General features: G+C 62.7%; 54 protein-coding genes (1 of these 54 running past the window's edge). 29 read left to right on the top strand and 25 right to left on the bottom strand.

What is annotated here, in order from left to right:
- On the top strand, positions 1-676 hold the 3' portion of the coding sequence (locus NKI99_RS01915) for a cobalamin B12-binding domain-containing protein (RefSeq protein ID WP_023812311.1). Its footprint begins 23 nt before the window's first position; 676 of the gene's 699 nt are visible here — the last part of the coding sequence; its start codon lies off the left edge, out of view; the stop codon is at positions 674-676.
- An 86-nt stretch (positions 677-762) separates the two neighbouring features.
- Here NKI99_RS01915 and NKI99_RS33820 read toward each other — a convergent pair whose 3' ends face one another.
- A complete protein-coding gene (locus NKI99_RS33820) occupies positions 763-903 on the bottom strand; it encodes an entericidin A/B family lipoprotein (RefSeq protein ID WP_013531174.1) in 141 nt (46 codons plus the stop codon).
- Between the two features lie 63 nt (positions 904-966).
- On the opposite strand from NKI99_RS33820, the gene NKI99_RS01905 reads away from it, so the two are divergent.
- From NKI99_RS01905 to NKI99_RS01860, 10 genes are all read left to right on the top strand, one after another.
- Entirely contained in the window at positions 967-1,596 is a 630-nt protein-coding gene (locus NKI99_RS01905; RefSeq protein ID WP_352609526.1) for a DUF1638 domain-containing protein, read from the top strand.
- Between the two features lie 113 nt (positions 1,597-1,709).
- Positions 1,710-2,285: a DUF4893 domain-containing protein gene (locus NKI99_RS01900; protein ID WP_352609524.1), complete on the top strand. Its 576-nt coding sequence runs from the start codon at positions 1,710-1,712 to the stop codon at positions 2,283-2,285.
- Between the two features lie 93 nt (positions 2,286-2,378).
- Entirely contained in the window at positions 2,379-3,161 is a 783-nt protein-coding gene (locus tag NKI99_RS01895) for a formyl transferase (protein ID WP_352609522.1), read from the top strand.
- Positions 3,162-3,364: 203 nt separating this feature from the next.
- Complete coding sequence (locus tag NKI99_RS01890; protein ID WP_023812316.1) at positions 3,365-3,667, top strand: virulence factor; 303 nt, start codon at positions 3,365-3,367, stop codon at positions 3,665-3,667.
- On the top strand, positions 3,660-4,298 hold the full coding sequence (locus tag NKI99_RS01885) for a methylenetetrahydrofolate reductase C-terminal domain-containing protein (protein ID WP_128304382.1): 639 nt from the start codon (positions 3,660-3,662) through the stop codon (positions 4,296-4,298). Before NKI99_RS01890 ends, NKI99_RS01885 begins: the two co-directional genes overlap by 8 nt.
- Positions 4,295-5,386 (top strand): methylenetetrahydrofolate reductase, encoded by a 1,092-nt coding sequence (locus tag NKI99_RS01880; RefSeq protein ID WP_128304383.1) that lies wholly within the window; start codon positions 4,295-4,297, stop codon positions 5,384-5,386. Before NKI99_RS01885 ends, NKI99_RS01880 begins: the two co-directional genes overlap by 4 nt.
- 141 nt (positions 5,387-5,527) lie before the next feature.
- Positions 5,528-6,502, top strand: a complete 975-nt coding sequence (locus NKI99_RS01875) for a methyltetrahydrofolate cobalamin methyltransferase (RefSeq protein ID WP_023812319.1) — start codon at positions 5,528-5,530, stop codon at positions 6,500-6,502.
- Positions 6,453-8,603, top strand: coding sequence for an ASKHA domain-containing protein (locus NKI99_RS01870; RefSeq protein WP_352609520.1), 2,151 nt, complete (start codon positions 6,453-6,455; stop codon positions 8,601-8,603). Before NKI99_RS01875 ends, NKI99_RS01870 begins: the two co-directional genes overlap by 50 nt.
- Positions 8,604-8,796: 193 nt before the next feature.
- Complete coding sequence (locus tag NKI99_RS01865; RefSeq protein WP_348629751.1) at positions 8,797-8,976, top strand: hypothetical protein; 180 nt, start codon at positions 8,797-8,799, stop codon at positions 8,974-8,976.
- A 233-nt stretch (positions 8,977-9,209) separates the two neighbouring features.
- The gene (locus tag NKI99_RS01860; protein WP_128304386.1) at positions 9,210-10,157 is read left to right on the top strand and encodes an alpha/beta hydrolase; all 948 of its coding nucleotides are present in this window, start codon (positions 9,210-9,212) and stop codon (positions 10,155-10,157) included.
- A gap of 27 nt (positions 10,158-10,184) precedes the next feature.
- Here NKI99_RS01860 and NKI99_RS01855 read toward each other — a convergent pair whose 3' ends face one another.
- Entirely contained in the window at positions 10,185-11,084 is a 900-nt protein-coding gene (locus tag NKI99_RS01855) for a LysR substrate-binding domain-containing protein (protein WP_127291815.1), read from the bottom strand.
- Between the two features lie 218 nt (positions 11,085-11,302).
- Here NKI99_RS01855 and NKI99_RS01850 point away from each other — a divergent pair, with 218 nt between their 5' ends.
- From NKI99_RS01850 to NKI99_RS01840, 3 genes are all read left to right on the top strand, one after another.
- A complete protein-coding gene (locus NKI99_RS01850; RefSeq protein ID WP_013531162.1) occupies positions 11,303-11,488 on the top strand; it encodes a hypothetical protein in 186 nt (61 codons plus the stop codon).
- Positions 11,489-11,826: 338 nt separating this feature from the next.
- Positions 11,827-11,961: a hypothetical protein gene (locus tag NKI99_RS01845; RefSeq protein WP_023812324.1), complete on the top strand. Its 135-nt coding sequence runs from the start codon at positions 11,827-11,829 to the stop codon at positions 11,959-11,961.
- A gap of 345 nt (positions 11,962-12,306) precedes the next feature.
- On the top strand, positions 12,307-13,245 hold the full coding sequence (locus tag NKI99_RS01840) for a GlxA family transcriptional regulator (protein ID WP_348625597.1): 939 nt from the start codon (positions 12,307-12,309) through the stop codon (positions 13,243-13,245).
- Between the two features lie 76 nt (positions 13,246-13,321).
- Here the strand turns inward: NKI99_RS01840 and NKI99_RS01835 are convergent, their stop codons facing one another.
- The 12 genes from NKI99_RS01835 to NKI99_RS01780 all read right to left on the bottom strand — a co-directional run bounded on the left by NKI99_RS01835 (position 13,322) and on the right by NKI99_RS01780 (position 28,493).
- Positions 13,322-13,663 carry a peptidase inhibitor family I36 protein gene (locus tag NKI99_RS01835; RefSeq protein ID WP_023812325.1) on the bottom strand — a complete coding sequence of 114 codons (342 nt, stop codon included), beginning with the start codon at positions 13,661-13,663 and terminating at the stop codon, positions 13,322-13,324.
- A gap of 166 nt (positions 13,664-13,829) precedes the next feature.
- A complete protein-coding gene (locus NKI99_RS01830; protein WP_352609518.1) occupies positions 13,830-14,678 on the bottom strand; it encodes a DUF1194 domain-containing protein in 849 nt (282 codons plus the stop codon).
- A gap of 84 nt (positions 14,679-14,762) precedes the next feature.
- On the bottom strand, positions 14,763-17,324 hold the full coding sequence (locus NKI99_RS01825; RefSeq protein ID WP_352439860.1) for a GcvT family protein: 2,562 nt from the start codon (positions 17,322-17,324) through the stop codon (positions 14,763-14,765).
- Positions 17,325-17,478: 154 nt separating this feature from the next.
- Complete coding sequence (locus tag NKI99_RS01820) at positions 17,479-18,237, bottom strand: FkbM family methyltransferase (protein ID WP_023812328.1); 759 nt, start codon at positions 18,235-18,237, stop codon at positions 17,479-17,481.
- Positions 18,234-19,466, bottom strand: coding sequence for a glycosyltransferase 87 family protein (locus tag NKI99_RS01815; RefSeq protein ID WP_023812329.1), 1,233 nt, complete (start codon positions 19,464-19,466; stop codon positions 18,234-18,236). The genes NKI99_RS01820 and NKI99_RS01815 overlap by 4 nt, the downstream gene beginning before the upstream one ends.
- 21 nt (positions 19,467-19,487) lie before the next feature.
- Positions 19,488-20,918, bottom strand: coding sequence for an aspartate aminotransferase family protein (locus tag NKI99_RS01810; protein WP_245273256.1), 1,431 nt, complete (start codon positions 20,916-20,918; stop codon positions 19,488-19,490).
- A 104-nt stretch (positions 20,919-21,022) separates the two neighbouring features.
- The gene (locus NKI99_RS01805) at positions 21,023-22,030 is read right to left on the bottom strand and encodes an NAD-dependent epimerase/dehydratase family protein (protein WP_352609514.1); all 1,008 of its coding nucleotides are present in this window, start codon (positions 22,028-22,030) and stop codon (positions 21,023-21,025) included.
- Positions 22,027-22,476 (bottom strand): EamA family transporter, encoded by a 450-nt coding sequence (locus tag NKI99_RS01800; RefSeq protein ID WP_352609512.1) that lies wholly within the window; start codon positions 22,474-22,476, stop codon positions 22,027-22,029. Before NKI99_RS01800 ends, NKI99_RS01805 begins: the two co-directional genes overlap by 4 nt.
- Before the next feature lie 121 nt (positions 22,477-22,597).
- Positions 22,598-23,950, bottom strand: coding sequence for an FAD-binding oxidoreductase (locus NKI99_RS01795; RefSeq protein ID WP_352609510.1), 1,353 nt, complete (start codon positions 23,948-23,950; stop codon positions 22,598-22,600).
- A gap of 2 nt (positions 23,951-23,952) precedes the next feature.
- Complete coding sequence (locus tag NKI99_RS01790; protein WP_023812334.1) at positions 23,953-25,386, bottom strand: UbiA family prenyltransferase; 1,434 nt, start codon at positions 25,384-25,386, stop codon at positions 23,953-23,955.
- A gap of 202 nt (positions 25,387-25,588) precedes the next feature.
- Positions 25,589-25,852, bottom strand: coding sequence for a hypothetical protein (locus NKI99_RS01785; protein WP_023812335.1), 264 nt, complete (start codon positions 25,850-25,852; stop codon positions 25,589-25,591).
- 154 nt (positions 25,853-26,006) lie between these two features.
- Positions 26,007-28,493 (bottom strand): mechanosensitive ion channel family protein, encoded by a 2,487-nt coding sequence (locus tag NKI99_RS01780; protein WP_023812336.1) that lies wholly within the window; start codon positions 28,491-28,493, stop codon positions 26,007-26,009.
- A 256-nt stretch (positions 28,494-28,749) separates the two neighbouring features.
- Here NKI99_RS01780 and NKI99_RS01775 point away from each other — a divergent pair, with 256 nt between their 5' ends.
- The 5 genes from NKI99_RS01775 to NKI99_RS01755 all read left to right on the top strand — a co-directional run bounded on the left by NKI99_RS01775 (position 28,750) and on the right by NKI99_RS01755 (position 35,545).
- Entirely contained in the window at positions 28,750-30,009 is a 1,260-nt protein-coding gene (locus tag NKI99_RS01775) for a sarcosine oxidase subunit beta (protein WP_023812337.1), read from the top strand.
- A 17-nt stretch (positions 30,010-30,026) separates the two neighbouring features.
- Positions 30,027-30,341: a sarcosine oxidase subunit delta gene (locus NKI99_RS01770; protein ID WP_023812338.1), complete on the top strand. Its 315-nt coding sequence runs from the start codon at positions 30,027-30,029 to the stop codon at positions 30,339-30,341.
- The gene (locus NKI99_RS01765) at positions 30,338-33,331 is read left to right on the top strand and encodes a sarcosine oxidase subunit alpha (protein WP_352609508.1); all 2,994 of its coding nucleotides are present in this window, start codon (positions 30,338-30,340) and stop codon (positions 33,329-33,331) included. Before NKI99_RS01770 ends, NKI99_RS01765 begins: the two co-directional genes overlap by 4 nt.
- Entirely contained in the window at positions 33,324-33,926 is a 603-nt protein-coding gene (locus NKI99_RS01760) for a sarcosine oxidase subunit gamma (protein ID WP_352609505.1), read from the top strand. Before NKI99_RS01765 ends, NKI99_RS01760 begins: the two co-directional genes overlap by 8 nt.
- 176 nt (positions 33,927-34,102) lie before the next feature.
- On the top strand, positions 34,103-35,545 hold the full coding sequence (locus tag NKI99_RS01755; protein WP_352439855.1) for an MFS transporter: 1,443 nt from the start codon (positions 34,103-34,105) through the stop codon (positions 35,543-35,545).
- A gap of 11 nt (positions 35,546-35,556) precedes the next feature.
- On the opposite strand, the gene NKI99_RS01750 is transcribed toward NKI99_RS01755, so the two are convergent.
- Positions 35,557-36,261, bottom strand: a complete 705-nt coding sequence (locus NKI99_RS01750; RefSeq protein WP_352609502.1) for a nitroreductase — start codon at positions 36,259-36,261, stop codon at positions 35,557-35,559.
- A 180-nt stretch (positions 36,262-36,441) separates the two neighbouring features.
- Between NKI99_RS01750 and NKI99_RS01745 the strand changes: the two genes are divergently transcribed.
- Genes NKI99_RS01745 through NKI99_RS01725 form a run of 5 tightly spaced genes read left to right on the top strand, consistent with a single transcriptional unit; the run spans position 36,442 to position 44,026 of the window.
- Positions 36,442-37,029, top strand: a complete 588-nt coding sequence (locus NKI99_RS01745) for a helix-turn-helix domain-containing protein (protein WP_502895795.1) — start codon at positions 36,442-36,444, stop codon at positions 37,027-37,029.
- A 20-nt stretch (positions 37,030-37,049) separates the two neighbouring features.
- Positions 37,050-39,503, top strand: coding sequence for a GcvT family protein (locus tag NKI99_RS01740; RefSeq protein ID WP_352609500.1), 2,454 nt, complete (start codon positions 37,050-37,052; stop codon positions 39,501-39,503).
- Positions 39,500-40,405 (top strand): homocysteine S-methyltransferase family protein, encoded by a 906-nt coding sequence (locus NKI99_RS01735; RefSeq protein ID WP_352609498.1) that lies wholly within the window; start codon positions 39,500-39,502, stop codon positions 40,403-40,405. Before NKI99_RS01740 ends, NKI99_RS01735 begins: the two co-directional genes overlap by 4 nt.
- Positions 40,398-41,579 carry a pyridoxal phosphate-dependent aminotransferase gene (locus NKI99_RS01730; RefSeq protein ID WP_352609496.1) on the top strand — a complete coding sequence of 394 codons (1,182 nt, stop codon included), beginning with the start codon at positions 40,398-40,400 and terminating at the stop codon, positions 41,577-41,579. The genes NKI99_RS01735 and NKI99_RS01730 overlap by 8 nt, the downstream gene beginning before the upstream one ends.
- Positions 41,576-44,026 carry a GcvT family protein gene (locus tag NKI99_RS01725; protein WP_352609494.1) on the top strand — a complete coding sequence of 817 codons (2,451 nt, stop codon included), beginning with the start codon at positions 41,576-41,578 and terminating at the stop codon, positions 44,024-44,026. Before NKI99_RS01730 ends, NKI99_RS01725 begins: the two co-directional genes overlap by 4 nt.
- Positions 44,027-44,127: 101 nt before the next feature.
- On the opposite strand, the gene NKI99_RS01720 is transcribed toward NKI99_RS01725, so the two are convergent.
- From NKI99_RS01720 to NKI99_RS01690, 7 genes are all read right to left on the bottom strand, one after another.
- On the bottom strand, positions 44,128-44,715 hold the full coding sequence (locus NKI99_RS01720; RefSeq protein WP_023812349.1) for an NAD(P)H-dependent oxidoreductase: 588 nt from the start codon (positions 44,713-44,715) through the stop codon (positions 44,128-44,130).
- Positions 44,715-45,296 (bottom strand): NAD(P)H-dependent oxidoreductase, encoded by a 582-nt coding sequence (locus tag NKI99_RS01715; RefSeq protein ID WP_352609492.1) that lies wholly within the window; start codon positions 45,294-45,296, stop codon positions 44,715-44,717. Before NKI99_RS01715 ends, NKI99_RS01720 begins: the two co-directional genes overlap by 1 nt.
- Before the next feature lie 205 nt (positions 45,297-45,501).
- Entirely contained in the window at positions 45,502-46,905 is a 1,404-nt protein-coding gene (locus NKI99_RS01710; protein ID WP_031213523.1) for an FAD-binding oxidoreductase, read from the bottom strand.
- Positions 46,905-48,203: a cytosine deaminase gene (locus tag NKI99_RS01705; protein ID WP_352609490.1), complete on the bottom strand. Its 1,299-nt coding sequence runs from the start codon at positions 48,201-48,203 to the stop codon at positions 46,905-46,907. The genes NKI99_RS01710 and NKI99_RS01705 overlap by 1 nt, the downstream gene beginning before the upstream one ends.
- 4 nt (positions 48,204-48,207) lie before the next feature.
- Positions 48,208-49,059 carry an ABC transporter permease gene (locus tag NKI99_RS01700; protein WP_128304401.1) on the bottom strand — a complete coding sequence of 284 codons (852 nt, stop codon included), beginning with the start codon at positions 49,057-49,059 and terminating at the stop codon, positions 48,208-48,210.
- Complete coding sequence (locus NKI99_RS01695; protein ID WP_352609488.1) at positions 49,046-49,873, bottom strand: ABC transporter ATP-binding protein; 828 nt, start codon at positions 49,871-49,873, stop codon at positions 49,046-49,048. Before NKI99_RS01695 ends, NKI99_RS01700 begins: the two co-directional genes overlap by 14 nt.
- A gap of 12 nt (positions 49,874-49,885) precedes the next feature.
- The gene (locus tag NKI99_RS01690) at positions 49,886-50,890 is read right to left on the bottom strand and encodes an ABC transporter substrate-binding protein (protein ID WP_352609486.1); all 1,005 of its coding nucleotides are present in this window, start codon (positions 50,888-50,890) and stop codon (positions 49,886-49,888) included.
- Between the two features lie 265 nt (positions 50,891-51,155).
- On the opposite strand from NKI99_RS01690, the gene NKI99_RS01685 reads away from it, so the two are divergent.
- From NKI99_RS01685 to NKI99_RS01670, 4 genes are all read left to right on the top strand, one after another.
- Positions 51,156-51,539 carry a RidA family protein gene (locus NKI99_RS01685; protein WP_352609483.1) on the top strand — a complete coding sequence of 128 codons (384 nt, stop codon included), beginning with the start codon at positions 51,156-51,158 and terminating at the stop codon, positions 51,537-51,539.
- 54 nt (positions 51,540-51,593) lie between these two features.
- Positions 51,594-52,397: a creatininase family protein gene (locus tag NKI99_RS01680; RefSeq protein WP_352609481.1), complete on the top strand. Its 804-nt coding sequence runs from the start codon at positions 51,594-51,596 to the stop codon at positions 52,395-52,397.
- A gap of 169 nt (positions 52,398-52,566) precedes the next feature.
- Entirely contained in the window at positions 52,567-52,821 is a 255-nt protein-coding gene (locus NKI99_RS01675; protein WP_023812358.1) for a type II toxin-antitoxin system ParD family antitoxin, read from the top strand.
- Positions 52,821-53,117: a type II toxin-antitoxin system RelE/ParE family toxin gene (locus tag NKI99_RS01670; protein WP_127291894.1), complete on the top strand. Its 297-nt coding sequence runs from the start codon at positions 52,821-52,823 to the stop codon at positions 53,115-53,117. The genes NKI99_RS01675 and NKI99_RS01670 overlap by 1 nt, the downstream gene beginning before the upstream one ends.
- A 21-nt stretch (positions 53,118-53,138) precedes the next feature.
- On the opposite strand, the gene NKI99_RS01665 is transcribed toward NKI99_RS01670, so the two are convergent.
- Both NKI99_RS01665 and cobD read right to left on the bottom strand, forming a co-directional pair.
- On the bottom strand, positions 53,139-53,648 hold the full coding sequence (locus tag NKI99_RS01665; protein WP_023812360.1) for a tyrosine phosphatase family protein: 510 nt from the start codon (positions 53,646-53,648) through the stop codon (positions 53,139-53,141).
- Complete coding sequence (gene cobD, locus NKI99_RS01660) at positions 53,645-54,694, bottom strand: threonine-phosphate decarboxylase CobD (RefSeq protein ID WP_352609479.1); 1,050 nt, start codon at positions 54,692-54,694, stop codon at positions 53,645-53,647. Before cobD ends, NKI99_RS01665 begins: the two co-directional genes overlap by 4 nt.
- On the opposite strand from cobD, the gene cbiB reads away from it, so the two are divergent.
- On the top strand, positions 54,693-55,661 hold the full coding sequence (cbiB, locus tag NKI99_RS01655; protein ID WP_352609477.1) for an adenosylcobinamide-phosphate synthase CbiB: 969 nt from the start codon (positions 54,693-54,695) through the stop codon (positions 55,659-55,661). The two genes, cobD and cbiB, sit on opposite strands and share 2 nt — an antisense overlap.
- Before the next feature lie 108 nt (positions 55,662-55,769).
- Here cbiB and NKI99_RS01650 read toward each other — a convergent pair.
- The coding region (locus tag NKI99_RS01650; protein WP_352609475.1) for a transposase at positions 55,770-56,108 on the bottom strand (339 nt) is incomplete at its 5' end.

The following is a 56,108-nucleotide window of genomic DNA, read 5'->3' as shown; positions in this document are numbered from 1 at the left end:
TTCCGAACTTTCCGACGACGAGTTGGTGCAGCAGATGCACGACGATCTCTATGACGGGCTGAAGGAAGAGATCGAGGAAGGCACCAACATCCTGCTCGAGCGCGGCTGGGTGCCCTACAAGGTGCTGACCGAGGCGCTGGTCGAAGGCATGCGCATCGTCGGCGAGGATTTTCGCGACGGCATCCTGTTCGTGCCCGAAGTGCTGTTGTCGGCCAATGCGATGAAGGCCGGCATGTTCATCCTGCGTCCGCTGCTCGCCGCCACCGGCGCGCCGAAGCAGGGCAAGATGGTCATCGGCACCGTCAAGGGCGACATCCACGACATCGGCAAGAATCTCGTCGGCATGATGATGGAAGGTGCTGGCTTCGACGTCATCGATCTCGGCATCAACAATGCGGTCGAGAAATATCTCGATGCGATCGAACAGCACCAGCCGGACATCATCGGCATGTCGGCACTTTTGACCACGACCATGCCCTACATGAAGGTCGTCATCGACACGATGAAGGAAAAGGGCATCCGCGACGACTATGTCGTGCTGGTCGGCGGTGCGCCGCTGAACGAGGAATTCGGCAAGGCCGTCGGCGCCGATGCCTATTGCCGCGATGCGGCGGTGGCGGTCGAGACCGCCAAGGACTACATGAAGCGCAAGCACAATGTGCGCGCTTCGGCCTGATTGGCCAATTCGGCATGGACAATAGGAAGCCGCGCCTTGCAGCGCGGCTTTTTTGTTCCCAGATGGTGAAGAAGGCCGCGCGCGGATCAGGGCTTGGTGACGGTGTCCTCGACCGCCTTGGCAGTCGATTTGACATCCCTGCCGACGCCGCGAACGGTGTTCGCGCAAGCCGCAAGGGCCAAGGCGCAGGCCAGGATGGCAATCGGCGTGATGCGTAGCAGTTTCATGGACGGTGTCTCCCTCAATAGATAAATTAGCGCCACAACAACGAAGGCCGCTCGACTGGTTCCATGGCCAAGACGCAAAAAACGAAACCGAATCAAGACGACAGGCTGCTCGTCATCGCCTGCGGGATGATTGCGCGTGAAGTTCTGGCCGTCAAGGAACAGCTCGGACTGGATCACCTCGACCTGACCTGCCTGCCGGCGGAATTCCATTTCTACCCGGACCGCATCGCTCCGGCCATGGACAAGGCAATCGAAAAGGCCAAGGCCGAAGGCTACAGCAACATCTTCGTCGGCTATGCCGATTGCGGCACCGGCGGCCTGCTCGACAGGGTCTGCGAGAAGCATGGCGTCGAGCGCATGGCCGGCCCGCACTGCTTCGCCTTCTATCAAGGCATGGAAGCCTACGCGAAAATCGCCGACGACGACATGATGTCGTTCTACATGACCGACTTCCTGTGCCGCCAGTTCGACGCCTTCTTCATGAAACCGCTCGGCCTCGACAAGCACCCGGAACTGATCAAGGACTATTTCGGCAACTACGAAAAGCTGATCTACCTTGCCCAGACCAACGATCCGGAGCTCGACAAGGTCGCCGAAAAGGCCGCCAAAATGCTCGGTCTCGTCTATGAGCGCCGCGCCACTGGCTATGGCGACCTGACGGCCGGAATGGCGCAGGCGGCTGCACACGCCTGAAGCAATTCTTGACCCGCTATGCTCCAACCCTGGATGACAGGCCATCGAGAACGGGTAAGTTGTGCGCCACAAGGCAACAGGCCCTCCAGCCATTCGAACGTGGAAACGCACCGATGACACCTCGCCTCTTGATAGCCGCACTCGGTCTCCTCTGTTTCGCCCTGCCCGCTCATGCCGATGGCGAGATACAGAAACTCATCACCCCAGCCGACAAGGCACGGCTCGACAAATATGGCGAGACCCGCAAGGCAGCCCTTGCCGAGGCGAAGGCAGGCAACCCGGCCGAGGTCAAGCAACTCGATGCCCTGCTGGCAAAGCCGCTGGTGGCCTTTTCCGACAAGGACCTGACCGGCAGTTGGCGGTGCCGCACCATCAAGGCCGGCGGGCCTTTGCCGCTCGTCATCTATGGCTGGTTCAAGTGCAAGGTGACCGACGACGGTTCCGGCTGGCGGCTGGAAAAGATCAGCGGTTCGCAGCGCACCAAGGGCCGCTTCTTCGACGATGGCGAGAAACGCGCGATCTATCTCGGCTCCTTCTATGTCAACGATGATCCGGCAAAGCCCTATGGAAGCGGCCCGCAAACCGACCAGGTCGGCTACGCCTTCCGCAACAGCGCCAAGGAATGGCGCATCGAATTTCCGGCGCCCTACTACGAATCGAAGCTCGATATCATCGAATTCAAGCGCTGACTGTGTATCGAAGGCTGATCACCAAGGATTAACCCGGACACCCTAGCATCCCGTCCATTGTCGAGAACGGGTTGCTTGGAGGGGGCAGTATCCATGGCAGCATTAGAATCCAGTACGCGTCCGATCGTGGTCGTCACCGGGGGCGGCCAGCATGTCTGGGCTATGATCAATGCAATCGCCGATCGCGTTGGTCCTGTCAGCGTCGTCCTCGAAACCCCTGAATCCAAAAAGCAATTGCTGCGTGGCCGGGCTCGCCGCCAAGGCTGGATCTCCGCCATGGGCCAGCTTGGCACGATGGTGCTGAGCAGGTTGGGCAAGCGATTCCTGGCCGGCCATAGCGCGCGATTGATTGCCGAGGAGAAGCTGGAGGTTGAGCCGCGACCAGGCCAGGAGATCATCCAAGTATCCTCGGCCAATGGGCTTGAGTGCCTGCAGGTAATCCAGAAGATCCGGCCAGGCGTTGTGCTGCTCAACGGTTGCCGACTAATCTCGGCGGAGATGCTGAGCAAAATGCCCTGCCCGGTGCTCAATTACCATGCGGGCATCACGCCGAAATATCGCGGCATGAATGGCGGCTATTGGGCTCTGGTATCAGGCGATGCGCAGAATTTCGGCACGACTGTCCACCTCGTCGACGCTGGCGTCGACACCGGTGGCGTGCTGAAGCAGGCGCGCGGACGATCGAAAAAGGGCGACACCATCTCAAGTCACGCGCTACGCCAGACGGCGTTCTCGCGCGACATCTGCGTCGAGGCCGTCAGCGATGCACTGGCTGGAAAACTCACGACGATCGATCCCGGCCTGCCTTCGAAGCTGTGGTATCATCCGACGATCTGGTTCTACGTCTGGACGGGCCTCAGAACCGGCATCTGGTAGCGAGTTCCTCGCCCGTATCCGCATGCCGCACGCTGGCTCTTCCGGCGCGTCGAACCTGCCGCCAGCACACGCCGCAAACGAATAAACCCACCTTTCATTTTACGACATCCAAATGCGTCGCTTTTGAATGCGCGCGCGTCGTCCCATAACAAGCGGCCCCACTGCGCTTCCGGCAATGCTCGCAGATCGAGGAGTGAGAATTCATGGCCGATCTGATCGTCGTCTACTGGCGCGACATCCCAGCCCAAATCATCGTCAAGAAGGGCCGGCAGAACGCCAAGCGCGAACTGCCGCTGCGCTTCACCGAGGCGATCGACATGTGCGCGATGCGCACTGGCGCCGGCGGCACCGACGATTATCTGGCCGAATGGCGCAAGGCCGATCCCGTCCCGGTCGGCGATGACCTCGAAGCCGAGGTCGAGAAGGCATTCAACGATATCGACACGAAATACGACCGCGAGCGGCTGGTCGCCCTGGTCAAGGCAGGCGGCAAAGAAAATGTCTGAAACCATTCCTGCCAAGGATGGCCAAAGGGTTGTCCAGCCGGTTACCCAAGCCACTCTGGTCAAGAAGGCAGCGCCGAAATCCGACTACAAGCCGGCCGACGTGTCGCCGCAGCGGCGCGTGCAGCGTTCCTTTGCGGTTCGGCTGTGGTCGATCAGGCATTCGCGTCTGCTCGAATGGTTCTACGCCAAATTCGCCGACATGTTTCTGCTCCTCCATCCCCTCTGGAAGGGCATAGGCTACGGCCGCGTCGAAGGGCCGATCAAATTCGTCGAGAAGCGCGTCAAGGGCTTCATGTTCGACTGCCGCATGTGCGGCCAGTGCATCTTGTCCTCGACCGGCATGTCGTGCCCGATGAACTGCCCCAAGCAATTGCGCAACGGCCCTTGCGGCGGCGTCCGCGCCAACGGCAATTGCGAGGTCGAGCCCGATATGCCCTGCGTCTGGGTCAAGGCCTGGGAAGGCTCGCAAAACATGGTGCACGGCGACAGGATCCTGACCGTGCAGAAGCCGGTCGACCAGTCGCTGCGCGAAACCTCGGCCTGGCTGCGGGTGACCGCGCAGGCGGCCACCGCGCGCGAAGCGGCCGCTGCCGCCAAGAATGAGACGGCCAACACCGGGGCGTCGGCATGATCGGCCGCCAGCGCGACGAGAACCCGGCTGGCATCCACCTGCCGCTTGAGCCCTTGCCCGGCCACACCTCGCGCGGCCGGCTGGAGCGCGTGCTTAGGCGCGGCGAATTCGCGGTGACGACCGAACTCAACCCACCCGACAGCGCCGATCCCGAAGACGTCTATAACAGGGCGAAGATTTTCGATGGCTGGGTCGACGCCATCAACGCCGTCGACGCATCGGGCGCCAATTGCCACATGTCGTCGGTCGGTATCTGTGCGCTTTTGACCCGCATGGGCTATGCGCCGATCATGCAGATCGCCTGCCGCGACAAGAATCGGATCGCCATCCAGGGCGACGTGCTGGGTGGTGCCGCCATGGGCGTGGCCAACATGCTGTGCCTGACCGGCGACGGCGTGCAGGCCGGCGACCAGCCCGGCGCCAAGCCGGTGTTCGACCTCGACTGCATGTCGCTGTTGGAAACCTGCCGTATCATGCGCGACAATGGCAAGTTCCTGTCCGGCCGCAAGCTGACGACGCCGCCGCAGCTTTTCCTGGGTGCTGCGATCAACCCGTTCGCGCCGCCGATCGATTTCCGGCCGCATCGCCTGGGCAAGAAGATCGCCGCCGGCGCGCAATTCGTACAGAGCCAATATTGCTTCGACGTGCCGATGTTCCGCACCTACATGCAAAAGGTGCGCGACCTCGGCTACACCGAAAAATGCTTCATCCTGGTTGGCGTCGGCCCGCTCGCCTCGGCCAAGACGGCCAAATGGATCCGCTCGAACGTGCCGGGCATCCATATTCCCGATTCAGTCATCAAGCGGCTGGAAGGCGCCCAGGACCAGAAGAAGGAAGGCAAGCAGCTCTGCATCGACATCATCAATGAGGTGAAGGAAATATCAGGCGTTTCCGGCGTTCACGTAATGGCCTACCGGCAGGAGGAATATGTCGCCGAGATCGTCGATGAATCGGGCGTTCTGAGGGGCCGCCAGCCGTGGAAACGTGAGATCCGTCGCGACGACCAGATGGTCGCCGACCGGCTCGACAGCATCTTGCACGACGACATTACCGAAACGCAGGTGGACATGGTGAAGACCGCGCACTGATGTATGTCGCCCAAAAGTGGGAACCGGTTTTGGGACAACGACATACTTTAACTCGAGGCGAAGCGCGGACGGCCACCCATTCGCTTGAACGAAAACAGACAACGATATAAAGAAATCTTTATATCACGGCGGAGAGAATTCATGACCCGTACCATCGTCGCTTCGGCGACACGAGAAATCATCATCGGCTTCGACCAGCCGTTCTGCGTGATCGGTGAACGCATCAACCCGACCGGCCGCAAGAAGCTGGCCGCCGAGATGATCGCGGGCAATTTCGAGACCGTCATCAGGGACGCATTGGAGCAGGCAGCGTGCGGCGCCACCATGCTCGACGTCAACGCCGGTGTCACCTCGGTTAACCCGAACGAGACCGAACCCGGCCTCTTGGTGCAGACGCTGGAGATCGTGCAAGGACTGGTCGACCTGCCGCTGTCGATCGACAGTTCCGTCACCGCAGCGATCGAAGCCGCACTCAAAGTTGCCAAGGGCCGTCCGCTGGTCAACTCCGTCACCGGCGAGGAAGAAAAGCTCGAAGCCATCCTGCCGCTGGTGAAGAAGTACAATGTGCCTGTCGTCGCCATCTCCAACGACGAGACCGGCATTTCGATGGACCCGGATGTCCGTTTCGCCGTCGCCAAGAAGATCGTGCAGCGTTGCGCCGATTTCGGCATTCCGGCGCATGACGTCGTCGTCGACCCGCTGGTCATGCCGATCGGCGCGCTCGGCGACGCCGGCCGCCAGGTGTTCGCGCTGCTGCGTCGCCTGCGCGAGGAGCTCAAGGTCAACACCACCTGCGGCCTGTCCAACATCTCCTTCGGCCTGCCGCATCGCCACGGCATCAACGCCGCTTTCATCCCGATGGTGATCGGCGCCGGCATGACATCAGCCATCATGAACCCGGTACGCCCGCAGGAAATGGAAGCCGTGCGCGGCGCCAATGTGCTGAACGGCACCGACGAGAACTGCACCAACTGGATCAGAACCTACAAGGATTACAAGCCGGCCGAAGGCGGCCAGGCGGTCGCCGCCCCGACGCAGGTCAATGCGCCGGGCGACGGCGCCGGCAATGGCGGCCGCCGCCGTGGCGGCCGTGAAGCCCGGATGGGCCGAGGATAAGCGCGCAATCGTGAACTCACCTGCAAACATCACCGATCCGCTCGTGCTTTTCATGCCGTCCGGCAAGCGCGGGCGGTTTCCTGTCGGCACACCGGTGCTTGATGCCGCGCGCCAGCTTGGTGTCTATGTCGAAAGTGTGTGCGGCGGACGCGCCACCTGCGGGCGCTGCCAGATCGAAGTGCAGGAAGGCAATTTCGCCAAGCACAAGATCACCTCTTCCAACGACCACATCACGCCCAAGGGCGCCAAGGAAGAGCGCTATGAGCGCGTCCGCGGCCTGCCCGAACGGCGCCGCCTCTCCTGCTCGGCGCAAATCCTCGGCGACCTCGTCATCGACGTGCCGCAGGACACCGTGATCAACGCGCAGACCATCCGCAAGGATGCCGACACCAAGGTCATCGCCCGCGATTCGGCGATCCGCATGTGCTATGTCGAGATCGAAGAGCCCGACATGCACAAGCCGCTTGGCGACCTCGACCGCCTGAAGATCGCGCTGATGCACGACTGGGGCCTGAAAAGCCTCGATTTCGATTTTCATCTGCTGCCGCAGGTGCAAGGCATCCTGCGCAAGGGCAACTGGACGGCGACCGCCGCCATCTACAAGGATGCCGACTCAGAGACAGCGCGCGTCGTGGCGCTGTGGCCCGGCCTCAAGAACGAAGCCTATGGGCTGGCTTGCGACATCGGCTCGACCACCATCGCCATGCATCTGGTATCGCTGCTGTCGGGCCGCGTCGCCGCCTCGTCCGGCACGTCGAACCCGCAGATCCGCTTCGGCGAGGATCTGATGAGCCGCGTCTCCTATGTGATGATGAACCCGGATGGTCGCGAAGGCATGACGGTTGCCGTGCGTGAGGCGATCTCGGGCCTGGTCGACAAGGTCTGCGCCGAAGGCAATGTCCAGCGCAACGACATCCTGGACAGCGTCTTCGTCGGCAATCCGATCATGCACCATCTGTTCCTCGGCATCGATCCGACCGAGCTTGGCGGCGCGCCCTTTGCGCTGGCCGTTTCGGGCGCCGTGCATATCAAGGCATCCGACATCGGCTTGAAGCTCAACCAGGGCGCCAGGCTCTACATGCTGCCTTGCATCGCCGGCCATGTCGGAGCGGACGCGGCGGCGGTGACGCTGTCGGAAGGCCCGCATCGCCAGGACGAGATGATGCTGATCGTCGATGTCGGCACCAATGCCGAGATCGTACTCGGCAATCGCCAGCGGGTGGTTGCGGCTTCCTCGCCCACCGGCCCTGCCTTCGAGGGTGCCGAAATCTCCGGCGGCCAGCGGGCAGCACCCGGCGCCATCGAGCGCGTGCGCATCGACCCAGACACGCTGGAGCCGAAATACCGCGTCATCGGCTCGGAACTGTGGTCCGACGAACCGGGCTTCCTGGAGAGCGTCCAGGCAACCGGCGTCACCGGCATCTGCGGTTCCGGCATCATCGAGGTGGTGGCCGAGATGTATCTCGCCGGCATCATTTCCGAGGACGGCGTCATCGACGGCGGGCTTTCGGCCCGTTCGCCGCGCGTCACCGCCAACGGCCGCACCTTCTCCTATGTGCTGAAGGAAGGCTCCGCCGCATTGACGGAAGATGGGCCGAAGATCACCATCACCCAGACCGATGTGCGCGCCATTCAGCTTGCCAAGGCAGCGCTTTATGCCGGGACCAAGCTGTTGATGGAAAAGCAGAACACCGAGCATGTCGACCGCATCCATTTCGCCGGCGCCTTCGGCTCCTTCATCGATCCGAAATACGCCATGGTGCTCGGGCTGATCCCGGATTGCGACCTCGACAAGGTCTCGGCCGTCGGCAACGCCGCAGGTGCCGGCGCCCGCATGGCGCTGCTCAATCGCGGCTACCGCCGCGAGATCGAGGACACGGTCAGCAAGATCGAGAAGATCGAGACGGCGCTGGAACCGAAATTCCAGGAGCATTTCGTCTACGCCATGGCGCTGCCCAACAAGGTCGATCCGTTCCCAAAACTGTCGGCAGCGGTGAAACTGCCGCCGCGCAAGACGGTCAGCGAGGACGGCGTTGCCGGCGACGCCGCTCCCCGACGGCGTTCGCGCGAAGGCCACGCCGCCAGGCGTGGACGGGAATAAGCGGCCGCGCCCAGGCCACCGCCTTTCCAAACTCATTTGCATGCAAATGTTTCCGGATCGCTTGATCCGGAAACCAAAACGCTGTTTTCGTGAAATTCGCCAGATACATGGCAGGCGCATTCAACCGGCATCGAATGGCAGGCTGGAGATATCTTTCAGCCGTCGCAACGCTCCAGAGGAGACAACGATGTCAATGCTCGAAAGCCTCGGCCGCTATGGCACGGCCATCAAGAATGCTCACGACCGCAGCAAGGCGCGGCGCTTGTTGAACAGCCTGCCGCCTGAGATTCAGAAGGACATCGGCTGGCCGGTGTCGCCGCGATCCAGCGAAAAGGCAGCACTCATCAACACCATCTGGAGCGCCGCGCGCTGATGACCTTCGCCGACAAATGCAAATTGCTCGGCATGCGCCGGGGATCACGCATGTCCCCGGCGACCACCAGCAACCGGCTGCGTGCCGCACTTTTGCCGCGCCGCTGAGCATCGCGGCGCGGATCACACCAGCGTGTAGATACGGCGCGAATCTTGACATTTTCGGCCACGGCACGATCTTCGAAGATAGTGGGGGTTCTCTTAGTCGGCTTTGGCCGAAGTTCGCGTATCCGCATGCCAAGTTTGAAAAGCCATGTCGTGTCTTTTGTCCTGCGGCACAGCCGCAAGCAGGCATTTGCCAGTCCGGAAAATCTGCAGCGCTGGATCGCGGCCGCGCGCAAGACCGAGAACCACCGGCCGCCCGCCTCGCTGCACCAGCGTCTCGACATCGAGATGCATACGGTCGATGGCTTCCCCGTCTACGAAATCGCACCCAGGACCGGCGAGCAGAAGCGGATTCTCTACTTGCACGGTGGTGCATATGTCTTTGAAATCACACCCTATCATTGGCACCTAATCGCCGAGATGGCGGATCGGCTGGGCTACGGGATCACGGTGCCGATCTATCCAATCGCTCCCGAACACGATTTCCATGCCATGTTCGGAATGGTTGGCGATGTCTACCGGCAGATGCTCGCCGAGACGGAAGCCGAAGACATCGTCTTCATGGGCGATTCCGCCGGCGGCAATATGGCTGTGGTGCTGACCATGATGGCCGCCGAAGAAGGACTGCCCCTGCCGTCGCGGCATGTGCTCATTTCGCCGGGTCTCGACGTGTCGCTCACCAATCCCGCAGTGTTCGAGGCGGAACGCAACGACCCTTGGCTGGGCATAGCTGGCGGACGAGAGGCAATTCGCCTGTACAGTGCCGGCATCGATCCCAGCGATTGGCACATCAGCCCGGTCTATGGAGATTTGTCCGTGCTGCCAAGAACGCTGCTTTTGACCGGCTCGCGCGATCTTTTGACTCCCGACAATCTGATCTTCGCCGAAAAAGCCCGCGCAGCCGGCGTTGAAATCGATCTTGTCTATGAGGAAGGCATGTTCCACGTCTGGCCGCTGATCGACATGCCGGAAGCCCGGCGCGCCCGCGAGCGCATCGTCGCCTTTCTCGGGGAGAGCCGGATCGTGCACGATACGAGAGTAAGGCATGAACAGCGCCCCGCCGAAGCGGCGGAGTAGCTCTATACTATCGTCCTTGCCAGCCGGTCAGAACTTGCCGGTTTCCCGGAAGACTTCGAAAGTCGCGCGGATGTGGTCGGCAACGGCCTTGACCGGGGCACTGGCATCCGGCGCCACCACCATTGCCAGATTGTAGGTCCCGATGTCGGGCATGCCGTCCTTCGGGCAGAGTTCGACCATGTCGTTGCCGAGGAACGACTTCGGCAATGGCGCCACGGCGAGATCGGACATGATCGCGGCGCGCTGGCCGGCCGTGTGCGCGCTCATATAGGCGATGCGGTAGTTGCGGCCCTCGCGGCCAAGCGCGTCGAGCGCCCCGGCACGCCAGGCGCAGCCCTCTTCCCACAGCGATACCGGCAAGGGCTCGCGCAGATGCGCACAGCCGCCCTTGGCGCCGGCCCAGACGATCGGCTCGGTCAGCAGCACCTCGGCGCCGAGCGCGCTGGTCTTGTAGGAATTGGTCAACAGCGTGATGTCGAGCGCCCGGTCGTCCATGCGCCGGCGCAGATTGCTGCTCTGGTCTATGGTGACGTCGACGGCGATCGACGGATGCGACTGCGCGAAACGCTTCAGCACATGCGGCAGCACGCGCTCACCGTAATCGTCCGGCGAGCCAAGCCGCACCACACCGACAATGTCGGGAATGATGAACTTCGACACCACCTCGCGATTAATGGACAGCAGCCGGCGGGCATAGCCGAGCAGCATCTCGCCGTCCGTGGTCAGCGACACCGAGCGAGCGTCGCGCGCGAACACGGAGCGGCCGAGAATGTCCTCGAGCTTCTTGATCTGCATGGAAACGGCCGACGGCGTGCGGAACACGGCATTGGCGGCGGTGGTGAAGCTGCCGGTCTCGGCAATCGCCACGAACGTGCGCAAAACATCGAGATCGAGCAGTGGCAGCGGATGATTGAGCGGGGCGTTCATGGCAACCGACCTTCAATTTTTCTGATACAAAACATCATTCCATTTCGTTTGATTGAACATCAGATTGGGAGGATAGTCAACTCCATCGAAGCAGTAGCTGCCACGAGCAGCCATGAAACGACCTCGACACAGACCTGCATTCGACACGAAATGAAGTTGAAAAAAACCCGCAGTAGCCAACTCGCTGTCTGGCACTAGCCAACCCAAAGGAGAAAGAGATGTCTATCCTGTCGTCCCTTGGTCGCATCGCGACCGAATTCAGCGCGGCACGCGCCCGCTACCAGACCGAGCGCGCTATCCGCTCCCTGCCGATCGAACTGCAGAAGGATATCGGCTGGCCTGAAGCTTCCGACACCAAGACCGGTACTCGCAATGGCATCGGATCCTGGGCTGGAGCAAAGTAGATCGTGTGTACCATGTGCTGAAGGCCTGCCGCGCAGCCCGCCCGGCAGGCCTTCTCTGTTTTATTTGTATTCAACAGAGCTTTGGAGCCATGTCGCCGGCGCATGACGCATATGAGAAAGCCGCATAGCAGCTCCTGTTTCCAATTAATGCCTTGTAAATAATCGTAAATTTTGGGCACCTTGCTCAAATCTGTCGCAATCGATGTCGCATTTCATATCAAGCGCTTCGCTTTTGCGATTTAGTTTCTGCTTACACAAGCCTATATCAGCGCCAGCAAACGAGCTGCCCCACTCCATCAAGCGAAGGCGACCCGTCTAAGCAACAAATGGAGATGATTATGAAGCTTTTTGCACGCCTCTTTGCCCGCCGCGAAATGAACCTGACCACCGCTCTCGAGCGTCAGCGTCTTGCCAACACCATGCCCGGCCAGACCGGCGCCATGAATGCGGCGCGCCTCGGCTTCATCGCCTGAAGATTTCTAGAGGCAGCGCATCCCTGCCGCTGCTTTAAAATTGCAACACCGCCTGGCTCCAGCCAGAGCGGCGTTTTGTTCTGTGCGCAGGCCGTACGTTGCCCGTCCCTTGAACAGTTCGTGCCACTTCCAGGGCTCGCTGCACGCCGATTGCCCATTTGCGACCCATGTCGCAAATTTAATCTTGTCGTAGCGGCGTAGCCGATTGACAGACATGGTTTTTCCTGATGTCGCTATGCTATTCGCGACATCCTGTTCGCGCCATGGCTGTGTGAGGTTCCCTTGAACGCGGTAAAGCATCCGATCAAGCGATCGTTTGTATTCTTCCTTATTCCCGATTTCACCATGATCGCTTTTGCGACCGCGCTCGACCCGCTGCGCTCGGCCAATCGCATGCTCGGCTACGAGGCCTATCGCTGGCGCCTCGCCAGCATCGACGGCAAGCCGGTGCGCGCCTCGAACGGGGTCGAATGCGCGGTCAACACCTCGCTCGAGGATGAGCGCAAGAAGATGGCCGGCCCCGACCGGCCGAACATGGCCATCGTCTGCAGCGGCATCAATGTCGAGCGTTATCAGAACAAGTCCGCCTTCGCCTGGCTGCGCGAGGAATACAATCGCGGCGTCGCCGTCGGCGGCCTGTGCACCGGCGCGCATATCCTCGCCGCCGCCGGCCTGTTGTCCAACAAGCGCTGCGCCATCCACTGGGAGAACCTGCCGGGCTTTTCCGAGGCGTTTCCGAAGGCCAATGTCTTTGCCGACCTCTTCGAGATCGACCAGAATATCTACACCTGCGCCGGCGGCACTGCCGCGCTCGACATGATGCTGAAGCTGATCGGCGACGACTTTGACGAGAACCTCGTCAACCGCGTCTGCGAGCAAGTGCTGACCGACCGCGTACGCAGCCCCACCGACCGCCAGCGCCTGCCACTACGCGCCCGCCTCGGCGTCCAGAACTCGAAGGTGCTGACCATCATCGAACTGATGGAGGGCAATCTGTCGGAGCCGCTGTCACTGATCGAGATCGCCGACCATGTCGATCTGTCGCGCCGCCAGATCGAGCGGCTGTTCCGCACCGAGATGGGCCGCTCCCCTGCCCGCTACTATCTGGAAATCCGGCTCGACCGCGCCAGGCATCTCTTGATCCAGTCGTCGATGCCGGTAGTCGAGGTGGCGGTCGCCTGCGGCTTCGTCTCGGCATCGCATTTCTCCAAATGCTACCGAGAACTCTACGCCCGCTCGCCGCAGCAGGAGCGCGTAGACCGCAAGCAGCTGCTGGCGGCCTGATCCGATACGCCCACGGACAAACAGGCTAGTGTCATGATATCGTCAGGCAGCGGCGCCCCGCTGCCTGGAACCAACCTCAGTAATCGTCGCAGGTGCATTCCGCCGAGGAGATACGGTCGTTCCAGTCACTGCCGCCCAAATTGCGGATCCTGCGCGTGATCTCGATCGAGCGGCCGCCCATCCTAGAATCCTCATAGGCCACGAGCGTGCAGCCGCGGCGAACGATCACCGACGACACACGGTCATTCCAGAACTGGCCGCCACGAAAATTTACGGAATCCTCGGCACCCATGCCGATGGACCGCCCGCGAAAATTCCCGTTCTCGAACATGATACAGGCAGCCTGGTTGTATTGGGCGCTGGCGACGTCGGCATACAGCACGGACGCGACTGCGGTCAGGATGGCAAGACGTCTCATCGGTTTTTCCTCGGTTCGGCAGCGCTCCTGGCTGGGTCACGCGGCCTGCCCAGTTTGCCACTGCTTCGGTCGCGGAGGCAAGCCTGGAGCGTAAGCCCGAACAGGTAGGCAGCGGGGCAAGAGCGGGAGCCGGTTCGGCAAAGATCACGCTCAATGGGGAAGAGCTTTAGCGGCTGTCGAACATCCAGCTGCGGTTTCGCCACATTTTCTCGCCGACCAGACAGTCGGTGGTGGATCTCTCCTGTGCCAATATCACCCGCGGATGCGCGGCTTCTTCCGCCGCCCATTGCGGCGAGGCCGGGCCGGCGAGTTCCAACACCAGCTTGCGGCGAATGGCTTCGGGAAACTGCGTCCAGTCATTGACCGGGATCATGAAGGCTCCGGGACCACCAATGACGCAGTCGCTGTAGTAGCGATCGAGATTGCTGACGTCGTAGGCGCCGGTGAAGCCGCCTCGCGTCATCAGCGGCAGGCCGTTGATGACGATGCCTTGCTTGATCAGCTCGTCGCGGGTCAGGTTGACCGGCGCGCCCTGATTGTTGGGGCCGTCGCCCGAAATGTCGATGACCCGCTTCGTGCCTCGGTAGCCGCTTTCGGCGAACAGGTCGTTGCCGAACTCCAGCGCTCCGGAGATCGAGGTGCGCCGCGCGCTGTTGGGCGGCTGCGCCGACAACTGCGCAACCACGCGCTCGGCGTCGGTGCGGCTGGCGATCACCGTCCACGGCACGATGACGCGCTGCCAGGTGGTACCGGCCCATTCGACATAGGTGACGGCGATCTTGCCATGGGCGCCGTCGGCAATGGCCTGCAGCACATTGTCGTGCGTCAGCGCGGCTGCGTAGCCATGACGCTGGATCTCGAGCTCGTCCGGTGACATCGACAGCGAGACATCGACGGCCAGCACCAGCTCGACATCGACGGGCTCGTCAGCAAGGGACGCCGGCGCCAACCAAAACGTCAGCGCGAACGCGGCACAGCCCGAAAGCAAATGTCTAGCACAGGCAAAAGCAGACATTCCGCAAGGGTAAGCGAAAGCAGCCCGTTTAAAAAGGGAAAAGCCCGACCAAGGCCGGGCTTTGCGTTCTCAAATTCTGCTGCTTCAACTGCGCGGCTTCAAATTCTCCGGATCATAAAGCGGCTTGTAGCCGACAGCGGCGACTTCGACCGGATATGTCTCGCCGAAATACTCGATGGTGAGCTTGCGGCCTTCCTGGGCGTAGGCCCATGGCAGATAGGCGAGGCCGATGTTCTTGCCGATGGTCGGGCCATAGGCCATCGACGTGGTGAACGACCGGCGGCCGAGTTCGTCGACCAGCGTCTCGCCGGTCTTCGGGTCCATCACCGGCATCGTGCCGACAGGATAGCGGGCAACGCCTTTGGAATCGACATTACTGGTCATCACCAGCGTGCACAGCATGGCCGGTTGGTGCTCGCGGGCGCGGTATTCGACATGTTTGGCCTTGCCGCAAAAGTCGTTCTCCTTGACCTTCGGACGCGCAAGATCGGCTTCGAGCAGGTTGTACTCGGTCAAAAGGTCGGCGTTCTGCAGGCGCAGGCTCTTTTCCATACGGCGGGTGTTGGCATAGGTCTCAACGCCGAAGGGCATCACGCCGGTCGAGCGCAGCGCGTTCCAGACAGCGAGACCGTCCTCGTAGCGCATATGCAGTTCCCAGCCCTGCTCGCCGACATAGGAGATGCGGAAAGCGCTGACATCCTTGCCGCCGATCCGGACCGGCTTGATCGCCGCGAATGGGAAGTTCTCAACAGAGAGCCCGTCCGGATTCTCGACCACCTTCTGCAACGTCGCCCGGGCGTTCGGCCCCCAGATGCCGATGGTGACATATTTCTCGGTCACGTCGGTGATGGTGACGTCGAAACCTTTGTCCTGTGCCGTGCGGCGCATGTACTGGAAGTCGCGCGGACCGGCGTCGGCGCCATCGATCAAACGACAGCGGTCGGCCATGCGGATGACGGTGAAGTCGGCGCGCACCATGCCTTCCTCGTCGAGGAAGTGAGTGTAGATGCCCTTACCGATGTTGTTGTCGCCGCCGATCTTGGCCGCGCACAGCCATTCCAGCAGCGCGACATGGTCGGGACCCTCGATGTCGTACATAGCGAAATGCGACAGGTTGACGATGCCGCAATCCTCGCTCATGGCGAGATGTTCGGCATTGGAGACGCGCCAGAAATGGCGGTTGTCCCATTCGTTCTCACGCACCGGCACCCGGTTGCCGTATTTTTCCAAGAGATGCTCGTTGGCGGCGTAGCCGTGGGCGCGCTCCCAGCCGCCAAGCTCCATGAAATAGCCGCCGAGTTCCTTCTCGCGTTCCCAGAACGGCGAGCGCCTGATGTTGCGGGCTTTCGAGAACGGCTCGCGCGGATGCACCGCCGGATTGTAGACCTTCATCGCCGTCTCGGTGCAGCGATCCCAGATGAATTGCTCCTTGGTCTGGTGCGGATAGAACCGTGCATAGTCGATGGCATGGTGATCGATCGCGGTGCGGCCGTCGGTCATCCAGTCGGCGATCAGCTTGCCCATGCCGGGACCATCCTTGACCCAGATGGCGACGGCATACCAAAGGCCCCGCACCTTCTGGCTTTCGCCCATGGACGGGCCGCCATCCGCGGTCACCTGCAAGAGACCGTTGAAGGAATGGCTCTCATTGTAGCCGAGTTCGCCGAGGATCGGCGTCAGTTCCATGGCGCGTTCGAGCGGTGCCAGGATCTGCTCCATGTCGAGGTCGCGCTGTGAGGGCGAAAGCCGCGCCTGGTCCTTCTCCAGCAGGTCGCGCGGATGGCAAAGGCGCGGATTGGTCTCTTCGTAGTAACCCCACTCGATCTGCCCGCCCTCGGCGGTCTTTGGATCGCCGGTGTCACGCATATAGGCCGAGTTGCCCTGGTCGCGCAGCAGCGGCCAGCCGATCTCCTTGCCGGTGCCGGCAAACTCGTTGTAGGGGCCGAAAAAGGTCAGCGGATGGTCGATCGGCATGACAGGCAGATCCTCGCCGACCATTTCCGCGATCAGCCGGCCCCATATGCCGGCGCAGACGATGACATAGTCGGCCTCGATGGTGCCGCGATCGGTCACCACGCCTGAAATGCGGCCGTCCTTGACGACAAGCGACCGAGCCGGCGTGTTGGCGAAGGATTTGAGCTTGCCCGAGGCTTCCGCCTGGTCGACCAGCTTGCCGGCGACCGTCTGCGAGCGCGGGATGACCAGACCGGCATCGGGATCCCACAGGCCGCCCTGCACCATCGCTTCTTCGATCAGCGGAAATTTTTCCTTGATCTCGGCCGGTTCGATCAGACGGGCGCGCGTGCCAAACGCCTTGGCGGAGGCGATCTTGCGCTTGATCTCTTCCATGCGGCTGTCGTCGCCGACACGCGCAACCTCAAGGCCGCCGATACGCGCGTAATGACCCATCTTCTCGTAGAAATCGATGGAGTAGAGCGTCGTCCAGCACGACAGGAAATCGTGGCTGGTGGTGTAGCAGAAGTCGGAGGCGTGCGCGGTCGAGCCGATATCGGTCGGGATGCCTGATTTGTCGATGCCGACAATATCGTCCCAGCCGCGTTCGATCAGATGATGGGCGATCGATGCGCCGACAATACCGCCCAGGCCGACGATGACGACCTTCGCCTTTTTCGGAAACTCTGCCATTGCCCGCGACTCCAAAGTGATAAAGCGGGCGGACTATAGGGCGGAGCGGCAGGCCGATTGAAGCCTGTTTGCGACATTGGCAAAAAGCCGAGCGACCAGACGGCAGAATGCTTCACACCGGCGCCTGGGGCGGTTCGCTTTTCGGTGGGCTAACTCAGGCGAAGGCCCAGATGTCCTCGGCCTGAAAGCCGACCTGATAACCTGATGTCTTCAGCTTGACCACGACCTGGCCGATCTCCGGGGCGGGCAGCGCGCCGACCTCGACCTTGATCATGCCGGGGCGGTAGCGCTTGAGGTCCAGCTGTTCGAAGACGATCCAGTCGGCGCCCTCGCAATCGACGAGGAAAGCGTCGATATGGCTGATGCCGTTGCGATCGAGCAGCGTCTGCAAGGTCTCGGATGGCACCTCGATGTCCCTGAGATGCGGCGCGAACTTGTTGAAATTGGCGTCGGCCTCGCCCCAGGCATTCTTGCCCGACATCAGATTGGTGTCGGTGACCGACGAGCAGCCGATAAATTCGATGGGCAACGTGCCGGCCTCGAGGGCGGCGGCATCGAAGGTGTGGACGGTTATCGTGCCCTTTGTCTTCGTCACCGCCACCGGCTCGATGATGAAGCGGTCCGTGTCTGGATAATTGGCGCGCAGTCTCTTCTGGTTGTACGGGATCGGCTCGACCAGCATGGCCCGTGCACCGGGAATCCTGTGCAGCCAAGGCGTCACATCGTCGAACAGTGCGCCGTCGCAGGCGCCGACATTGACCATCTGGAACGGTCGCCCTGCACCACCAAAACGCGCCTTCAGCGCCGCCCTGGCCAGGAACTTGGTGCCGCGCAGCGACGGGCCGCGATCGAGAACGCCCTTGGGAAGAGCAAGCGACAGGGCAACGCGCGCCAGGCTGGATAGCGAACTCATGACTTGTCTCCGGGAATGATTTGCATGGCAGCGCGATTCTGGCCGCGAGCCACGGCTGCCCACAGCGCCATGAACGGCGTCGCCAGCAGCAGGAATGGCGGAATCAGATGGGGGAAATAGATGCGCGTGTCGTGGATCGGGAAGACGGTGAACTTCGCCAGCGCACCGAGCACCAGCGCCGCAAACAGGATGCCGGCGCGGCGATCGAGGCGGAAGCCGGCGCGGGCGGCAGCAAACCAGCCGGCCAGTGCCAGCACCGACACGCCGACCCAACTGTTCAGGCTGACGGCGCGCAGCAGCGAGGTGGCAAACGCCCTGAGATAGGTGGTGACCGAGAATGGCGGCTCGAATCCGTCCATATTGAAGTGCTGCTCGATGCTGGAGAACCACAGATGCGGCGCCCAGCCGGGATGATGCGCCCAGTGAGAGATGGCGAAGTAGGCCACGAAGGAAGCGGCAAAACCGGCCAGCGCACCCCATGCCCTCTGCCGGTACGCGACCAGCAGCACAGCGAAAATCGCCAGGAAAACAATGTTGTCCGGCCGTACCATGAAGGCGAGGAAGAGCAGGATCGCCGTTGCCACCTCGAGGCCGCGGACATAGGCATAGAGCCCGCCGAGCAGCAGCGCTGAAGTGAGCAGATCCGGTGTCGAAGCGCGTGCCGCATCGCCGAAATCGGCCATGATCAGCACCGCGCCGACGATAGGCGCCAACGCCAATGCCCCTGTGGAGCGTAGCCACATCAACGCGATCGCGCCAAACAGCAGCACGGAGAACACTGAGACCAGTCGCATTGCCTCGACCGGCGACATCACCGCGCTCAGTGTCGACAGGATCTCGGCATAGAGGAACTTGATCCGGTACATGCCGAGCAGTGAATGGAAGTCGGCGGCATTCTCCGTCATGTGACTGCGGAAGCCGCCTCCATCGTCGGTCAGCGCCTTATAGTCGCCTGCGGACACGCCCGATTTGACAGTGTTGTAGGCATAGTCATGCAGCGCCTGCGCATCGGGATAGGTGCCTTCCTCCGATATAGCGAGATAGGGCAGCATGTCCCAGTTGGCGTCGGGCATCACCCAGGCGGTGAACGCTGTAAAAAGAATGTAGAGCGCGAAGGCCGCCGCGCCGATCGGTGCTGCCAGCCGCGCATAAGTCCCCTCGCCCCACGCCAGACCGGCTCCGATGAGGCGGTCGAGCGGGTTTTGTGGATCGGGCGACTTGGTCAGCATCGTTGTACCCAGCGAACTCGCTTAACGAACCTGGCTTTTGACGAAATCCTTGACGATCGACACGATGCCGCGCGACAGCAGGCTGTCGAAGGCGTCGACGAAGCGGTCGACATGCTCGCGCTGGCAGATCAGCGGCGGCTCGAGCCGGATGACGTTGCGGTTGTATTCGGTGAAGGCGACCAGCACATCGTAGTCGCGCAACAGCAGCGCCCCGATGAAGCCCGACAGCGAACCCTTCAGCTTGTCGTCGAGCACGCTGACGATCGGCCGCAACACCATCGGCAAGGTCTGCGAGAAGTCGTGGAACTCCAGGCCGATCATAAAACCCCTGCCGCGCACCTCCTTGATGATCTTCGGGTACTTTTCCCTGAGCGTCTGCAGGCGCTGCAGCAAATAGTCGCCGGTGATGGCGGCATTGTCGATCAGCCCTTCATCATAGAGTACATTGAGCCCCTCGATCGAGGTGACGCAGGCCTCGCCCATGCCGCCGAAGGTCGCCATGGCATGGATCATCGCCGTTTTCGGCGTGCCATAGGCCTTCATGTAGACCTCGCGCCGCGCGATCATCGCGCCGACCGCCGCCTTGCCGGCGCCAAGCGATTTGGCCAGCGCCGTCACATCGGGAATGACGCCGTAATGCTCGAAGGCATAGAAGCGGCCTGACCGGCCATAGCCGCACTGCACTTCGTCGGCGACCCACAACACGCCATACTGGTCGCACAGCGCCCTTAGCTTCTGCCAATATTCAGCAGGCGCCTGGATGATGCCGCCGCCGCCCTGGATGGTTTCCAGCACGATGACGCCGACCTCCGGGTCGGAACGGAACAGGCGCTCGACCGCCTCGATGTCGGCAAACGGGATGCGAACCGTGTTTTCGGCCACCTTGAAGTCGGCGCGGTAGAGCTGGCCGTCGGTGATGCCCAGCACGCCCTTGGTCTTGCCGTGGAAGGAATTCTCGGCATAGACGATCTTCGGTCGCTTCGGACCGGCGGCGCGCTCGGCGAGCTTAACCGCCGCTTCCATCGCCTCCGAGCCGGACGAACCCAGAAACACCATGTCGAGATCGCCGGGCGAGCATTTGGCGATGTTGTGCGCAAGTGCCGCCGCATATTGCGACATGAAGGCGATGGCGATTTCCTGGCGCTTCTCCTCCTGGAATTTCTTGCGTGCTTCCAGGATGCGCGGATGATTGTGGCCGAAGGCCAGCGATCCGAAACCACCGAAGAAGTCGAGGATCTTGCGGCCGTTCTGGTCGATGTAGAACATGCCTTCGGCACGCTCGATCTTGATCTTGTGGAAGCCGAGCAGCTTCATGAAGTGCAGCTGGCCGGGGTTGAGATGCGCCTTGAACAGGTCGGTCATGCGGGCGACGTCCATCGCCTTGGCCTGCTCGACGCTGATCAAATCGGGCTTGGCGATGGTCGCTGGCGACAGCGACGGCGCGCTGACCATGGTGCGCAAATTGGTCTGTTCGGGCTTGGCCATGACGGTCATTTCAATCTCCTGTCTGCACGCACGACCAGGATCGGGCGCAACGAAAGCTGTTTTGCGAGCCGCTATTCGGCGGGCACATGTTTGGTGGCGACTGCGTGGCCGGCTTTCTTTGCGCGGTACTCGCTATAGGCGGCGATCAGCATGTCCTCGTCGCGATATTGCGGCACCCAGCCGAGCTGGCGCCCGGCCTTGGACACGTCGAGCACGCAGTCCTCGTCGGCGATCAGATACTGTTCCGGGTCCATGATCGGCATGTTCAAGAGGTCGAGCAGGTCGAGCGTGCGCTTGACCGCCCAGCCCGGTGTCGGGATCAGGATCGATTTCGAGCCGGCATGCCGGATCAAATCGCCGAGCAATTTCTTGACCGGCGGCGGGTTGAGCGAACCCAGATTATAGGCCTCATCAGGCACACCGGCCTTCCAGGCCGCGCGCGCGGCCTCGGCGCAGTCGAACACCGAGATGAACTGATAGGGGTTCCTGCCCGAACCGATCATCGGCACCGGAAAGTTCCAGTCGATCAGCTTGAACAGCTTTTCCAGGATGCCGAGCCGGCCTGGGCCGATGATCAGGCGCGGGCGAAACAGCGAGATCGACATGCCTCGCTTGCGCCATTCGGCCGCCAACTCCTCTGTCTTCTGCTTCGACCAGCCATATTCGCCCAGCGGCGCCACCGGGTGCTCCTCGGTCATCGGCTGCGTGACCGTGTGGCCGTAGATCATGTCGGTCGTGTAGTGGACGAGTTTTGACGCACCGGCTCTGTCCATGGCCTGCATGATGTGCTCGGTGCCATGAAAATTCACCGGGAAAAAGAAATCGTGCCGCTTGGCGCGCACCTGGATCGGCGACAGCATCTTTGCCGACAGATTGTAGACCATGTCGTCGGCCGTGAGCCCGACCGCAGCGACCGACGCCGGATCGGTGACGTCGCATTGGACAAAGCGGACGGTGCGGTAATGCGACAGGTCGCTCTTGACGATGTCGGCGACGACAACCTCTTCACCATCGGCCATAAGCTTCGGGGCAAGATGGCGGCCGACGAAACCGTCACCGCCGAAAATCACATGTCTCATCGAATGATCTCGTTTGCTTGGATCTTGTCGGGCGTGATGGAAGCGGTCTGGTCCTCATGCTCTCGACCACCCAAATCTCGGCCACTTTGCGCGATCAGCACCGTGCCGACGCAGATGAAGGCGATACCGGCGATGCGCCAGCCATTGAGGTCCTCGCGGAAGACGAAATAAGCAAAGATGGCGACGGCAACGTATGCGAGGCTGAGGAACGGATAAGCAAAGGAGAGCTCGACCTTCGACAGCACATAGAGATGCGAGGCCATCGAGATGACGAAGGTGCAGAGGCCCAGGAACACCCACGGGCTGAAGACGATCTGCAGCAGCTTGACGAGCGGATTGACGCCCTCGAACGAGATCGGCCCGAGCGACATCATGCCTTGCTTCAGCATCAGCTGCGCGGCGGCATTGGTCATGACCGTAAAGAGAATGAAGACGATGTATTTCATGTGTTCCAAGCCACCCCTTCACGCTTCCTATTACAAACCCGCAAACATTTCGTGAAGCCACAAGAATGTTTTGAGTGAATCGTGGATTTAACGATTCGGTAACCAAGAATTACTCGATTTTCTATTCCGCCGCCTCGGCCGCACCTCGCCGCGTGTCCAGCTTCCTTGCCGTCCGCGCCCAGAAATCAGACATGAAGGCGGGGTCGCGGAGCGCTTCCAGCCGCTGCCATTCGGGAAAGGACGAAGCGAAGATTTCGGCCCCCATGCGGGCGTCCTTGTACGGATTGACTGCGCCGCCGGCCTCGACCGTGATGCGGTCGAACTCCCGCAGCAGCGCCAGCGTCGCAGCCCCCCTGTTGGGGAAATCCAGCGTCAGCGTGTAGCCGGGACGCGGGAACGACAGCAGCGCCGGCGAGCGGATGGAGCCGAAGCGTTTCAATACGGTGAGGAACGAGCCCTGCCCGGCTTGCCTTGCAGCCGCAAGCAATGCCGGCACGGCCTCGCGCGCCGCCGCTTCCGGCACCACGCTCTGGTGTTGGAAAAGCCCTTTCGGCCCATAAAGCCGGTTCCAGTCGCGCACGCCGTCGAGCGGGAAGAAGAAGCCCTGGTAGCCAACCTGGCGCGGCGCCGTCGACCGCCCCTTCTTCCACCTGTAGGCGGCGTTGAAGGCGGTCAGGAACGGCCGGTTGAGCACATTGAACGGCGGCTGGACCGGCACCGAGAGATTGCCACCGGCGCGCGAGGCGGCATGCGAGCCGTGCTCGGCATGATTGCCTGTAAACAGCAACCCGCGACCGCTATTGCGGCCGCCGGCAAGTTGGTCGATCCAGGCGACCGCATATTCATTGGCCTGATCGGCCGCCTCGGCCAAACCGAAGAACTCGTCGAGATCGCGAAACGGCGTCGCCTTTTCGACGATGTCGAGCGAATGAACCCGCATCAACCGGATCGAGGCAGACAGGATGAGACCGGTCAGCCCCATGCCGCCGATCGTCGCCGCAAACAGGCGCGCATTGTCTGCTGCCGAGCAGCGATAGGTCCTTCCGTCGGACCTGAGCAGCGTGAAGCTCTCGACATGGCAGCCGAAGGTGCCGCGCCGGTGATGGTTCTTGCCATGCACGTCATTGGCGATGGCGCCGCCGAGCGTGACGAATTGCGTGCCTGGCACAACCGCCGGAAAGAAGCCGTAAGGGGCGGCGTGGGCGATGATGTCGGACAACAGCACGCCGGCATCCGCCTCGAGAACACCGGTTTCGGCGTTGAAGGCGTGGATGCGGTTCAGCGATCGCATATCGACGACCGCTCCGGCCTCGTTCTGGCAGGAATCGCCGTAGGAGCGGCCATTGCCATAGGCAAGCAGCGACGCCGGCTTGGCCCGACCGCCCTTCAGCAGCGCGATCGCCTCATCGGCCCCGATGGCGCGCGGCGCCGGCGGTGTGGCAAGGCCAAAGCTTGGGAAACGTCCGGCGGCCATGCCTACCAGCCCCCGATGACCAGCATCACCGCACCGATCAGCACCACGATCTGGCTGCGCCAGTCGCGGATGATGAACACGACCGGATCGTCATGCATCTCGTTGCGGCGCGCCAGGATCCAGACGCGCATGGTGAGATAAAGCACGATCGGCGCCAGCGGCCAGATCAGCCATGGATGCGGATAGAGCTCCCGCACCGCGACACTGTCCATGTAGAGCGCCAGCACCAGCGCCGAGGAGAAGGCCGAGGCCATGCCGGCCTGGGCGACGATCTCCTGGTCTTCGGTGCGATAGCCGCGGCCGGCAATGCGCTCGCCAGGCGGAATGGCGGTGGTGCGCAATTCGACGAAGCGCTTCACCAGCGCCAGCGACAGGAAGAAGAAGATAGAGAAGGCCAGCAGCCAGAACGAGACGTCGACGCCGGTCGCCGCCGCACCGGCCAGGACGCGGATCGTGTAGAGGCCGGCGAGCGTCAGCACATCGACCAGCAGCATGCGCTTGAACGACAGCGAATAGGCCGTGGTGACGACCATGTAGCCGCCAAGCACAGCCAGAAATTCGTGCGACAAGAACAGCCCGGTGCCGAAGCCGATCGCCAAAAGCATCGCAATCGCGCCAAGTCCGAACGGGATCGACAGCGCACCGCTGGCGAACGGCCTGTTGCGCTTGGTGAGGTGTTTGCGGTCGAGCGCGAGGTCAAAGAAATCGTTGAGGATGTAGATGGCCGATGCCACCGCACTGAACGAGACGAATGCCAGCAGGCATTGCCAGATCATGTCGGTGTTGAAATATTCGTGCGAGAGCACCATCGGCACTGCGATCAGCGAATTCTTCAGCCACTGATGGACACGCAGCATCTTGACGATGGTCCGCAAAGTCGGCTTCGGCGCCGGCATCGTCTCGGCGCCATGTGCCGCCTGCCAGCGCGCGGCATGGCGGTCGGGCGCGACGACGATCGCGTTGCGCGCTGCATCAAAGACTTGGAGATCGTGACGGCTGTTGCCGGCATAGTCGAAACCGCCATCACCATAGGCTGCGATCAGCGAAGCGCGCTTCCTGCCCGAGGTGAGATTGGCGAGACCATCGGTGGCCAGCACCTGGTCGAAAATGCCGAGATGGACCGCGATGGCATCGGCGAACTTGCGCGGCGTGCCGGTCGCCAGCACGATCTTGCGGCCTTCGGCATGCTCGGTCCGGAGGCGGCAAAGCAGCACCTCGCGATAGGGCAGCGATGCCGGATCGATGTCGATGCGCTGCGCGATTGCCTGCTTCAGCCGCGCCGGTCCGCCGGCGGCCCAGAAAGGCACGAGGAAGATATAGAGCGGGTTCTTCTTGAGAAGGATGAACAGCCCTTCCCACAACAGGTCGGTCGCGATCAGCGTGCCGTCGAGATCGACCGCAAGCGGTATTGCGTTCCTGTCCGACCGCGCATCCATGTCCTACCCTGCCCGCGTAGAGTTGCGCGCCGCTTTTCGGCGTCTTGAGGCTGGTATAGCGGGCGATGACGTAGCGAACGTTAAAACGCACGGTTGCAGACGGCTGCCATGGGGGTATTTCCGGCGTCATTGTTAAACAACCGCTACCGGAAACGATAAAAGGCCGGGCAAATTCCGGGCCTCCGCAATCGTGACGCCAGGATTACTTGATGCGGGCGACACCGCCCGAAATCTCGACGGTTTCCGAACCGGTCAGGGCTTCGAGGTCGCCATTGGGCAAGGTGACGAAGCAGCCATTCGGGCAGAACTCAACCGTTTCGCCACCGGCCAACGCAAGGTCGGTCTTGCTGCCGCCCTCGGTGACGACCAGCGTTCGGGTCTCGGCGTCCTTGTTGACCGCGCTCGCGGCATGGACCGAGCCGATAGCGGCGACCAGGGCGACGGCAGCGACGAGAGACTTCCACATGGTGCAATATCGGTGTTCCCACCGCCTCTGTTGCATTTCGCAAGGCATTTTCGCCTTTGCATGGAGCTTATATGAGATGGAAGCTGAACCGCAACTGAATGCCCCATTCATGCCGCAATCGGCTTTCGATGGTTGAGACCCACCGATTCCCAGCCTAGTCCGGATCTGGCTTCCTGGTTTTGCGGGACTTGACCAGTCGCTTCTTCTCCGCCTCGGCTTCGGCCTTCACCTGCTCCTGTTCGGCGAAGTCGGCCTCGATCTTGTCGTCGTCTGTCGGCCAGGCCTTGGGCTTGTGGGCCTCGACCACGGCGCGTGGCGTCGAGGGCATCTCGATGTGTTCGCTGCTGAATTTTTCAAGCACGGCAAAACGGATGTCGTTCTGCGCGATGTTGCCGTTCATCACATCGGCCAGGAACACGCGGATCTCGAATTCCAGGGCGGCAGGGCCGAAATTGGAAAACAGCACGAAGGGTTCGGGGTTCTTCAGCACCATCGGGTGGCTGCGGGCGATCTCCAGCAGGACGGCATGAACCTGCTTGACGTCGCTGCCATAGGCGACGCCGACCTTGATGTCGATGCGGCCGAGCTTGTTGCGGTGCGTCCAGTTGCCGACGGCATTGTTGATCAGGTTCGAGTTGGGCAGGATCACCGATTGCCGCTGGAAGGTTTCGATCTCGGTGGCGCGCACGCTGATCTTCTTGACTGTGCCGCTGACATCGCCGGCAACGATCCAGTCGCCCACCTTGAACGGCCGTTCGGCCAACAGGATCAGGCCGGAAACGAAATTAGACACCACGTTCTGCAGGCCAAAGCCGATACCGAGGGAAAGAGCGCCGGCGACCAGCGCCAGGCTGGACAGGTCGATGCCCGCCGCCGAGATGCCGACCAGTGCCGCGAGCGCGACGCCGGCATAGCCGACCGCCAGCCGGATCGAGTTGCGCACGCCGGTATCGACCTTGCCACGCGCCATCACGGAACCGTCGAGCCAGCCCTGGAACCAGCGTGTCAGGAAATAGCCTATGACGAAGACGACGATGCCGGAGAGGATGCCGGTGACCGAGATCGTCACCGAGCCGATGTTGATCCCGGTTGCGAGCTTGTAGGCCCAGGCCTGGATATCGCCGGGCTGGAAACCCCACATCAGCAGGATCAACGGCAGGAACACCAGCACGATCATCACATTGATGGCAACGCTGACGACAAGGCCGAGCTGGTCGAGGGCTGTATCCTCGTAGCTGGATTTGGCCGACAGCCAGCGCCCGACGGTCGTGTTGGCGAAAGCACCCTCCTCGCCGATCGCCTGCGCCGACAGGAAGCCGATATAGGCGGTGATCAGCACGGTGCCGGTAACGACGACCTGCAACGAAACGAACAGAGCAAGGCCGATGTAACCGAGCAGCGCCGCGACGATGGTGAAAAGACCGAGCGCAAGCGCCGTATAGCGCAGCCATGCCGGCCAAGGCCGCCAGCTTCCGTCACGCGCCTTGAACGGCCTCAGCATCGCCATCAGGATCAGGATGACGCCGACGATGATGGTGGCGCCGAAACTGCGGGCGATGGTCAGCGACAGCGGCGAGCCCATTTTGTCGTTGATGACCGACAGGAAATAATTGACGCCGATGACCACGGCCATGGCGGTCGTCAGCCGCACCAGCCAGCGCGCCGGACCTGTCTCGACGGGGATAAGGCGCCAATTCGGCAGCCGCGGCTCGAGCGCCGCATTGGTCAATCGGTTGACGCAGAACACCACCCCGATGACGGCCGCGAGCGCATTCAGGAAGAGGCCGATGTCGCCACGCAACACATTGTAATAGTTGAAAAAGAACACCGTGGAGGCCAAGAACACGCCAACCGCCAGCGTCGGCAGCAAGGTCGACCAGAAGGCCACCGACAAGCGGCTGAGATAGGATGGATCCTCATTGGCAGGGTCGGCTTCGAACACGCGCCCGAACAGGCGCCGGCCACCGACCAGCAGCACCAGCGCCAGCCCGAGCGCCACGAAGGTTGCCGCCAGAATGGCCTGGAACTTGAACTTGAAAGCGAAGCTTAGCCATGACGACACCGCTTTGTAGAAATTGCCGAATTCGTCCCTGGCGTCCGAAAAGACCTGCGGGCTGAGCGCGTCGGACAGCACATAGCGCTTGGTGAGCACATTGCGGAACAGCTCGCTGCGCATGTTGCCGATCTTGTCGATCAGCCCGCTGATGCGGATCGAAAGCGATTGGGCTTGCGCAATGACGGCATTGATCTCCGCCTTTTCCGACACCAGCGCCTCGCGTTCGCCGCTGACGATGTCGGGCTCCGGCGGCTGACCCGCGGCAGGTGCCGCGCCAAGCTGCTCAAGACGGCTGTTGATCTCGCCAAGACGCGTACGGAAGGCCAGTGCGCTGTTCAGCGATTGCCGCGACAGCTCCTCGAGTTGCAAGCGGATATCGACAAGGCTGCTATCCTCCTCGCCGTCCTGCTGTATCTGCTTCTCGAAATTGTCGGTCTTGGTCGTCAGCGCCTGGATGATCTTCTGCTGGTCGGCGACCAGTCCGGCAGGCGCCTGGCCAAGCCCCTGTGCCACCGCATCGAACGACAGCGGCGCCGAGACGACAAGCGTGAGGATCAAAATGAGACGAAGCAATCGGAAAAGCATGATTTGTTGGCGACTCATCGGCGGCGAAGGCAATTTGAAAGCCTGTCCTTGATAAAGACGGCCCTATCATGGGGCAAGCCGTCGCATCGCGGACTCATCCGATCATTGACCTCACTGATCCTGACTCTCATTGAGCCCAGACCCCATTGATCCCCTGACCGATGCGTCGGCCAGTCGAAAGGCGATGGCGCAATATTGGCTTTGCCGGTGCGGCCTGCTCTATAGTCTGCCGCATCGCCCGAACCGGATGACATCAATGGCAGAGTACTCGGCCTTTTCGCTGCTCGCGAACGCGCTCAAGGGAAACAAGGATTGGAAGCCGGCATGGCGCAAGCCGGACCCGAAGGCGTCCTATGACGTCATCATCATCGGCGGCGGCGGTCATGGGCTGGCGACCGCCTATTATCTTGCCAAGGAACACGGCATCACCAATGTCGCCGTTGTGGAAAAGGGCTGGCTCGGCTCCGGCAATGTCGGCCGCAACACAACGGCGGTGCGCTCGAACTATCTGCTGCCGGCCAACACCCGCTTCTACGAACACTCGATGAAGCTGTGGGAAAACCTTTCGCACGAGCTCAACTACAATGTCATGTTCTCGCAGCGCGGCTGCCTGAACCTGGCGCACACGCCGGCCCAGTTCGACGACTATGCAAGACGCGGCAATGCCATGCGCCATCTCGGCGTCGATGCCGAACTGATGACGAAGGCTGAGATCAAACGTCTGATTCCGGCGCTCGACATCTCCGACAGCGCGCGCTTTCCGGTGGTTGGCGGCCTGATGCAGCGACGCGCCGGCACCGCCCGCCATGATGCGGTGGCCTGGGGCTATGCGCGCGGCGCCGACCGTCGCGGCGTCGACATCATCGAAAACTGCGAGGTCACCGGCTTCCTGCGCGACGGCGACCGCATTTCAGGCGTGACGACGTCCCGTGGCGACATCCGCGCCAGGAAGGTGGCCGTTGCGGTCGCCGGCAGCACCGGGCGTGTCATGCAGCTTGCCGGTATCGAGACAATGCCGATCGAGAGCCATGTGCTGCAGGCCTTCGTCACCGAATCGCTGAAACCCTTCATCGACACGGTCGTCACCTTCGGCATGGGCCATTTCTACATGTCGCAGTCGGACAAGGGCGGCCTCATCTATGGCGGCGACATCGACGGCTACAACAGCTACGCCCAGCGCGGCAATTTGCCCGTCGTCGACGAGGTGATGAGCGAAATGCTGGCGCTGTTTCCGGGCCTTGCGCGCGTGCGCATGCTGCGCTCCTGGGGCGGTGTTTGCGACATGTCGATGGACGGCTCGCCGATCATCACCACCGGCCCCCTGCCCGGCATGTATCTCAACTGCGGCTGGTGCTATGGCGGCTTCAAGGCGACGCCGGCTTCCGGCTGGTGCTTCGCCTGGACCATCGCCAAGGACCAGCCGCACGATCTCAACGCCCCCTTCACCCTCGACCGCTTCCACCGCGGCCTGGTGATCGACGACAAGGGCCAGGGTGCAAACCCGCGGCTGCATTAGGCATTAGGTAGAGTTCAATGTTGATCACTTGCCCCTATTGCGGCCCGCGCGACGTCATCGAGTTCACCTATCAGGGTGACGGCAACCGTGAGCGCCCCGACCCCGCCTCGCAGAATTTCGAGGCGTGGAACGCCTATGTCTATGACAGGCTGAACCCGGCCGGGGATCACAACGAGATCTGGCAGCATTCCGGCGGTTGCCGCACGCATCTGCGCGTCGTGCGCAACACGCTGACGCATGAGATTTCCAGCGTTGCTTTTGTGCGCGGTGATCATCAAGGGCGCGGCGATCATGGCTCCGCCGCGCGCCGCAAGGCGGAGGACAAGTCATGAGCCCGCGCCGCACCGACACCGGCGGCCGCATCGACCGGCTGAAAACCATCCGCTTCACCTTCGATGGCGCGGCCTACACCGGCCATGCCGGCGACACGCTGGCGTCAGCCCTGCTGGCCAAGGGCGTCACGCTTTACGGACGTTCGTTCAAATACCACCGCCCGCGCGGCCTGCTCACAGCCGGCGTCGAGGAACCCAACGCGCTGGTGACGGTGCTGAAGGGCGAGGTTCGTGAACCCAACATCCCAGCGACCATGGTCGAGATCCATGACGGCCTGGTTGCCATCAGCCAGAACCGCTTTCCCTCGCTTGCCTGGGACATCAACGCCGTCAACCAGCTCGGCGGCAAGATCCTGTCGGCCGGGTTCTACTACAAGACCTTCATGGGACCGGTGTTCGGTCCGCTCAAAGGCACGCGCTTCTGGATGTTCTGCGAACACTTCATCCGTCGCGCCGCCGGCCTCGGCAGCGCCGGATCGGCAAAGGACCCGGCCCGCTACGAACGCATGAACGCCTTTTGCGACGTGCTGGTGGTCGGCTCCGGCCCCGCCGGCCTGATGGCCGCCAAGGCTGCCGCCGATCAGGGCGCCCGCGTCATGCTGGCCGATCTCGAGCCGCGTTTCGGCGGCTCGGCCAACTGGTCCGATGAGACGATCGACGGCGCGCCGGCCGCAGACTGGGCCCGTCGCACCGTCGCCCAGCTCGAAGGCCGCGACAATGTCCGGCTTTTGCCGCGCACCACGGTGTGGGGTTATTACGACAACAACACGCTTGCCGCGCTCGAACGGGTCAGCGACCACAAGGATCAGCCAGGCAAGGGCGAGCCGCGCCATCGCTATTGGGCGATCCGCGCCAAATCCGTCGTCCTGGCCACTGGTGCGTTCGAGCGGCCGCTGGTCTTCCCCGGCAATGACCGGCCAGGCGTGATGCTGGCGCATGCAGCCGAGCGCTATGTCAACGAATTCGGCGTGCTGCCGGGCGAGCGGATCGCACTGTTCACCAACAATGACAGTGCCTATCGGGCGGCCGTCGCCTTGAAGAAGGCCGGTGCCGCGGTCGTCGCCATCGCCGATGTCAGGCCGGAACTTTCGCCGGAGACGCGCAAGCTGGCCGCGGAAGCGGAGGCCGAGATCTTCGCCGGCCATGCCGTCGTCGCCACCGAAGGCGGCAAGGCGCTGTCCGGCCTCAAACTGCAGCGCTTCGACATGATCAATGGCACGCTCATCGGTGATGCCCGCAGCATCCACGCCGATTGCCTGCTGATGTCGGGCGGCTGGTCGCCGACCATCCATCTGGCCAGCCAGGCCGGTGCCAAGGCGGAATGGAACGCCGCGCGGCAAGCTTTCCTGCCGCCAAAGCCGACACAGAGCTGGATTGGCGCCGGCGCTTTCACTGGCAGTTTTTCCACCGCCGAGGCCATCGCCGAAGGCCGCGCCGCCGGCCTCGCCGCCGCCGGTGGAACGAGCACGCCGGCCGTGCTGCCGACGGTCGAAGCAGCACCTGGCGATCCCGATCCGGCACCGGTGTTCGAGATCAGGGCCAAGGGCAAGAGCTTTGTCGATTTCCAGCACGACGTCACGGCAGAAGACGTGCGACTTGCACACCGCGAAGGCTTCGTCTCGGTCGAGCATCTCAAGCGCTACACCACGCTCGGCATGGCGACCGACCAGGGCAAGAGCTCCAACGTGCCTGGCTTGGCCATCATCGCCGAAGCGCTGGGCAAGCCGATCCCCGAGGTTGGCACGACACGCTTCCGGCCGCCTTTTGCGCCGGTGTCGATCGGCTCGCTGGCGGCGGAACGCTTCGGCGACCTGAAGCCCGAGCGACTGACGCCGATGCATGACTGGCATCTGGCCAATGGCGCGACGATGTATTCCGCCGGCCTCTGGTATCGCCCTATGATCTACGGGCTTTCAGGCGAAACGGTCGAGCAGGCCTATGTGCGCGAAGCCAAGGCGACACGCGAAAGCGCCGGCATCGTCGATGTCTCGACATTGGGCAAGATCGCCGTGCAAGGCCCTGACGCCGCCGCATTCCTCGACCGTGTCTACACCAACATGTTTTCGACGCTGGCCGTCGGCAAGGCACGTTACGGCCTGATGCTGCGCGAGGACGGCCTTGCCTTCGACGACGGCACCACATGGCGGCTCGGCGAGCAGGATTTTCTGATGACCACCACCACGGCCAATGCTGGCAAGGTGATGCAGCATTTGGAATATTTCCTCGACGTGATCTGGCCGGAGCTGAAAGTCCACGTCACCTCGGTGACCGACGAATGGGCAGGTGCCGCGATCGGCGGGCCGAGGGCCAGGCAGATCCTTGCCGCTTGCGTCACCGGCACCGGGGTCGACAATGCCACCTTGCCCTTCATGGGCATCGTGCGTGGCGATATAGCAGGCGTGCCGGTGATGATATGCCGGCTGTCCTTCTCCGGTGAAATGGCCTTCGAGGTCTATTCCGGCGCCGGCTTCGGCACCCATGTCTGGGAAGCGCTTGTTGAAGCCGGCAAGCCGTTCGGGCTGGTCACCTACGGGCTCGAGGCACTGGGCACCATGCGCATCGAAAAGGGCCATGTCACCGGCGCCGAGATCGATGGCCGCACCACGGCACGCGACCTGCATCTCGACTGGATGCTGTCGAAGAAGAAGCCTTTCATCGGCTCGGCGATGATGGACCGCGAAGGCTTGATCGCATCGGACCGCCTAGAACTGGTCGGCCTGATCGCCCTCGATAACCGGCCGCTCAACGGTGGCGCCCACATCGTCGAGGAGGTTGACGAAGCCAATCCGCACGACTCCATCGGCCATATTACCGCCTGCTGCTATTCGCCGGCGCTCGGCAAGCATATCGCGCTGGCGCTGGTCAAGGGCGGCAAGGCACGGCAGGGCACGCGCGCCCATGTCTCCGACCCCTTGCGCAACCGCTTCGGACCGGTCGAGATCGTCTCCAATCACTTCTTCGATCCGGACGGGAGCCGCATGCATGGTTGAGCGCCAATCACCCGAGCCCTTGTCGCCGCTTGAGCCCGAATTCCACGTCGGCTCGCACGGCAATTTCGAGCATGGCGTCGAGATCATCCTGACCGAGACGAGGCCGGGGTCGATCGTGCAGCTCGCCGCCTGGCCCGGCGAGGAGAAGAAGCTGATCGCGGCCATCCGCACCGTCACCGGGCTTGCCCTGCCCGATGGCGCCGGCGGCGGCCTGAGCGACGGCGTGAAGTCGGTTTTCGGCTTCGCGCCGGGAAAGTTCACGGTCGCCGACGAGGCCGAAGGGCTGGCAGCAGCCTTTGCCAAGGCGGTGCCCCCGGCCATCGGCACGGTGACCGACCTCTCGCACGGCCGCACCGCCATCCGCATTGCCGGGCCGAAGGCCGAATGGGTACTGGCGAAATTCTTCGCCATCGACTTTTCGCTGCCGGCCTTTCCCATCGGCGCCGGCCGTTCGACCACCCATCACGATGTCTTCGCCCAGATCCAACGCACCGGCGCCGACCAGTTCGACACCTATGTCTTCCGCTCGTTTGCACGCTCGTTCTGGAAGGCGCTCTGCCACGCCAGCGAGGAAGTCGGCTACGAGGTGCAGTAGGCGGCGGCGCCGAACGGTCGCATCGCTCCTGCTTCTGGCATCAAGGCCAGCCGGTTCTGCCGCTAGAGAATCTGGCCGCAGGCGCCCATGGTGCGAAAACGTGGCCGCCCAACCGGCCCAGGGATATGAAATCCCTTCTTCAAGAGTCGGCACATTCGTTTGGTTCGAACATCTCCATGACCGCAGAACTATCCGCCGGCGCCACGGATCGCGCCGATGTGCCGGCCAGAGCCTTGCTCCTGCTGCCGCTAACGGTCGCCTGCGGCGTGTTCATGACCAGCCTCGACCAGAATGTCGTGGTGACCGCGCTGCCGGGCATCAGCGAAAGCCTCGGGCGTCCGCCCAGCCAGCTCGGCCTCTTGATTACCGTCTATGTCGCCAGCCTGATCATCTCGATGCCGCTTGGCGGCTGGGCCGCCGACCGCTTCGGACTGCGCAACGTCTACTGCTTTGCCTTGCTGGTGTTCGCCGCCTCGTCGGCGCTCTGCGGGCTGTCCGACAACATCTGGACGCTGGTCGGCGCCCGCGCGCTGCAAGGCTTTGGCGGCGCCTTGATGGGCACGCTCGGCCAGGTCGTCATCCTGTCGACCTTTCCGCGCAGCCGAACGCTGAAGATCAACATGTACATCTCGCTGGCCGGCCAGTCCGGACCGTTGGTCGGTCCGCTCGTCGGCGGCGCGCTGACCACCTACATTTCCTGGCGCTGGATCTTCTTCATCAACGTGCCGTTCGCGCTGGCTGCGGCAATTCTTGCCGCCTCGCTGTTTCCGACGATGACCAAGCCGGTGCGCACGCCGTTCGATTTTCCGGGCTTCCTGCTGGTCGGCAGCGGCATGGTCCTGCTGGTCTTCGGCATGGATTCGCTTGCCGCCAAGGATGCCGCGGGCGGCATCATCGCCGCCGAACTGGCGCTGGCGCTCGTTATCCTGACCATCGCCTCGTTCTACTGCCTGCGCGTGCGCAATCCGCTGCTCGATCTCAAGCTGTTGCGCATCCGTACCTTCCGCATTTCGTTCCTCACCGGTGGCGGGCTGGACACGATCGGCCTCAGCTCCGTCGTCTTCCTGCTGCCGCTGATGTTCCAGCTCGGCTTCGGCATGAGCGCGGTTCAGGCGGGATCGCTGACCTTCGTCGCCGCGGTCGGCTCCGTGGCCATGCGGTTCTTCATGCCGCGTGTCCTCAACCGTTTCGGCTTTCGCCGCGTGCTGGTCTACAACACGCCCATCGTCGCCGCCCTGGTTGCCGGCTTCGCGCTGATGCAGGCGACGACGCCGGTATGGATCGTGCTCACCTACATCTTCGTCTTCGGCGTCTTCCGCTCCGCGCAATGGGCCTCGACCGGCAACCTCGCCTATTCCGACATCGCGCCCGAGCAGCTCGCCCGTTTCAGCGCGCTCTATTACATATTATGGCAGCTGGCAGTGGCGATCAGCGTTGGCCTGGCCGCCGCGGCACTGTCGTTTCTGGCGGGCGGCGGCCCTGCCGTCGCCGACGACTTTCGCATCCTGTTCGTGATCGAGGGCGTCATCACGCTCTGCGCGCTGCTTGCCTACCTCAAGCTGACGCCGCAAGACGGCGTCCATGTCAGCGGCCACGGCGCACAGATGAACACGGAATGAAGCTGGCTGGCTTACTCGCTGAACGTCACCCACTCTTCCAGCGGCACGCGGTCGGTGCGGAAGGCGTTTTCAGGTTTTGACGTATCTTCGTAACCAACCGCCATGCCGCAGACGACGATCTCTTCGTCCGGAATGTCGAGCACCGGCCTGATCTGCCGGTGATAGGGCGCGAAGGCCGCCTGCGGACAGGTGTGCAGACCCCTGCCTCTAGCTGCGACCATGATGTTCTGCAGGAACATGCCGTAGTCAATCCACGAGCCCTGGTTGAGGCGGCGGTCGATGGTGAAGATCATGCCGACCGGAGCGTCGAAGAAGACGAAGTTGCGGTCGTGCTGGGCGCGCATCTTGTCGACCTCGCGGCGACCAATGCCGAGCGCGCCATAGAGGCCGAAACCGTTGGCGCGGCGGCGGGTCAGATACGGCTCGAAGAACTGGGTGGGATAATACCGGTACTCGTCCCAATCGGCTTTTTCGGCGCGAATGCCGGAATTGAGAATGGCGTCTGATATCCGCTGCTTGCTCTCGCCCTTGGTGACATAGACTTTCCATGGCTGCATGTTGGTGCCGGATGGGGCGCGCGCCGCAACCGCCAGAATGGCGCGGATGGTGTCGTCGTCGACCATGTCGGGCAGGAATGCGCGCACCGAACGGCGCGACAGGATCGCCTCGTCGACAATCTCGGCAGCGCCCGCAATTCGGGGGTTATTTTCCAGCATGGGCCGTCCCTTACCCTTTGTCTCGATCGGACGTCCCCACTCGCCGCTCTCGGCGGAGCCTTTGCATGAACCATCAAAATCGCGCAAGCAAATCTTGTGCATCCGTGAAAATCTACTTGATTTTTTCATGAGCTTGATTTCTCATGAAATTTGAGCGGATTTTTTCATGAAGAGAGCGTTTTGCCTTCGACTACCGCAAGAACATTGCAGGGACCTGACGAACGCGTGCTGGCCGGCGACATCAGGGCCCTGCGCAAGGCGCGCGGGCTGACACTCGCCGAGATTGGCCTGAATCTTGGCCGTTCCGTCGGCTGGGTCAGCCAGGTCGAACGCGGCCTGTCGACGCCATCGCTCGGTGACCTCAGGGCCTTCGCCGAACTGTTCGGCGTGCCGATCAGCCTGTTCTTCAGCCATGACGTACCTGTCGAAAGCGAGCGCGGCGTGGTCGTGCGCGCCGGCAGGCGCCGCACGCTTGGCACAAGCGAATCCGGCCTGGTGGAGGAGCTTCTGTCGCCCGATCTCGGCGGTAGCTTCGAGATGGTGCGTTCGGTCTTCGCGCCAGGCGCGGAACTGAAGGCCGAGGCGCAGCGACCGACCGAGGAAGCCGGATACGTCGCGTCCGGACTGTTCGACATCGAGATCGGAGGTGTCTGGCATCGGCTTGGCGAGGGCGACTCCTTTCGCTTCGAAGGCAAGCCCTACCGCTGGCGCAATCCGGGTGCCGAGCCGGCAATTGTCATCTGGGTGGTTTCACCACCCGTCTATTGAGTTCAAGTTTGGAGAAGAACATGGCGGGTTTGCCGAGCACGGCGCGCGTGGTGATCATCGGAGGCGGTGCCGTCGGCACCTCCTCGCTCTACCATCTCGCCAAGGCGGGCTGGACCGACTGCGTGCTCTTGGAAAAGAACGAGCTGACTTCGGGCTCGACCTGGCATGCCGCTGGCAACGTGCCGACTTTCTCCTCGTCCTGGTCGCTGATGAACATGCAGCGCTATTCGACCGAGCTTTATCGCGGGCTGGCCGACGCGGTCGACTATCCCATGAACTATCACGTCACCGGCTCGCTGCGCCTTGCCCACACGAAAGAGCGCATGCAGGAATTTCAGCGCGCCAAGGGCATGGGCCTCTACCAGGGCATGGACATCGACATTGTCGGTGTCGACGAGATCCAGCGTCGCTATCCCTTCATCGAGACGCATGACCTGAAAGGCGCGCTCTACGACCCGAGCGACGGCGACATCGATCCGGCGCAGCTCACCCAGGCGCTGGCCAAGGGTGCGCGCGACATGGGCGCGAAGATCATCCGCTTCTGCCCGGTCACAGGCGTGCGCCGTGAGAACGACGAATGGGTGGTCGAGACGGCACAAGGTGAGATCCGCTGCGAGATCGTCGTCAATGCCGCCGGCTACCGCGCCGCCGAAGTCGGCCGGATGTTCGGCCGCGACGTGCCGATGATGGTGATGAGCCATCAGTACATTTTGTTCGAGGAGATTCCCGAACTGGCGGCATGGTCGAAGGAACAGGGGAAGAAACTGCCGCTGCTGCGCGACGTCGACACCTCCTACTATCTTCGCCAGGAGAAGAACGGCATGAATCTCGGCCCCTATGAGCGCAATTGCCGCGCGCATTGGGCCACCCACAACGACCCGATGCCGGAGGATTTTTCCTTCCAGCTGTTCCCCGACGATCTCGACCGGCTCGAACATTATCTGGCCGACGCCGTCGCCCGCGTGCCGATCCTGGGCACCGCCGGCCTGTCCAAGGTCATCAATGGCCCGATCCCCTACACGCCGGACGGCAATCCGCTGATCGGCCCGATGCCCGGCGTTCCCAATGCCTTCGAGGCCTGCGTCTTCACCTTCGGCATCGCCCAGGGCGGCGGCGCCGGCAAGGTGCTGGCCGAATGGGTGACAGAGGGCCAGACCGAATGGGACATGTGGTCATGCGACCCGCGCCGCTTCACCTCCTTTGCCGCGGCGCCGGACTATTGCGTCGCCAAGGGCATGGAGATCTACGGCAACGAATACGCCATCCAGTTCCCGCGCCATGCCTGGCCGGAAGGCCGCGACCGCAAGCTGTCGCCGATCCACGATCGCATCAAGGCGCTCGGCGGCCGCTTCGACGCCTATAATGGCTGGGAGCGCGCCACCTGGTATGCGCAAGAGGGCGATGATATTTCAGAGGAAGCGACGCTGACCTTCCGCCGCGAAGGACCCTGGCACCATCGTGTGCGTGAAGAATGCCTGGCCGTGCGCGATGCCGCCGGCATTTTGGACCTGCCGGGCTTCTCGCGCTTCAACCTCGAAGGCCCGGGTGCCGCCGAATGGCTGAGCCTGCAGGTCACTGGGCTGGTGCCGAAGCCAGGCCGCATCGGCCTGGCCTATTTCGCCGACGACAAGGGCCGTATCGTCACCGAAATGTCCGTGGTGCGCCACGACGACAACCTGATGACGCTGATCACCGCGGCGGTCGCGCAATGGCATGATTTCGAGTGGCTGAAATCGCGCCTGCCCAAGGACGCCCCGTTCAAGCTGATCGACCGGACCGAGGAATTTTCCACCCAGATCCTGGCCGGCCCCAACTCGCGAAAAATCCTCGCTGATGTCTGCGAAGCCGACCTCACTCTGCCATGGCTGACGCATCAGGAGACAAAGATCGCCGGTCGCTGGGCCAAACTCGTGCGCGTCTCCTTCGCCGGCGAACTCGGCTGGGAAATCCACACCAGGATCGACGACACCGCCGCCATCTTCGATGCCATCTGCGCGGCGGGACAACAGCATGGGCTGAAGCCGTTCGGCATGTATGCGCTGGATTCGCTCAGGCTCGAAAAAGGCTACCGCACCTGGAAGGGCGACCTGTCGACCGACTATTCGATCCTGCAGGGCGGGTTGGAGCGCTTCGTCAAATGGGACAAGCCCGACTTCCGCGGCAAGGCGGCACTCCAGAACGAAAAGCAGCAAGGCGTGAAGAAGCGCTTCGTCACGCTGGTGGTGGAAAACCCCGGCGATTGCGACGCTCCGTCAGTTTCTACACTCTGGCATGACGGCAAGATCGTCGGCGAGACGACGTCGGGCGGCTGGGGTCATCGCATCGACAAGTCGATCGCACTCGGCATGCTGCGCGCCGACCTGGCCGAACCAGGTACATCAGTCGAGGTCGAAATCTTCGGTGACCGCTTTCAGGCGATCGTGCAGAAGGATGAACCGCTGTGGGATCCGAAGAACGAAAGGCTGCGCGCATGAAGAAAATCATCCTCACCGATGGCGGGATGGGCCAGGAACTGGTCCGCCGCAGCAAATCCGAGCCGACACCGCTTTGGTCGGCCAGGGTGCTGATCGACGAACCCGATTTGGTGCGCGACCTGCACGCGGAATTCATCCGTGCCGGCGCACGTGTCATCACCATCAACACCTATTCTGCGACACCCGAACGCCTGGCGCGCGAGGGCGCGGAAGACCTCTTCAAGCCATTGCAGAAGCGCGGCATCGAATTGGCCAGGCAGGCCCGCGACGAGGCCGGCGATGCAGCCATCGCCGGCTGCCTGTCGCCGCTTTTCGGCAGCTATGCACCGGCACTGACCATTTCCTTCGAGGACACGCTCGATATTTACCGCCACATCGTTGCCGAGCAGGCCGATGGCGTCGACCTGTTCCTGTGTGAAACCATGGCGTCGGCGGACGAAGCCCGCGCGGCGGTCACCGCGGCATCGGAAAGCGGCAAGCCGGTATGGGTGTCGTGGACGCTGGCCGACCACGGCAAGCCACGGCTGCGCAGCGGCGAGACAATAGCCGCCGCGGCAGGCGCGCTCGATGGCCTGGCAGTCGCCGCGCGGCTGGTCAATTGCTGCCGGCCGGAAGCAATCGCCGCGGCTTTGCCTGAACTGATCGACCTCGGCGGCCCGGTCGGCGCCTACGCCAATGGCTTCACTTCAACCGAAGCACTCAAGCACGGCGGCACCGTCGATGTGCTGCACGCCCGTCACGACCTTGGCCCGGATGCCTATGCCGACCAGGCGATCGGCTGGGTCGAGGCTGGGGCAAGCATCGTTGGCGGCTGCTGCGAAGTCGGACCGCCGCACATCGCCGCCCTGCGCGACCGGCTCGAACAGGCCGGCTACGAAATTTCGGGAGTTTTGCATGCCTAGACCATCATCGCGTATTTCCGGCATCGTGCCTTCGGGCAAGGACGGCTGGGAAGTCCATTTCGCCGCCTGGACGCGCAAGGAGGCCGGCGAAGACATCATCATGCTGTCGGTCGGCGACCATGATTTCGACACGCCTTCGCAGACCATCGAAGCCTGTGTGACCGCGGTTCGCGGCAGCAATCATCACTATACCCCGCTTCCCGGCTTGCCGCGCCTGCGCAGGGCGATGGCGGCGGCCTCGACCGCCTGCACCGGCATCGAGACGTCGCCGGATCAGGTGATCGCCACACCGGGTGGCCAGGCCGCACTCTACGCCGCCGTGCAGGGCGTGCTCGACCAGGGCGATCACGCCATCGTCGTGGCGCCCTATTATGCCACCTATCCCAACACGTTCAGCGCCGCAGGCGCTGATTTCACCGTCGTCGAGACACCGGCCGAGGATGGCTTCCAGCCGCGTGCCGACATGATCCGCGCGGCAATCCGGCCGAACACGCGCGCCGTCCTGATCAACACGCCGAACAATCCGACAGGAGCTGTCTATTCGCGCGAGCGGCTGGAGCAGTTGGCAGAAGTCTGCCGGGAGCACGACCTCTGGCTTCTGTCGGACGAAGTCTACTGGACGCTCGGCGGCGGCGAGCACGTCTCGCCGCGCTCGCTGCCAGGGATGGCCGAGCGGACGCTGGTCATCAATTCGATGTCCAAGAGCCACGGCATGACCGGCTGGCGCATGGGCTGGCTGACGGGACCGGAGGAGATGATCACGCTCATGATCAATCTCAATCTGGTGACGACCTACGGCCTGCCGGCCTTCATCTCGATTGCTTGTTCCGAGGCGCTGGAGAACCGTTACGGTGTCAAGGAGATCGCCGAACGTTACGCGGCACGCCGCACCGTCTTGCTCGACGCCGTGCGGGGCATGAACGATGTCACCGTGCGCGGTTCGGAGGGCGGCATGTATGTCATGCTCGACATCTCGGCCGTCGAACCGGACGACGAGAAATTCGCCTGGGCCCTGCTCGACAGCGAAAAGGTTGGCGTCATGCCCGGCTCCAGCTTCGGCGAAGCGGCCGCCGGCCACATTCGCATCAGCCTCTGCCAGCCCGAACCCGTGCTGCAGGAAGCTGCACTTCGTCTGCGCCGCTTTGCTTCCAGCTACCGTCGCGAGGCAGCATGACCGCCAAGGCAATTCCCGCCAAAGCAAGAGCGGTCATCATCGGCGGCGGCGTTTCCGGCTGTTCGGTCGCCTATCACCTGGCCAAGCTCGGCTGGACTGACATCGTGCTTCTCGAACGCAAACAGCTGACGTCGGGCACGACATGGCACGCCGCCGGCCTGATCGGCCAGTTGCGCGGTTCGCAGAACATGACACGGCTGGCCAAATATTCCGCCGATCTCTACGTCAAGCTGGAAGCCGAGACCGAGGTCGGCACCGGCATGCGCCAGGTCGGTTCGATTACCGTGGCGCTGACCGAGGAGCGCAAGCACGAGATCTACAGGCAAGCGTCGCTGGCGCGTGCCTTCGATGTCGACGTGCGTGAGATTTCGCCCAGGGAAGTCAGCGAGATGTACCCGCATCTCAATGTTTCCGATGTCGTCGGTGCCGTGCATCTGCCGCTCGACGGCCAATGCGACCCCGCCAACATCGCCATGGCCCTGGCCAAGGGCGCGCGCCAGCGCGGCGCCACCATCGTCGAGAATGTGAAGGTCACCAAGGTCCATACCAAGGCCGGCCGCGTCAGCGGCGTGTCCTGGGCACAGGGCGAAGACCAAGGCACGATCGAAGCCGACATCGTCGTCAACTGCGCCGGCATGTGGGCGCGCGAACTGGGAGCGCAGAACGGCGTCACCATCCCGCTGCATGCCTGCGAGCATTTTTACCTCGTCACCGAACCGATCCCCGGCCTCACCCGTCTGCCGGTGCTGCGGGTGCCGGACGAGTGCGCCTACTACAAGGAGGACGCCGGCAAGATGATGCTGGGCGCCTTCGAGCCGGTGGCAAAACCCTGGGGCATGGACGGCATAAGCGAGGATTTCTGCTTCGACCAGTTGCCGGAGGACATGGAGCATTTCGAGCCGATCCTCGAAATGGGCGTCAACCGCATGCCGATGCTGGCAACCGCCGGCATCCACACCTTCTTCAACGGTCCTGAGAGTTTTACGCCCGACGACCGCTACTATCTCGGCGAGGCGCCGGAACTGTCCGGCTACTGGATGGCGACCGGCTACAATTCGATCGGCATCGTCTCCTCCGGCGGCGCCGGCATGGCGCTGGCGCAGTGGATCAATGACGGCGAAGCCCCGTTCGACCTGTGGGAAGTCGACATCCGCCGCGCCCAGCCGTTCCAGAAGAACCGCCGCTATTTGAAGGAACGCGTCTCGGAAACGCTCGGCCTGCTCTATGCCGACCATTTCCCCTATCGGCAGATGGCGACATCGAGGAATGTCAGGCGTTCGCCGCTGCACGAGCATCTGAAGGCGCGCGGCGCCGTATTCGGCGAAGTCGCCGGCTGGGAGCGCGCCAACTGGTTCGCTCGCGAGGGCCAGGAGCGCGAATACCGCTATTCCTGGAAGCGCCAGAACTGGTTCGACAACCAGCGCGAAGAACACCTTGCGGTCAGGAACGGCGTCGGCCTGTTCGACATGACCTCGTTCGGCAAGATCCGCGTCGAGGGCCGCGACGCCAGCGCTTTCCTGCAAAGACTGTGCGCCAACGACATGGATGTAGCGCCGGGCAAGATTGTCTACACCCAGATGCTCAACAAGCGCGGCGGCATCGAGAGCGATCTGACGGTCTCGCGGTTGTCCGAGACGGCTTTCTTTCTCGTCGTCCCCGGCGCCACGCTGCAGCGCGATCTCGCCTGGCTGCGCAGGCACATCACCGACGAGTTCGTCGTCGTCACCGACGTGACGGCGGCCGAAAGCGTGCTCTGCCTGATGGGCCCGGACGCAAGAAAGCTGATCCAAAAGGTCAGCCCCAACGATTTTTCCAATGATAAAAATCCGTTCGGCACGTTCCAGGAAATCGAGATCGGCATGGGCCTGGCCCGCGCCCACCGCGTCACCTATGTCGGCGAACTCGGCTGGGAACTCTATGTCTCGACCGACCAGGCGGCTCATGTCTTCGAGGCGATCGATGAGGCCGGCGCCGAAGGCGGCCTGAAGCTCTGCGGCCTGCACACGCTGGATTCCTGCCGCATCGAAAAGGCCTTCAGGCATTTCGGCCACGACATCACCGATGAAGACAATGTGCTGGAAGCCGGCCTTGGCTTCGCGGTGAAGACCGCCAAGGGCGACTTCATCGGCCGCGATGCCGTGCTGCGCAAGAAGGAAGCCGGCCTGTCACGCCGGCTCGTCCAGTTCCGCCTGAAGGATCCAGAGCCCCTGCTCTTCCACAACGAAGCGATCCTGCGCGACGGCAAGATCGTCGGCCCGATCACTTCAGGCAATTACGGCCATCATCTCGGCGGCGCGGTCGGGCTAGGCTATGTGCCATGCCAGGGCGAGAGCGAAGCGGATGTGCTGGCTTCATCCTACGAAATCGAGATCGCCGGCGAGCGCTTTGCGGCGGAAGCCTCGCTGAAGCCGATGTATGATCCGAAGGCCGAGCGGGTGAAGATGTAGCGCCTCTTACCCTCCCCCTTGTGGGGAGGGTCGGCTCGCGGTCGGAGCAGAGCGGAGATTGCGGGACGGGGTGGGGATAGCGCCCTACGAGACCCCGCTTCTCAAAACCGCTCCAGCTTTGCCCGCACCTTCGCCAGAAACGCCGCCCTTGTTGCCGGCGTCGAGGCATCCATCAAATAGTGCGCCAGGAAAAACGTCCGGCAGCGCGTCGCGCACAGCGCCCGCATGCCGCGCAGCAGGGTCTTGCGTCCCGGCTGGCCGACGACGACGCTCCACCAGGTCGGGGCGCCGCAGGTGGTGATGACACCGACCTTGGTCACATGCGTCATCAGCGACTTGATCCGCCCCTTGCCGGCCGGCAGCTTGAAGGCGACGTCCGTCGCCCACACCCGGTCGAGCCAGCCCTTCAGCATCGCCGGCAGTCCGTACCACCAGGTCGGATATACAAACAGGATCGCTTCGGCCCAGTTGAGCAGCTCGAAATGCGGCTTCAGCGCCGGGTCCTGCGGCGCTTGGTCATTGTAGGAGCGTCGCTCGTCGCAACCCATCACCGGGTCGAATTTATCGGCGTAGAGGTCGAGCAGCCGCACCTCCCAGCCTCGTCGCATCAGCACCTCGACGGCGCTGTCGCGAATGGCCGCACAGAAGCTGTCGGGCACCGGATGGCAGTAGACCACCAGCGCACGCATCAGAAGGCATCCATGCTGGCCGCGACCTTGGCAATGAATTTCCGCCGTGTGTCATCGGTCGAGAGATTCATCGCGTAGTGCGCGAGGTAGGTCACCGGCGCGCCCGGTTTGACGGTGGCGCGCAGCATGCGCTTGATCAGTTTGCGCGGCGGATCGCCCATCAGCATGGCGCGGAACCGGCTGCCGCCATAAGTGGTCACCGCCGCAACCTTGCGTATGTTGTGCAGCGACGGCTGCGCCTTGCCGTCGACCAGCTTGAACGACACGCCGGGAAGGAAGACGCGATCGAAAAAGCCTTTCAGTATCGCTGGAAAGCCATAGTTCCAGACTGGATAGGAAAGCACCAGCGCATCGGCTCGCAGCAGGCGTTCGACATAAGGTGCGGCAGCGTCAGCGGCGCCGCGCGGATTGTGGTAGTCCAGCCTTTCCTGCCGCGTCATCCGCGGATCGAAATCCTCCGCGTAGAGGTCGCAGTCATCGACCGTATGGCCCGCCGCCGTCAACCGCTCTACGATCATGCGGTGCAGGCCGGCATTGAAGCTGGTCTCGACCGGATGGGCGTAAAGGACGAGGATGTTCACAGGGGAATATCCCCTAGGTCAGTGCGAGGCACCCCCCTCTGCCCTGCCGGGCATCTCCCCCGCAAGGGGGGAGATCGGACTGCCGTATCGCTTTCGCTAACTGTCGACGCCGCAGAATGGTCGCGACTCAAAGGCTGCCAATCTCCCCCCTTGCGGGGGAGATGTCCGGCAGGACAGAGGGGGGTACTCAAGCGCAAACCTCTCCTCATCCCACTCTCTGCAACCCCTTGAACAAGAACGTCCGGCCCGAACGGTAGTCGTAGTCCGGGTTTTCCCAGGCGATCATCTTGCCGGGGTTGAGCAGGCCTTGCGGATCGGTCTCGCGCTTGAAGGCGAGCTGCACCGCGTCGGTCTGCTTCATGCCGCCCTCTTCCAGCGTGTAGCGATGCGGGTTGAAGATCGGGCAGCCATTCTCCTCATGCAGGCGCACGATCTCGTCGAGCCGAGCCTCGCTGGTGAACTTGACCAGCGGCAGGCCGAAGCAGGTGATGTTGCCGTCCAGCCGCACGAATTCCAGATGCGAGAAAACCTCGCCCGGAAACATCTTGTCCATCTTTTCGACCAACGCGAGCTGGTTGGGAAAGGGATAGAGCGACTGCAGATAGGTAATCGAAGGATCGACGCGCAGCGCCCTCAGCGTCGTGTGGTTCCAGGCCAGCTCATAGGCCGGCGGCAGCCCCTTCTTTTCGTCCAGCGTTGCGGTTGCGGCATTGTAGATCACCTCGCCACCGGCCCGGCCGGTGAAGGCCAGTAAAGCGTCCAGCCCATGCCGCGCCACCATGACGACGCAGATGCTCTGCCCCTGCTGCAGGAATTTCTGGTGCCGCTTGAAATAAAGCTGTGGCACGGGTGCCGCTATCGGCGTGATCAGCTTGGTCAGGATACCGTCCTGGCACGCCAGTGCATTTCCATAGCGGGCCGCATCCATGAAAGCGTCGAAGCCGACGATGACGTCGATCCATTCATAAGCCGCGGTCAGCGGCATCTCGACCTCCGATATGATGCCGTTGGTGCCGTAGGCATGGGTCACCTTGTGCAGATCCTCGCCGGTGAGTTCGAGCGCTTTCGGCTCGGCCTCCATGGTCACCACGCGCAGCCGGAGCACATTGCCGAAATCACGCAGGCCACCGAAATTGATCGAGCCGACGCCGCCCGAACCGCCGGCGATGAAGCCGCCGATCGAAGCGGTGTTGTAGGTAGAGGGCGATAGCCGGAGTTCCTGCCCGGAATGCGCTCGCGTTGCCTTGTCGATATCGGCCAGAATGGCCCCCGGTCCGGTCACGACGCGACCCGGGGCGATCGACTTGATCTCGTTCATCTCGGCAAGGTTGAGCACGACGCCGCCGGAGAGCGGCATCGCCTGGCCGTAATTGCCGGTGCCGCTGCCGCGCGGTGTCACCGGCACGCCATGGCGATGACAGGCGGCAAGCACGCGGATCAGTTCGGCCTCGTTCTTCGGCGTCACGATCAGATCGCCGGTGACATGGTCCAGTTGCTGCTTCAGCACCGGGCTGTACCAGTAGAAGTCACGGCTCTTCTGCTGGACGATGGCCGGATTGTCGTCGACCTTGAGCCCGTCAAGATCGCGTTTGAGCGCCGAAACGTCCATCATTCCACCATCAGTTCGTCGAGTTCGGCATAGTCGGGCAATTGCCGGTCGATCGCCTTGCCGCCGCGCACCACGATGCGATCCGATTCGGGCCGCGAGAGCAATTCCGTCCAGCTTCGGCCTTTGAACAGGACAAAATCGGCATCGCCGCCGGCGGCAAGCGTGCCGAAGCCATCAAGCCGCATCACCCTGGCCGGCGTCGCGGTGACCGCTTGCGGCCAGTCGGCGACCGGATGATCGAAGTGCAGGATGCGCGTCGCCATGCGGTAGACCTCCAGCATGTCGAGGTCGCCATAGGCATAAAATGGGTCACGCGTATTGTCGGATGCGACGGCAACCGCAATGCCCCTCGCCTTCATTTCGTGCAGCAGCGTCACACCACGCCAGCGCGGCGTGGTGCCGTCGCCGCGCCGATCCTGCAAATAGAGATTGCACATCGGCAATGAAACGACGGCTAGCCCTGCCTTCGCCACCTTGTCCAGCGTGTCGAGCACGTCGAGGTCCGGCTGGCGCGCAAGCGAGCAGCAATGGCCGACGAGGATCTTTCCTTCGAAACCGTTCCAAAGAGCGGCCTCGGCGATCTTCTTCAGCGATATGGCGGAGATGTCATCGGTCTCGTCGGCATGGAAATCGAGATCGAGGCCATGCTTGATCGCTTGCGCGAAGACATGGTCGAGCAGTTCTTCGAGGTCCGGCACCATATAGGTGACGACACCGAGCACGCCCTTTGCCGCGGCAACCCTCTTTGCCAGCCTGTCGAACCACTTTTTGTCGCGTACGCCTTCGATGCCGAGCAAACAGGCGCCCTGCAACTCGATGCGGCCGCGCCATGCCTCGCGCATCGCCTCGAACACCGGCCAGGAGATTTCCTCCTGCGGCGCGACGCTGTCGAGATGCGTGCGCAGCGCCCTGGTGCCATGGGCGTAGGCTGAGCGCAGCGAGAAATCCATCCGTTTCGCAACGTCCTCGGCGCTCCAGCGTGCCACACGATCGGCGCCGGCGGCATTCAGCGCGCCCAAGAACGTGCCGTCGGGATTGGGCTTTCGCGGCCAGATATGGCCCTTGTCGATATGCGTGTGGCTGTCGACGAAGCATGGCAGCACGATGCGGCCGCCAAGATCGACGGCATCAGCAGGCGCTGCACGACCGCGGGCGGCAATGCCTGCGATTTTGCCGTCCGCGATAGTGACGTCGGCAAGCGCAAAGCCATCCCTGTCGAGAGCAGCGCCAAGGCCTGGGGTCAGGGATGCGTGAAGCCTGACATTGGCGAGCCGGTATGAACCTGTGTTCGGAATCAAGGGCCTAGCGCTCCTGCTTCAGTGCGCTTTCGTGCCAGCGCCGCAAAATGAGATGCGAAATCAGCGACAGCACGAGGAAGATCAAAATGCCGGTCAGCGAGATCAGGAACAGCGCCGCGAACAGCCGCGGCGCGTTGAGCCGGTAACCGGCCTCGATGATGCGCGAGGCAAGGCCGGACGACTGGCCGGTGGTGCCGGCGACGAACTCGGCCACCACCGCGCCGATCAGCGACAGGCCGCCGGCGATCTTCAGCCCGCCGAGGAAATAGGGCATCGCGGCCGGCAGCCTGAGATAGCGCAATTGCTGCCAGCGCGTCGCGCCATTGAGCTTGAACATGTCGCGCAGATTGCGGTCGACGGAGTTGAGGCCAAGCGTGGTGTTGGACAGGATCGGAAAGAAGGCGACGATCCAGGCGCACAGCAGAAGCTTGGTCGTCTGGTCGTTCACATAGATGTTGATCAGCGGAAAGATCGCCACGATCGGCGTCACCTGCAGCACGATGGCGAAGGGAAAGAACGACATCTCGACCCATTTCGATTGCGCGAACAGCACCGCCAGCCCGACCCCGCCGACGACCGCCAGAGCCAGGCTGAGGAAGGTGATGCGCAAGGTCACCAGCAGCGAGGAAAACAGCAGGCCGGCGTCGTTGTAGAGCGTCCACAGCACCACGCCCGGGCGCGGCAGGATGTATTGCGGAATCGCGTTCCAGACGCAGATGCGATCCCACAGCCAGATCGCCAGGATCATGATCGTTAGCGGCAGCAGCCAGCGGCCGATCCGTTCGAACCGCTCTTGGCGCACGCGGCGCGCTTCCTCGGGGTCGAGTTCGAGCACGCGCTCGTCAATGGCCGTCATGATGCGCGCCTGCTGTTGAATTGATGGCATTGACCAACACATCGGAGGCCTGCCGGCAGAGGGCCGCATAGTCGGGCGAGGTACGAAACGCCTCGTCGCGCGGATAGGAGGCCTCGATGGCGAGTTCGTCGAACACCCTGCCCGGACGCGCCGCCATGACGACGACGCGGTTGGAGAGGAACACGCTTTCAAAGACGCTGTGGGTGACGAAAACGACGGTGAAGCGTTCGTCCTGCCACAGTTCCAGGAGATCGTTGTTGAGCTTGAAGCGGGTGATCTCGTCGAGTGCGGCGAACGGTTCGTCCATCAGCAGCACGCGCGGTTTGGTCACCATTGCGCGCGCGATCGAGACGCGCATCTTCATGCCGCCGGACAGTTCGCGCGGCACCGCGTCTTCGAAACCGGTCAGGTGCACCCGCGCCAGCATCTCCGTGATCGCCGGTGTCACCTTGGCGCGCGAAATGCCTTTCAGCCGAAGCGGCAGCCAGACATTGTCGAAAACATTGGCCCAGGGCAGCAGCGTCGGCTCCTGAAAGACGAAGCCGATGTTTGAGCGGTCAAGCGCGCCGCCGCCGCGCCAGTCGAGCACGCCGGAGGTCGGCGTCGACAGGCCGGCGATCAGCCGCAGCGCCGTCGACTTGCCGCACCCCGACGGCCCAAGCAGGCTGAGGAAATCGCCTTCCCGGATGGTCAGGTCGACGTCGCTGAGCGCCGTCACGCCGTTGGAAAATACCTTGCCGACGCCGCGCAGCGCCAGAAGCGTCGGGGCCGTACCCGACACAGCCGGCGCTGGCGCCACTTTTTCCCTTATCATGCCGGGACCGGCCTATTTCTTCAGCTCGAGCCCGACGCCCTTGTTGATGAAGGTCAGTGTGTAGGCCTTCTTGATGTCGATGCCGTCGGGCGTGACCTTGGCCTTGACCATCTTGTCGTAGAAACTCTTGATCCGCTCGTCGGTCATGGCGCCGATGCCGAGCTTTTCGGTGTCGCCGGAATCGGCCAGGCCGAACTTCTTCATCTGCTCGATCGAGAACGCGATCTGCTCGTCGCTCATGTCGGGATTGTCTTTCTTGATCAAGTCGTTGGCGGCCTTGTTGTCGCCGTAGAGATATTTGTACCAGCCCTTGGCGGAGCCATCGACGAAGCACTGGACTACCTCCGGCTTCTTGTCGATCGTGTCCTGCATCACCTCGATCGTCGTAGAGTAGGTGTCCCAGCCATAGTCGGCGAGCAGGAACTGGTTCGGCACGAAGCCGCCCTCCTTCTTGACCGCGAACGGCTCGGAGGTGACGTAGCCCTGCTGGATCGACTTCTTGTTGGCGAGGAAGGGAGCGGTGTTGTAGGTGTAGGGCGCGCGCTTGGAGGCATCGAAGCCGAGTTCGATGACCATCCACTGGAAGAAGGTCTGCACGCCCTCGTCACCCAATATGTACTGGTCGGCGTTCTTCAGGTCCTCCCATTTGTCGAGCCCTTCGCCGGGATGGGACATGATGACCTGCGGGTCCTTCTGGAAATCCGCCGCCACCACCCGCATGGGAATGCCTTGCTGCACGGCATCGAAAGCCGACAGCAGATTGCCGCCCATGTAGAAATCGATCTTGCCGGCCAGCAGCATCGGCCGGCCGCTGACCTGCGGACCGCCCTGCATAATGGTGACGTCGAGGCCGCAGGCGGCATAGGTGCCGTCCGCCACGGACTGGTAATATCCGCCATGCTCCGGCTCGGCCAACCAGTTGGTGCCGAAGGTGACTTTCTCATTCGCAGCAGCACCCAGCGTGCTGGCTGCAAGCAGGGCCACAACCGCCACCGAGATCTTCTGTTTTCCGTACATCGACACCACCCTCTGTTTGCTCCGGCGCGCCACGCGCCAGGCTCGACACCAAAGATTCAAGAAGCAAGACACATGCCACCGGCGTCTGGCGCCGCGGCCGCCCGCTTGAAAGACGTTGCCATGCCAAGGGCGGACGGGTCATGCTGTACGGAAGGCATCGTGCCTATTTTTTGAACGGCTGTCCACAATCGCCCGGGCAACATGCACCGCCATCTTGAAGGTGTAGTGGGTCCGGCTTTAGGCTGACGGCATCCAGGAGATTGCCATGTTCAGATTCCTCACCCCGAAGTCGATCAAGCCGCCCTTTGCCCGCTACAGCCACGGCGTCGAGGTGCCGGCTGGCAAGCGGCTGGTGCTGTGCTCGGGTCAGGTCGCCATCACCGCGGACGACCAGATTCCCGAAGAGGCCGGCGCGCAGGCCGAACTCTGCTTCCGCAACATCGAAGCGATTCTCGGCGAAGCCGGGCTGGGCCTACGCGACATCATCCGTATCAACGCCTATGTCACCGACCGCGCGCATCTGCGGCCCTATATGGATGTCCGCGACCAGCTGTTTTCCAGCCCCGCGCCGGCCTCGACGCTGATGATCGTTTCCGGCTTTGCCCGCCCCGAATTCAAGGTCGAGGTCGAGGCCATCGCGGCCGGGTGATCGACAGACAACCTCCGCCGCGCTAGGTCTGGCCGTTCATCGAAGAGGCATGACATGACTGTTGCGAAGAAACGTGTGTGGTGGGGCGACTACCGGACCACCGAATACGCCTCGATCGATCCGGAGGCGACGATCGCCGTGCTGCCGGTGGCGGCGATCGAGCAGCATGGCCCGCATCTGCCTGTCTCGACCGACACCTCGATCATGAACGGCATGCTCGACACGGTCATCGCCCGCCTGCCCGACAATCTCGACATCCGCATCCTGCCGGTCCAGGCGGTGGGCAAGTCGAACGAACATCTGCACGCGCCGGGCACCCTCACTCTGCCAGCAACCACGCTGATAGAAGCCTGGACCCAGCTTGGCCTGTCGATCGCGCGCGCCGGGGTGCGCAAGCTGATCGTGGTCAATTCGCATGGCGGCAACGAGGAGATCATGGGCATTGTCACGCGCGAATTGCGCGTGCGCGAAAAGATGCTGGCGGTAAAAACCAGTTGGCAGCGTTTTGGTCGTCCGGCCGGCATGTACACCGAGCTCGAGGACCGTCACGGCATCCATGGCGGCGATGTCGAGACCTCGCTGATGCTGCATTTCCGGCCGGACCTCGTCGACATGGGCAAGGCCGACAATTTCGTTTCTAATGTCGCCAAGGCCGAAAACGAATTTTCGCTCCTGCGCCACACCGGCACCCATGCCTTCGCCTGGATCGCTGGCGATCTCAACCCGAACGGCGTCGTCGGCGATGCCAGCATCGCGACGGCGGAGAAGGGCCGGCTGACGGCAGAATATCAGGCCGACGGGTTCATCAGCCTGCTGCGGGATGTGCGCAAGGCGAAGCTCGCGGACTGGTTGACGTAGCCTCCAAACCAGTGGCCTGGCATCGAAAGGCAAACGCTGTCCTCTTGAACAAACCAGGCGACGGAGGGCGGATCAGACGATCACGCTTTTGCACAGAGAGATTTCCGCACAAGAGATTTTGACAAACTTTGCCAAAATGGGCCATACTGGACGGGATATGGAGGCCAGTATGGCAACGATGAACGTATCATTGCCCGATCCGATGAAAGATTGGGTTGAGGCGCAAACCGAAACGGGCCGCTACGCCAACGCGAGCGATTATGTGCGCGATTTGATCCGTCGGGATCAGGAGCGCAACGACAAGATTGCCGCCATGCAGCGCTTTGTCGATGATGGCTTGAAGAGTGGCATCGGCAATCGATCCAGGGACGCGCTTTTCACGGAGGCGGTTAAACGCGCTGAAAAGCCATCCGGCAATAGGTAGTGGGATTTCGCCTTTCTTTAGCCGCGGAAGAGGACATCGTCGGTATTGCCGAGCAAGGGGTGCGCCTGTTCGGCGCTGTGCAGGCCAGACAGTATCATGACGAGTTGTTCACGATCTTTGACCTGATCGCTGCCAGTCCCCGAATAGCGCGAGAGCGGCTTGAATTGAGGCCACCGATGCGTATCCATCCCTTCAAAGCCCATCTTGTCGTCTACCGGATCGAAGCCGACGACGACGTGTTCATTGTCCGGGTACGCCACGGGCATGAAGATTGGGCGAATGAGGGCACTCGATAATCGAACAACGACATGGGGCAGCTAGCTGTCGATCCTCAGCGCGAAAGGCGTTCCTTCGAAGGCATCGGCGCCGCGCCCGATCGATTCGATCGCCTCGATCATGCGGCCGTTGCGATCTAGCAGTGCGTCGGCCACCGCAATCAGCCGCGGATTGGGTGTCGCCGATGGCGACAGCGTCCGCAATGTCTGAGCCAGTTCGGCCTCATCGCGTTTCGGCGCCAATGCCGCCGCAATGATGTAGGCGGAGGCGGTCGAGCGGCTGATGCCGGCATAGCAATGCACGAGCATCGGCCTTGCCCGGTCCCAGCGGCGCGCGAAATCGAGCAGGTTACGGACATGCTCCTCGCCCGGCATGGTCATGCCGTCCTGCGCCGCCGCGATGTCATGCATGACCAGATGCAGATGGTTTTCTCGGGCGATCGACGCCGGACGGACCACCTCCGTTCCGGCGGCAAGCAGCGACAGCATGCGGTCGGCGCCGGTCCTGGCCACCGTTTCCTCGATCTTTGCCAGCGAACAGACATGGATCATTGTTTTGAACCCTTCGATTGATGCTCGCGCCGCGACGCCCATTCGGCAAGAGCGGTCTCGAGCCGCTGCCATTCCTCCTCACTTCCCGGCAGGCCGGCGCGCAGAACGTCAGGCCGATCGGCAAAATGGCGAAGCAGGATGCCGCGCTCGCCGAGCGCGGCAAACAAATCGGCGGCATTGGTCAAACTGAGGAAACGATACAATGTGGTGCCGCCCGCTACGGGTACGCCGAAGCGGGCCAACAGCGCGTCGAGCCGCGCCGATGCGCCGGCAAGAGATGATCGCATCGCGTCCTGCCAGTCGATGTCGGCAAGCGCGCGGATGCCGTATTCCAGCGCCGGGCCGGCGACGGCCCATGGCCCGAATTGCGTCTCAAGCCGTTCGACCGTCGCTACATCGGAAAGTGCAAACCCGAGCCGCAGCCCGGCCAGGCCGAAGAACTTGCCGAACGAACGCAGGACGACGATACCGCCCTGGCCGACATCGCCGCAGAGGCTATGCTCGCGCGGCCCAACATCCATGAACGCCTCGTCGACAACCAGCAGCCCGCCCTTGGCGCGCAATCCGGCAGCCAGAGCCAGCAACCGGTCGCGCTCGATGACACGTCCATCCGGATTGTTCGGATTGACGATGATGGCAAGGTCGGCGTCCGCCAGGTCAGCGAAATCGCCGACCTCGGTCACCGCGTGCCCGGCGATCACTGCTGCGCGGGCATGTTCGGCGTAGGTCGGACCCAGCACCAGCGCCCTTCCGGGGGTAATCAGCGAGGCGACGCGCGGCAACAGGATCTGCGTGCCCGGTGCCGCCACGATGTTGGCTGGCGACGGCGCCCCATAGGCACTGGCAGCGATCTCTGTCAGCTCACGCGTGCGCGCGGCTTCCGGCAACCGCGACAGCGAGGTGGCGGGCAGGTCGAAAAGCGGGTAGGAGTGCGGATTGATACCGGTCGAGAGGTCGACGAATGGCAGCAGGGCGTTGGGAAAAAGCCCCCTCGCGCGGCCAAGACTTCCACCATGGTCCACAACCGCCCCATTAAGAAGCTTCATGTCAGTCCTGATCGCTTTCCTGTCATTGGCCGTCGAATTCGCCCTCGGTTACCCCGATTGGCTGTTTCGCGCCATCGGCCATCCGGTGACGTGGTTCGGCAGGCTGATATCCTTTCTCGACCACAGGCTCAACCGCGCCACTGATCCCGACGCGCTGCGTCGCAAGCGTGGTGTCCAGGCGCTGCTGGTCATCGTGCTGGTGCCGGCGATAATTGGCCTGGGCGTGCAGATCCTGTTCTGGTTTGTTCCCATGGGCCTCGTCATCACGGCCCTTCTGGCAACGTCGCTTCTGTCGCAAAAGAGCCTCTATGAGCATGTCGAGGCGGTGGCTGACGCGCTCGACACCGGCGGCCTGGCTTTGGGCCGCGTTGCCGTTTCGCGGATCGTCGGCCGCGACCCTGAAACGCTCGACAGGGCCGGCGTCTGCCGCGCGGCGATCGAGAGCCTGGCCGAGAATTTCTCTGACGGCATCGTCGCCCCCGCCTTCTGGACCGGCGTCGGCGGCCTGGCCGGCGGCGCCGCCTACAAGGCCGCCAACACCGCCGATTCGATGATCGGCCACCGCACCCCGCGCCACGAGGCGTTCGGCTGGGCAGCGGCGCGCTTCGACGACTGGATCAATCTGCCGGCGTCGCGGCTGACGGCGCTGCTGATCGTGCTGGCGGCGTTCCTCGTCAAAGGCGCTGATGCGAAAAATGCCTGGCATGCGGTATTGCGCGACGCGAAAAAACATCGCTCACCCAATGCCGGCTGGCCGGAAGCGGCGATGGCCGGCGCGCTCGGCCTGTCGCTCGCCGGGCCGCGCAGCTACGGCGGCGTACTGGTCGACGACGTCTTCATGGGCGAAGGTGGGCGGCGCGAAGCCGACAGCCTCGACATCAGGCAGGCGCTGAAACTCTATCGCGTTGCCGACTATCTGCTGATCGCCCTGTTCGGGTTGGTTTCGATCATCGTCATTCTGGCGTGACCTCACCGCCTCGTGAGTTCTCTCCCGAAGGGAGGAAGGGAGCCGTGCTGCAACAGGTTCGCGCCTTTCCTCTCCCCCGTCGATCGGGGAGAGCGACTATCTGGGGTGTCAAGTTGCAATTACGAACTCGTTGCGCGCATCGCGTGCTTTTGCATTGAGGATGACCAGGAGTTTTCTGGCGAGTGCGATGCGGATGAGCATTTTTGGCTTTCCCGCCTGTTGCAACCGTTGAGCGAAAGCTTTGAGATGAGGATCGAATTTGGCCACGATAGCTGCGACGATGAAGAGGATGCCACGCGGCCCGGCGCGTCCGCCTCGCACATGCCTGTTGCCGGTGCGCTTGCCGCTATCGTTGGCGAAAGGAGCCAGGCCTGCCAGCTTGGCGATGGCCTTGTTGGAGATGAGGCCGATCTCGGGCAGTTCGGCCATCAGACGGGCGACAGTGCG

Source organism: Mesorhizobium sp. M0239 (genome assembly GCF_040321815.1).
Classification (GTDB): domain Bacteria; phylum Pseudomonadota; class Alphaproteobacteria; order Rhizobiales; family Rhizobiaceae; genus Mesorhizobium.
This window is presented reverse-complemented; position numbering and strand designations above follow the sequence as displayed.

Bases quoted from the DNA above. Each gene is read 5' to 3' on its own strand.
- NKI99_RS01815 (WP_023812329.1), bottom strand. From the start codon at position 19,466: ATGCTGACCAAGTCGCCCGATCCACAAAACCCGCTCGACCGCCTCATC.
- NKI99_RS01800 (WP_352609512.1), bottom strand. From the start codon at position 22,476: ATGAAATACATCGTCTTCATTCTCTTTACGGTCATGACCAATGCCGCC.
- NKI99_RS01865 (WP_348629751.1), top strand. From the start codon at position 8,797: ATGCTCGAAAGCCTCGGCCGCTATGGCACGGCCATCAAGAATGCTCAC.
- cobD (WP_352609479.1), bottom strand. From the start codon at position 54,694: ATGAAGCTTCTTAATGGGGCGGTTGTGGACCATGGTGGAAGTCTTGGC.
- NKI99_RS01750 (WP_352609502.1), bottom strand. From the start codon at position 36,261: ATGCTGGAAAATAACCCCCGAATTGCGGGCGCTGCCGAGATTGTCGAC.
- NKI99_RS01690 (WP_352609486.1), bottom strand. From the start codon at position 50,890: ATGTACGGAAAACAGAAGATCTCGGTGGCGGTTGTGGCCCTGCTTGCA.
- NKI99_RS01890 (WP_023812316.1), top strand. From the start codon at position 3,365: ATGGCCGATCTGATCGTCGTCTACTGGCGCGACATCCCAGCCCAAATC.
- NKI99_RS01740 (WP_352609500.1), top strand. From the start codon at position 37,050: ATGGCGGGTTTGCCGAGCACGGCGCGCGTGGTGATCATCGGAGGCGGT.
- NKI99_RS01905 (WP_352609526.1), top strand. From the start codon at position 967: ATGGCCAAGACGCAAAAAACGAAACCGAATCAAGACGACAGGCTGCTC.
- NKI99_RS01725 (WP_352609494.1), top strand. From the start codon at position 41,576: ATGACCGCCAAGGCAATTCCCGCCAAAGCAAGAGCGGTCATCATCGGC.
- NKI99_RS01755 (WP_352439855.1), top strand. From the start codon at position 34,103: ATGACCGCAGAACTATCCGCCGGCGCCACGGATCGCGCCGATGTGCCG.
- NKI99_RS01825 (WP_352439860.1), bottom strand. From the start codon at position 17,324: ATGGCAGAGTTTCCGAAAAAGGCGAAGGTCGTCATCGTCGGCCTGGGC.
- NKI99_RS01900 (WP_352609524.1), top strand. From the start codon at position 1,710: ATGACACCTCGCCTCTTGATAGCCGCACTCGGTCTCCTCTGTTTCGCC.
- NKI99_RS01685 (WP_352609483.1), top strand. From the start codon at position 51,156: ATGTTCAGATTCCTCACCCCGAAGTCGATCAAGCCGCCCTTTGCCCGC.
- NKI99_RS01700 (WP_128304401.1), bottom strand. From the start codon at position 49,059: ATGACGGCCATTGACGAGCGCGTGCTCGAACTCGACCCCGAGGAAGCG.
- NKI99_RS01730 (WP_352609496.1), top strand. From the start codon at position 40,398: ATGCCTAGACCATCATCGCGTATTTCCGGCATCGTGCCTTCGGGCAAG.
- NKI99_RS01845 (WP_023812324.1), top strand. From the start codon at position 11,827: ATGAAGCTTTTTGCACGCCTCTTTGCCCGCCGCGAAATGAACCTGACC.
- NKI99_RS01695 (WP_352609488.1), bottom strand. From the start codon at position 49,873: ATGATAAGGGAAAAAGTGGCGCCAGCGCCGGCTGTGTCGGGTACGGCC.
- NKI99_RS01895 (WP_352609522.1), top strand. From the start codon at position 2,379: ATGGCAGCATTAGAATCCAGTACGCGTCCGATCGTGGTCGTCACCGGG.
- NKI99_RS01680 (WP_352609481.1), top strand. From the start codon at position 51,594: ATGACTGTTGCGAAGAAACGTGTGTGGTGGGGCGACTACCGGACCACC.
- NKI99_RS01785 (WP_023812335.1), bottom strand. From the start codon at position 25,852: ATGTGGAAGTCTCTCGTCGCTGCCGTCGCCCTGGTCGCCGCTATCGGC.
- NKI99_RS33820 (WP_013531174.1), bottom strand. From the start codon at position 903: ATGAAACTGCTACGCATCACGCCGATTGCCATCCTGGCCTGCGCCTTG.
- NKI99_RS01805 (WP_352609514.1), bottom strand. From the start codon at position 22,030: ATGAGACATGTGATTTTCGGCGGTGACGGTTTCGTCGGCCGCCATCTT.
- NKI99_RS01780 (WP_023812336.1), bottom strand. From the start codon at position 28,493: ATGCTTTTCCGATTGCTTCGTCTCATTTTGATCCTCACGCTTGTCGTC.
- NKI99_RS01885 (WP_128304382.1), top strand. From the start codon at position 3,660: ATGTCTGAAACCATTCCTGCCAAGGATGGCCAAAGGGTTGTCCAGCCG.
- NKI99_RS01775 (WP_023812337.1), top strand. From the start codon at position 28,750: ATGGCAGAGTACTCGGCCTTTTCGCTGCTCGCGAACGCGCTCAAGGGA.
- NKI99_RS01760 (WP_352609505.1), top strand. From the start codon at position 33,324: ATGGTTGAGCGCCAATCACCCGAGCCCTTGTCGCCGCTTGAGCCCGAA.
- NKI99_RS01790 (WP_023812334.1), bottom strand. From the start codon at position 25,386: ATGGATGCGCGGTCGGACAGGAACGCAATACCGCTTGCGGTCGATCTC.
- NKI99_RS01875 (WP_023812319.1), top strand. From the start codon at position 5,528: ATGACCCGTACCATCGTCGCTTCGGCGACACGAGAAATCATCATCGGC.
- NKI99_RS01840 (WP_348625597.1), top strand. From the start codon at position 12,307: ATGATCGCTTTTGCGACCGCGCTCGACCCGCTGCGCTCGGCCAATCGC.
- NKI99_RS01770 (WP_023812338.1), top strand. From the start codon at position 30,027: ATGTTGATCACTTGCCCCTATTGCGGCCCGCGCGACGTCATCGAGTTC.
- NKI99_RS01710 (WP_031213523.1), bottom strand. From the start codon at position 46,905: ATGGACGTTTCGGCGCTCAAACGCGATCTTGACGGGCTCAAGGTCGAC.
- NKI99_RS01855 (WP_127291815.1), bottom strand. From the start codon at position 11,084: ATGAACGCCCCGCTCAATCATCCGCTGCCACTGCTCGATCTCGATGTT.
- NKI99_RS01735 (WP_352609498.1), top strand. From the start codon at position 39,500: ATGAAGAAAATCATCCTCACCGATGGCGGGATGGGCCAGGAACTGGTC.
- NKI99_RS01810 (WP_245273256.1), bottom strand. From the start codon at position 20,918: ATGGTCAGCGCGCCGTCGCTGTCGCCAGCGACCATCGCCAAGCCCGAT.
- cbiB (WP_352609477.1), top strand. From the start codon at position 54,693: ATGTCAGTCCTGATCGCTTTCCTGTCATTGGCCGTCGAATTCGCCCTC.
- NKI99_RS01880 (WP_128304383.1), top strand. From the start codon at position 4,295: ATGATCGGCCGCCAGCGCGACGAGAACCCGGCTGGCATCCACCTGCCG.
- NKI99_RS01820 (WP_023812328.1), bottom strand. From the start codon at position 18,237: ATGAGTTCGCTATCCAGCCTGGCGCGCGTTGCCCTGTCGCTTGCTCTT.
- NKI99_RS01665 (WP_023812360.1), bottom strand. From the start codon at position 53,648: ATGATCCATGTCTGTTCGCTGGCAAAGATCGAGGAAACGGTGGCCAGG.
- NKI99_RS01850 (WP_013531162.1), top strand. From the start codon at position 11,303: ATGTCTATCCTGTCGTCCCTTGGTCGCATCGCGACCGAATTCAGCGCG.
- NKI99_RS01720 (WP_023812349.1), bottom strand. From the start codon at position 44,715: ATGCGTGCGCTGGTGGTCTACTGCCATCCGGTGCCCGACAGCTTCTGT.
- NKI99_RS01795 (WP_352609510.1), bottom strand. From the start codon at position 23,950: ATGGCCGCCGGACGTTTCCCAAGCTTTGGCCTTGCCACACCGCCGGCG.
- NKI99_RS01870 (WP_352609520.1), top strand. From the start codon at position 6,453: ATGGCGGCCGCCGCCGTGGCGGCCGTGAAGCCCGGATGGGCCGAGGAT.
- NKI99_RS01765 (WP_352609508.1), top strand. From the start codon at position 30,338: ATGAGCCCGCGCCGCACCGACACCGGCGGCCGCATCGACCGGCTGAAA.
- NKI99_RS01860 (WP_128304386.1), top strand. From the start codon at position 9,210: ATGCCAAGTTTGAAAAGCCATGTCGTGTCTTTTGTCCTGCGGCACAGC.
- NKI99_RS01830 (WP_352609518.1), bottom strand. From the start codon at position 14,678: ATGTCTGCTTTTGCCTGTGCTAGACATTTGCTTTCGGGCTGTGCCGCG.
- NKI99_RS01835 (WP_023812325.1), bottom strand. From the start codon at position 13,663: ATGAGACGTCTTGCCATCCTGACCGCAGTCGCGTCCGTGCTGTATGCC.
- NKI99_RS01675 (WP_023812358.1), top strand. From the start codon at position 52,567: ATGGCAACGATGAACGTATCATTGCCCGATCCGATGAAAGATTGGGTT.